Source organism: Marinobacterium sp. xm-a-127, from assembly GCF_013283425.1.
GTDB lineage: Bacteria > Pseudomonadota > Gammaproteobacteria > Pseudomonadales > Balneatricaceae > Marinobacterium_E.
This window is the reverse complement of the sequence record NZ_WBYH01000006.1, coordinates 1-56383: the sequence shown is the minus strand read 5'-3', so window position 1 is coordinate 56383 and position 56383 is coordinate 1. Positions and strand designations below refer to the sequence as shown.

The following is a 56383-nucleotide window of genomic DNA, read 5'->3' as shown; positions in this document are numbered from 1 at the left end:
GATCATCGCTGCTGATGGCACCCCATACCTCGTCTACTTCCCACCCGAACGAAATGAAGAGCTGTTTGAACGGATGTGGGGGTTCTTACTCTCCTTCCAAGTTTTGTGGGTCATTGCGGTCTCCTTTGGCAGCAGCCTTCTGGTCACGTGGTTAGTCGTCAGACCGATTAACGACTTGAAGGGGTTTGTTCGCCGCCTTCATCAACAGGGTAATTTAAGCAGTCGAGCCGAGGGTAAGCTCGTCAAACGAGGCGATGAGCTGGGCCAGCTGGCACGTGAGTTTAACCAGATGGTTGATTACGTTGAGCAGACGCTCGATAGCCAACGGCATCTTCTGCAGGATGTCTCTCATGAGCTACGAGCACCTTTAGCCCGTCTTCAGGCGGCAGCAGGTTTGGCAGAGCAGAAGTGGGGTGAGGATGATCGTACCCTGCAACGCATTAATAAAGAGTGCGTTAAATTAGACGGTTTAATCTCTGAAATACTCACACTGGCCCGAGCTCGAGATGCCGAAGCGACTGCACCAATTTTGGATCTGGCACTGCTGTGTCGGGATCTGGTGCAGGACGCTCGTGTCAGCGGCTCACAGCATCAATTCGACCTATCACTTGATGTCACTGATGGAGCAACCATTCGGAGTGAACCACTGAGTCGAGTCGTCAGCAATCTGTTGAATAACGCCATCAATCACACGCCACAGGGTACGTTGATTAAGGTATCTGTCGCTACCGATAACGGCAGGCTAACGATTCGAGTGGTTGATAATGGACCCGGATTACCAGAATCGATTCTAGATTCGATTGGGCAGCCATTTAGACGTGGGGCCAACTCAGGCGGTTACGGTTTGGGTTTGAGTATCGTGACTCGAGCGACTGAACGCGTCGGTGGGGAGGTTCAGTTCCAAAACCTCGCGCCAACGGGGCTTCAAGTAGATATAAAAATGCCGCTAGCGAACTGATCGGTAGCGGCATTTTTGAAATGGATCGAAGCTTAAAGCGCTTCTGAACCCGTCTCGCCAGTACGAATACGTACCACTTGCTCAACTGGCATAACGAAGATTTTACCATCACCGATCTTGCCAGTATTGGCCGTAGAGCTGATCGCTTCAATGACTTGATCTAGCATGTCGTCGTCGATCGCGACTTCAATTTTTACCTTAGGAAGGAAGTCCACTACGTACTCGGCACCACGGTAAAGTTCTGTGTGACCTTTCTGACGACCGAAGCCTTTAACTTCAGTCACTGTAACACCTTGGATACCAATGTCAGACAGCGCTTCGCGCACATCATCCAGTTTGAACGGTTTGATAACTGCCGATACCAGTTTCATAGTTTCTCCTTGTTGAACTGGGCAGGCAAAACTGTCCCAATTCGCTGTAAATTTTCATCCATTATGTACATGGATGGTTTAACCTTCAAGTTTCCTGATCAACCTGTTTGTCCAGAAACGAAAAAAACCCTACCTGGGGGTAGGGCTGAGAAGAGGGGTGTATCGCTACACCCCGGGTTTCAACAGAAACTGAGTTCCCTATTACTTACGTGAAGTGACGAACTCTGGGTAGGCTTCCATACCACATTCAGAGATATCGACACCTTCGTACTCTTCCTCTTCAGTCACTCGGATGCCCATCACAGCTTTGATGATGCCCCAAACCACTAGGCTGACAACGAATACCCATACGAAGATTGTTAGGGCGCCGATGATCTGGCCAGAGAAAGTAGAACCGTCGTTAGTTACTGGTACCAGTAGTAGACCAAGAAGACCTACAACACCGTGTACAGAGATCGCACCGACAGGATCGTCAATTTTTAGTTTATCCAGCGTTAGGATAGAGAAGACAACCAGAACACCACCGATCGCACCGAAGATGTGAGCTTGTAGTGCAGAAGGGGTTGAAGGCTCTGCTGTGATCGCTACTAGACCTGCTAGTGCACCGTTAAGTGCCATTGTAAGGTCCGCTTTGCCGAACAGTAGACGCGCTGTGATTAGTGCTGCTACTACACCGCCAGCCGCAGCTGCGTTAGTGTTCATGAAGACAACGGCAACTGCGTTTGAGTTCTCAACGTCAGACGTTGCTAGAACCGAACCACCGTTGAAGCCGAACCAACCCATCCAAAGGATGAATGTGCCCAGTGTTGCCATTGGTAGGTTAGCACCAGGGATCGCATTGATCTCACCGTTCTTACCGTATTTGCCTTTACGTGCGCCAAGCATTAGGACACCTGCTAGTGCTGCTGCAGCACCTGCCATGTGGACGATACCTGAACCCGCGAAGTCAGAGAAACCAAGATCACCTAGAGTGTACATGCCGAATACAGCGTTGCCGCCCCAAGTCCAAGAACCTTCCATTGGGTAGATGAAGCCTGTCATCACAACCGCGAACGCTAGGAACGCCCATAGTTTCATACGTTCAGCCACTGCACCCGATACGATAGACATTGCTGTTGCAACGAATACCACCTGGAAGAAGAAGTCAGCTGATGGCGCGTAGGTCCACTCATCGGCAACACCGTCACCCGTGATGCTAGATAGGAAGTAGTCACCGCCGTACATGATCGCGTAACCGCAAACGAAGTACATGATGCAAGAGATCGCGAATAGCGCGATGTTCTTAGTTAGAATTTCAGTGGTGTTCTTAGAACGAACAAGACCTGCTTCTAGCATTGAGAAGCCTGCCGCCATCCACATAACCAGCGCACCACACACCAAGAAGTAGAAGGTATCGAGTGCGTACTTCAGCTGGGTTACATCACCAGCTGTTGTATTCAAAAGTTCTTCCATTGTTATGCCCTCCAATAAGGCCAAAAATCAAAACGTTATAGAGCTTCGTCGCCGGTCTCACCGGTACGGATGCGAACCACTTGTTCAAGCGCTGAAACAAAAATCTTACCGTCGCCAATTTTGCCGGTTTGCGCAGCATTGGTGATCGCTTCGATAACCTGATCTACGATCTCATCAGAGACAGCAGCGTCTAGGCGAACTTTAGGTAGGAAGTCCACAACATACTCTGCACCACGGTAGAGTTCGGTGTGGCCTTTTTGACGGCCAAAGCCTTTAACTTCAGTCACGGTGATACCTTGTACACCGATCTCTGATAGCGCTTCGCGCACGTCGTCAAGCTTGAATGGCTTAATTACGGCTGACACTAGTTTCATCAGATTTCTCCTTAATGTGAAAAGGGAGGATTAATTTTTTCCTGTGAACTCTATTTGCGAAACTTGTGCCAACTTTTAAAAATAACTTATAAAACATTGACTTATAAATTTTTCATGGGTCTCTTTACCGTTTTATCAACCTTTATAGTGCACGCCAGTATGCACCACAAAAGTGCATGCACTACTTTGGTGCGCCATATTGAGGCTAAAATAGTGATCATAGACGCTTGTCTTAAAAGGGTTCTGGTATAGTGCATCTATTGAGACGCATATCGATGTTAAAGGGGGCTGAGATGCTTGATCCTAAGATGTTTGAAAACCTAAGTCAGACGATGACCCAATTCCTTCAGGGTAACTCATCACTTCCAGGTCAGGAGGCGATGCAGCAGCAAATTAAAACTGTACTTCAATCAAGTTTTGCTAAACTGGATTTAGTCACTCGGGAGGAGTTTGACGCTCAGGCCGCTGTACTTCAGCGAACTCGAGAAAAATTAGAGCAGTTGGAAGCGATGGTTGCTGAGTTGGAGTCAAAAGAGTCCTAAAGCAACGCTAGGCCAACTGCAGGACCCAAGGATGGCGTCATGGCATTGGCAACTCTTTATAGCCGAGCTCAGCTCGGTATCGAGGCACCTCGCGTTCGCGTTGAAGTGCACCTTTCAGGAGGCTTACCCTCCTTTGCAATTGTGGGTATGGCAGAGACCGCGGTGCGTGAAAGCCGCGAGCGTGTGCGCAGTGCACTGTTAAACGCCGGCTTTGAATACCCGCAACGACGAATCACCGTTAACTTATCACCGGCCGATCTCCCCAAAGAGGGCGGACGCTATGACCTAGCCATTGCGCTTGGCATTCTGTTGGCATCCAATCAGCTTAAAACAACTCACCTGCAGCAGGCAGAGCTCTACTCAGAATTGGGCTTGGACGGCAAACTGCACCCTATTAGAGGCCTATTTCCGGCCGCCTATGCCTGTGCTGAAGCGGATTCACTGATTGTTATTGCCCCCGATAATAGCCAAGAAGCCTCTCTCGCGGGTGCTAAGCAACAACTTTCAGCTAAGACGCTGTACGATCTATGTCAGGCGTTGAGTGCTGAAAAGCTACCTGAAATAGACCCTCAACCCCCAGTTCATTATCCGCCGAGTTACCCCGTAGATCTTTCAGAAGTTCGGGGACAACCGATGGCCCGTCGTGCCTTGGAAGTGGCCGCCAGTGGAATGCATAACCTGCTTTTGAGCGGTCCTCCGGGCAGTGGTAAAAGTATGTTGGCCCAAGCACTGCCATCGATCCTACCGCCACTTTCGCAATCCAGTTGTATCGAAACGGCCAGTATCTATTCGGTCTCGGGTTTGCCGGTCGAGCGATTGTTTCGGGGTGAACGACCCTACAGAGCACCGCACCACAGTGCATCATCACGGGCGATGGTGGGGGGTGGATCTTCCCCTAGGCCGGGTGAGATCTCACTGGCGCATCAAGGGGTTCTATTTCTGGATGAGCTGCCAGAATTTCCCCGTTCTGTTCTGGAAGTTCTGCGAGAGCCGCTTGAAACCGGTGAGGTCAGTATTTCTAGAGTGGCGGGCACGCTGACCTACCCTGCGCGTTTCTCTTTGATGGCGGCGATGAATCCTTGCCCCTGCGGTTACTACGCTGATGGGACCGAGCGATGTCAGTGTTCTCAGGCTCTAATCGATCGATATCAGGGTCGAGTCTCTGGCCCATTGTTGGATCGATTTGATATGCGTCTGGCTTTGAGTGCGGTGCCCACAGAGGAGCTATTACTGGGCGAATCGCATGAGGAGTGCTCTGACGCAGTTCGTAAGCGAGTTAGTCAGTGTCAGCAGCGACAGTATGATCGGCAGGGCAAGCTCAACTCTGAGCTAACAGGCAGTGAAGTCCAAAAAGAGCTGAATGCTTCAGAGTCATTATCAAAAGAGTTTATGGTGATAGCGACACGCTTACAGCTCTCCGCTAGGGCTTGCCATAGAGCACTTCGCGTGGCTCGCACACTGGCGGATATGAATGCAGATCAGGCGATCGAAAACAGCCACATTATGGAGGCGCTCAGCTATCGACAGCTTTAACTGATGAGCAGATCTTGGGCTTGCTGATGTCAGGGTGTACACTGTGCGCCCTAATATCGAGTCTGCTCATCAAACATGTCACGCCTTAACCCCCGTCAGAAAGAAGCCGTCGAATACATTAGTGGTCCACTGCTGGTATTGGCTGGCGCTGGCTCAGGGAAAACCAGTGTCATCACGCGAAAAATCGCTTATCTCATTGAAGAGTGCGGCATTGAGGCGCGCCACATTGCGGCGGTTACCTTTACCAACAAAGCCTCGCGTGAGATGAAAGAGCGAGTCATGTCGCTGGTGGAGGGTAAAGCGGCACGCGGTTTGATTGTCTCAACCTTCCACAATCTTGGTCTAACCATCTTGCGCCGTGAGCATAAAGCGCTCGGAATGAAGCCAGGCTTTTCGTTGTTTGATGACCAAGACAGTCGCATCTTAATTCGAGATCTTCTAGTCCATCACGATGAGGACACGGATAAGATCAATGTCGTTCAGAGCCAAATCTCCTCTTGGAAGAATGAGATGATCACGCCTCAACAGGCTCTGGAGACTGTCTCAGAGCCGATCGACATTCTCTGCGCCAGAGCCTATGAGGCATATGAGCGCCACCTTCGTGCCTATAACGCGGTCGATTTTGATGATCTTATTTTGGTGCCTGTGCGGCTGTTTGATCAAAAGCCAGAGGTGTTAGAGCGTTGGCAAAACCGCATTCGCTACTTGTTAGTCGATGAGTACCAAGACACCAACTTGTCACAGTACCGTCTAGTTCGACAGCTGGTGGGGCATCGTACAGGTTTAACCGTCGTAGGTGATGATGATCAGTCGATCTACGCATGGCGTGGTGCTCGTCCAGAGAATCTGGCCCAACTGCAGCACGACTTTCCAAGTTTAAAACTAGTAAAGCTAGAGCAGAACTATCGCTCTACAAGCCGCATACTCAAGGCGGCTAACACCTTGATTGCGAACAACCCCCACGTGTTTGATAAGACGCTGTGGAGCGAAATGGGCATGGGTGATCCGCTGCGTCTGATACACCTACCCAGTGAAGATGCGGAGTGTGAGCGCATCGCGACCGAGATTCTGGAACGACACCTGCGAGAGCGCGCACCCTTTAAAGATTTTGCTGTGCTCTATCGTGGCAATCACCAAGCCAGGTTGCTCGAGATTAAAATGCAGAACTTTAAGGTGCCTTATAAGCTCAGCGGCGGCACCTCGTTCTTTGCTCGCGCCGAGATCAAAGATTTGATGGCTTACTTCAAAGTGTTGATCAATCGCGACGACGATAACGCCTTCCTTCGTATCATCAACTTGCCGCGTCGAGAGATCGGACCTACCACACTGCAGCAGCTCGGGGAGTATGCAACCGAGCGACATATCAGCATGTTTGCAGCGGTCGATGAGTTGGGTATCGAGCAGGTTATGAAGCCCAACGCGCTGGCTCGGCTGCGTGCCTTTACTGAGATGATAGAGCGTTTGCACTCACTCTGTTTGGGGTCGGATCCCATTGGGGCGATTCGTGAACTGATCGCCGAAATTGGCTACGAAGAGTGGATTACCGCTAACGCCTCAAGCGATATTGTCGCGGAAAAGCGTATTCAGAATGTCTGGTTCCTAGTCGACTCCCTTCGTGCCTCCTTGGAGCGTATCCAAGAAGATGATCCAGATGCGGGCATTGAAGAGGCGATTGCGCGACTTGTGCTGCTCGACTTGCTAGAACGCCAAGAGGAGGAGGATGACTCCGATCGTGTTCAGTTAATGACGCTACACGCCTCTAAGGGATTGGAGTTCCCCCATGTCTACCTAATGGGTATGGAAGAGGATCTGTTACCGCACCGAAATAGCATCGAGTCGGACACCATCGAAGAGGAACGTCGTCTCGCCTATGTGGGCATCACCCGAGCGCAGCGCACGTTAGCGATGACGTTAGCGAAGAAGCGTAAACAGTTTGGGGAGTGGCAGAGTTGTGAACCGAGTCGATTCCTAGACGAACTGCCCGATGAGGATATTGAGCGTGAAGGGCATGGCGAAGTCGATCCAGAACGAAACCGAGTCAGAGGCAAACAGACCTTGGCTGGATTAAAAAATCTATTGGATGATTTCTGATAGTACACACAAAAACAGCGCCTATAGGCGCTGTTTTTTATCGAGTATCGCTTATTGAGCGATCATGTACTCAATTGATGCTTTGATCTCATCATCAGTACAGTCAGAACATGTACCGCGGGGAGGCATTGCACCGATGCCATTAATTGCATTGCTAACCAAGGTGTCTAGACCTTTAGCATCTAGGCGTGCAGCCCATTCACCAGAGCCGATCTTAGGAGCGCCTAATACACCTGCACCATGACAAGAGTTACATGAAACCGCGACGATATCCGCTGCAGTTCGGGCACCACCCGCTGGTGCTGCAGAAGCTGAACCACAGCTTTCATCACCTTGTAGACACACTTTGCCTACTGGCATTAGACGTTCTGCGATGACATCTTCAGAAGTAACGGCTTGCGCTGATAGAGCTACAAACGTTAGACCTAGAGTACATAGTGCTGTTGAAGCCTTAGAAATGATTGCTTTCATTGGCTGCTCCTCTCTGTATTGAAGTCGGCTCTACTTGCTACCTTGTGGGTAACCTAGACCGAAGGCTAAAAATTCTGCGCGCATTATAACGATTATTAGTTTTATTCGAAATAACGCTATCTTTGGTTCTTATCGTTTTAAGATGTAAGGGGTTGGTATAACTAGCATATAGGGGCAACTTGTGACTGTTTTAGTGCTTTATCGAGGATCAGAGATGATCGGTGGGATTGGCTTTAGACTAAAAGATGAGAAGATTAAAGGTGAAAGGATAAGAGAGCCGAAGCTCTCTTATCCTTATCCTTAGGGACGCACGACTTAGGGTTTAACGGTTGTGAAACCGAGTGTTTCCCAATCCTGCATACCACCACGGTACCACTTGATCTTGTCAGCTGGGTAACCGAAATCAAGCAGCGCTTTGATGTTGGTTGGCGATTGGCCACACCACATACCGTTACAGTACATCACTAGAGTTTTAGCCTTACCGTACTTCCATAGGCCATCAAACTCTTCACCACCGAAATCTTCCACGATGATCTCGCCGATAGAGATAGGGTCTGCCCCTTTACGAGTCGACAGCTTAGTCCATGGAATGTTTACTGCTCCAGGAATCATGCCGCGAGCAGCCCAGTCTGGGGTGCGTGAGTCGATGATAAGGATTGAGTCATCACCTGCAGAGACCGCTTCCATATAGCCGACCATCTCTACTTCACCAATGGTCTCAACACCGGGTGCCAGTACGATTGGCTGAATACAGAATGGCGGACAAGGGCGTGATGTCATTGCGAAAGAAGGGTTCACGGTGTTTTTACTGTCTTGGTTACGCATGACGGTTACTTTTTCACCCTTATGCATGACCTCAGCCGACATTAGGCTGCCAGTGATACCCACAGGCTTGGTTGCTGCAGCCGACTCTGTTTTAGTTGCTGCAGAGTTACAGCCAGCCAGTGTGAGAGCGGCCAGTGACGCGATTAGAATTTTTTTCATTGTATCTTCCTTATTTTTAGGCAAAAAAAAGCGCAGTCGTTAATAACTACGCTTTTTTGTTCAACTAGGTATAAAACCCCAATTAAGGCTTAACAGTTGTTAGGCCAAGGTTTTCCCAGTTCTGCATACCACCACGGTACCACTTGATTTTGTGCGCTGGGTAGCCGAAGTCTAGAAGTGCTTTGATGTTAGTTGGCGACTGGCCACACCACATACCGTTACAGTACATTACTAGAGTTTTAGCGTTACCGAACTTCCAAAGACCGTCGAACTCTTCAGCACCGAATGTGTCAGTGAAGATCTCACCAATAGAGATTGGGTCAGCACCTTTACGAGTTGATAGTGCTGTCCATGGTAGGTTGATCGCACCAGGGATCATGCCACGCGCAGCCCAGTCTGGAGTACGTGAGTCGATGATTAGGATAGAGTCGTCACCTGCAGACGCTTTCTCCATGTAGCCAATCATCTCTACTTCACCAATGGTTTCGACACCAGGTGCAAGTTTCATTGGTTGGATACAGAAAGGAGGACAAGGACGTGAAGTCAATGCGAATGATGGGTTTACAGTGTTCTGGTTGTCAGCGTTACGCTCAACAGTCACTTTGCTGCCGTTGTGCATGACTTCAATCGACAATAGGTCGCCAGTGATGCCGACTGGTTTGTCGTCCGAGTGAGAGCCAGCCATTGAAAGACTCGCCATACCTGTAGCAACTACGCCAACTAGGCCCATTACAAGAGATTTACGGATCATGTTTGATTCCTCAGTGATGTTTCTTTTTTAATAATTATTGAGTGTTGAAATTAATCACACTCTGGTTCTGGCTCACCCTCTGGTACACAAAGTGAACCGTCATCGCAGTAGATAGACTTTGCTTCGCCCTCATCAGCTGCATGAGCTGGTGATACAAATGCGAAAGCCATCATCAACGATGTAAGGATTGCGGCTAGAAATTTAAGATTCATGATGTTCTCCATTTTTAGAAGTATCAGAATTAACTTTGCAGTCAATTTCTGACTTCTCCCATAACAATAGATTGATATTTATCAATTTTCAAAGTTTACGGCCTGAAAACGTATATTGATTAGTAATTAACGTAAATTGTTAAGAGATATCAGTTATTTTCGACGTTGGTCGCACAAGGGAAGTTGTTTAGCATCATCTGAGTGATTGCCTCAGTTCCACTGTCGGGAATTTGGCGGTTCTGCCAATAGTCTAAATAGGTTGAATAGATAACGGCATCCGCATCGGGACGCATAGGAATCACAAAACAGCTACTGGAATCTGTGCTGTGCTTCAGTGCATCGGTCACGCCTAACACATACCCCTGAACGACCATCGACTCCTGTGATAAAGCTTCGTAAATATCACTTCCCGATATAAAGGTGTAGTTATCTGTATCGGCTAATACCGGTGCTGTTACAGACAGGGCCAAGAGCAAAGCGGTTATGTTTGTCATTTTTTCACTTATGAATCTGCGGTCTAAGTTGGTGAAGCCTGGTTCGATCGATACAATAGACGATCAATTAATCAGGATTACTCTAAGCCATGTTCAACGGTTCAGCAAAGCGACTCAATAAATTTATCAGTGAGAGTGGTATCTGCTCTCGACGAGAAGCCGATCGCTTTATTGAACAGGGTAATGTCTTTATTAACGGTAAACGGGCTCAGATTGGAGACCAAGTACACCCTGGAGATCAGGTTCGCGTCAATGGTCAGATGATCGACCCACCAGAGCCCGATGACTTCGTCTTTATAGCCCTGAATAAACCTGTAGGGATTGAATCGACTACAGAGAGCTCACGTCCCAACAATATCGTTGATTTCGTTAATCACGGTGTGCGTATCTTCCCAATCGGCCGTCTAGATAAAGACTCTCAGGGTCTGATTTTTATGACCAATAATGGCGATTTGGTTAACAAAGTCCTGCGCGCGGGTAATAACCACGAGAAAGAGTATGTGGTCACGGTTAATAAACCGATCACTCCGGCGTTCATAGAAGGGATGGCGGGCGGAGTCCCCATTCTTGGCACAATGACCAAAAAGTGCCCCGTGAAAAAGTTAGATACTCGTGTGTTCAACATAACGCTTGTTCAAGGGCTTAACCGACAGATTCGCCGTATGTGTGAACATTTTGGCTATGAGGTCGTAAAGCTAGAGCGTACCCGCATTATGAACGTCGACCTGAAGGGCCTAGCGCTTGGCGATTGGCGAGATCTGACACAAAAAGAGTTAACAACACTGTTAAAATCAGTAGAGCACTCCTCGTCAGAGGCGAAGCCCGGAACACGTAAGTCACGCAGCCCGAACAGATCAAAGCCCTCTCAATCCACACACAAGAAAGGGCATGCAAATCGTAATAGCCACGGAGAGGGTAAAAAACCCAATTCCAACGGACCAAAACGAAATGCTGCAGGCAAACCGATCGTGCGTAAACCAACAACCAAGCATCCTGATCGAGGAGCAAAACGCGGTGGCGCGGCTAAAAGCGGAAAGTCTTCCAGTGGGTCTGGCGGTCGTGCCAGAAAGCGATAACCGATTAGACGGATATCTCCAATAAGCTATTCTAAATTCGCACTGCATAAAGAAGCACTATTAGCTGCTTCTCCTCAATTTTTTGTAACTCCAATCTCATAATAAATTTTTAAGCTTGGTTTTATCTTGCTCAAGGCAAGATCTCATTCAAGTTGAGAAATTTGAATAAACCTTTGGAGTATTCAATGAAAAAAGAGATCAGGGTTTGGGATCCATTAGTCCGTGTTTTTCACTGGGCGCTCGTGTTGAGCTTTGCGATCGCTTGGATAAGTGCAGACGAATTTGACACTCTACATTTCTGGGCCGGTTATACCATTGCCGCTTTAGTAGCTTTCCGTATTGTGTGGGGTTTTATTGGCACACGCCACGCACGCTTCAGCGATTTTGTTTACCGTATAAATACGATTAAAAGCTATCTGATTGATCTGGCTGCTTTGCGTCCTAAACACTATGTGGGGCATAACCCGGCAGGTGGATTAATGGTGATTGTCCTGCTTCTCTCTCTTGGATTACTCACTTTTACAGGCATGGCTTCTGTAGCGCCAGATGGCATAGGACCGCTTGCTGGCACTTGGGTAGAGTCGATTTCAGGGTACTGGATGGAAGACGTTCATGAGGCCGTTGCTAATCTAGTTCTAGCCTTCGTGTTGTTCCATATATCAGGTGTCTTAATCAGCAGTTTAGTCCATGGGGAAAACCTAGTTCGAGCGATGATCAACGGGAAAAAAGAGATCGAGGAGAAGGGCGATGAGAATTAATAAATTTGCTATCGCACTGATAGGTTCACTCTTTGTAGTGGCTGCAAATGCAACGCCAGTGAGTGATCGCATGGTGGCAGCCTTCGAGGCGGCTAGTGGTAAAAGTGCTAATGCAGACGCAGGTAAAGCGTTGTGGAACCGAGACTTTAACGGTAAGAGCTGTACAACCTGTCATGGGTCTGATGTGAAACTGGTAGGCCAGCATGCAAAAACCAAAAAGGCGATTGATCCTCTAGCGCCAAGCGTAAATCCGGAGCGACTTACGCAGGATCATAAGATTAATAAGTGGTTCCTAAGGAACTGTAAATGGACGCTTGGCCGCGAGTGCACCCCAGCAGAGAAAGGAGACATCCTACTCTGGTTATCTAATCAATAAGAGCGAGATAGAAATATGAAACTTAGCATTAAAACGGTCCGTTGGATTTTGGGTACGACACTGCTTACTAGTGCTCTAGGGGTTGGAATGGTTGGTGTTGTTAATGTCGCCTTCGCTGATGAGGGCTGGAAAATCTTCGGTCAAGATGACGATGAGTACGGTGAGCGTCGAAATGGTGCTTTAAAACAGACAGATAATTCGCCAGCACGCCAGCTCTATATTGATGAGTGTGCAGACTGTCATATGGCCTATCCTACAGGATTTCTACCTGAGCGAAGTTGGCAGAAGATGATGGGTAATTTAGATAATCACTTTGGTGAAAATGCCGAGTTGGATCCTACATCACAACAAGCGATTACTCAGTATCTGGTTGATAATGCGGCTGAAAACAGTTCAAATCGAAGGGCACGTAAGTTTTTACGCAGCGTATCAGATAACGCTACACCACTGCGTATTACTGAGTTACGTTACTTTAAAAAGAAGCATGATGAGGTACCGGATCGTATGGTAACCGGTAATCCAGATGTTGGTAGTTTTAGCCAGTGTCAGGCTTGTCACGGGGATAGAGCAGAGCAGGGCTACTTTGATGACGACTCGGTCAATATTCCGAATCACGGCCGCTGGGATCATTAATCTCCTAGCACTTTCGTTGCCTTCTATTGCGGGAGATAACCTCTCACAGCGGGAGGCGAGGGAGTTGTTGGAGTCGGGTCATATCCTCTCACTTTCGGAACTACAGGACAGACACGCACAGACATTTATCGGCAAAATCTTAGATCTTGAGCTAGAACGCAAAGATGGCAAATTGATCTATGAATTTGAGGTTCTCGGTGGTGACGGTGAGGTGCGTGAGTATTACATCGACGCAGCTTCGGGTGAGCTTCTTCAAGAGAAATTGGAGGATTAATGATGCGCCTACTGCTCATTGAAGATGACACCGAACTCATCGATCAATTAAAACCCCAATTGCAAAAAGCGGGCTTTGCAGTGGAGGTGGCCCGAGATGGAGTAGATGGCGAGTTTCTTGCTCAAGAAGAGTCATTTGACGGCATTATTCTCGACCTGGGGTTGCCTAAACGCCCAGGAATTGAGGTGCTATCTAACCTGAGAGGTGCGGGTATTGATACCCCCATTGTGATTCTTACGGCTCGCGACTCCTGGCAAGAGAAGGTGGATGGTCTTAAGCATGGTGCAGATGACTACCTTACTAAGCCTTTCCATTTTGAAGAGCTCCAAGCGCGTATAGAAGCGGTGATGCGCCGTAATCAAGGGCGTGCAGATAACACTTTAGTCTGTCAGGGCGTTTCTTTAAACGTTGATACCCAACAGGCAATTGATGCGTTAGGGCAGAGTATTTCATTGACCGGCAAAGAGTTTCGATTGCTGCGTTATCTGATTACTCATGCAGGAAAAATCGTATCTAAGACAGAGCTGAGTGAACATGTCTATGAAGAGGAGATGCTCAAAGATAGCAACGTGATCGAGGTCTACATCAACCGTCTTCGCCAATATTTTGGGAAAGAGTTCATTGAGACCAAACGTGGCCAGGGATACATCGTTCAGTTGGATGTGAGCGAATAAGATGTTTAAGCAGGGATACTCAATTGAGGCGCATCTCCAGTCTCGCTTAACTAAACTTCTGCTGCTTCTTGCTGTTCTGCTGTTAGTGCCCTTACATCTTACTGTTCGCTCGTTTGTTGATGACATTATCGAACAACGCCTTGGTCATGATGCAGAGACGATTATCACCGCTTTGAGTTTGGATACAAACAGTCAGTGGCAACTGCAACAAGAGCGTATCTCCTCTATTTATCAACGCGTAGAGTCTGGCCACTATTTCAAACTTCAGTCCGAGCAGTTTCAGGCACTCTCTCGCTCTCTTTGGGATCGCGAGCTTAATGTATCGTCAGTTGCCCCTGGCATTGTTGATATTGCGGTGATTATTAATGATGACCAGCGCTGGATGATTCTTACTCAAGGATTTAAAAAATCAGATGTCAATTTTACGCTTGCGGTTGCTGAGGATGTAACGGAGCTCTATCACAATCAGTGGCTGCTAGAACTGCTGCTATTTCTAATCATGGTGGTTGTTTTTGGGGTGGTCGTTTGGCTACAAAGGCGAATGGTTAAATCAGGTTTTGCTAGCCTAGAGCCAGTTCGGCAAGCGATTGAGGCTGGTGACATCAGTTCATCGATTCAATTCCCGGATCAACTTCCTCGAGAGATAGCGCCTTTAGCCTCTGCGCTCAATCGATTATTGGCTCGCTCAGCTGCGCAAATAGAGAGATCACGCACAGGTTTAGGCAATCTAGCTCATGAGCTGAAGCGGCCTATTCAGAAGTTGCGCTGGCTCTCCTCTGAACTAGATTCAAATGAAAACTCTGCCAAGGCAATAGCTCTAAGTGAAGAGTTTCAGCATTTGATGGACCGCGAACTTCGACGAGCTCGTATTTCAGGAACACCAACGCCCGGCAAACTGTTTGCTCCTTACGCTGACTTGACCCCTATGGTTGAGCTCTTTAAACGAATTTACCCCAGTAAGGAGTTACACCTAAAACAACTGCCCCGATATGAACTCCCCTATGATCGAGATGATATGCTCGAGCTTATTGGCAATTTGCTAGATAACGCCCTAAGGTATGCGACTTCAAAAGCTGAGTTATCGATAACCTACTCACGTGAAAATCACCGTTGGATTCTTTTAATAGAGGATGATGGAACAGGGGTGTCGCAAGAGAATATGATTCGACTAACTCAACGAGGCGTTCGTTTAGACGAAGATTCTGCAGTGTCAGGTTCAGGCCTTGGTATCGCCATCAGTAAAGCGGTAGTAGAGAGCTATTCGGGTAATTTAAGCTTTAGTGACGGATTGCTTGGTGGGCTTGGCGTTAAAGTCGAATTACCCATTTAAACGGATTGGTTTTGCTTGGTGAAGGTAGAGATGGCGCGCCCGGGATTACTCGGTCAATCCTGACCTCGGCCTTTCAGGTAAAGATGGCGCGCCCGGAGGGATTCGAACCCCCGACCAACAGGATCGGAACCTGCTACTCTATCCAGCTGAGCTACGGGCGCGTTGAGTTGTTGAATTGTATAGTGCTATCCATCATCGGGATAGACTCGTTGAATCGCTTAAGCGATTCAACGCCCCTTCGGGCGCTTACAGCGGTCCAAATTCTTGCCACAATTTGTCGAACCCCCGACCAACAGGATCTGAAGCTGTTACTTTATCTAGCCGGCCGGCGCTCCGGTGAGCTACGGGCGCTTTATCTTGAGGCGTGAATCTTACTGATACCGCCTCGCTTTGCAAGTGAGTTCTAGCTTTTCAGCTTCCACTGAACCTCACTTCCGGCCATGAATGGGATGATGGGGCGGCCATTCGGTAGAGTGATGCTCTCTGGTAGTGTCCAGGACTCTTTTAACAGTGTGATGGTGCCGCTGTTTTCCGGTAGGCCGTAAAATTTAGGGCCGTGTAGGCTCGCAAAACCCTCTAGTTTGTTCAGTGCCCCTAACTCATCAAACACTTGGGTGTATAGCTCAATGGCTGCCCAGGCGCTGTAACAGCCTGCACAGCCACAGGCGGTCTCTTTTTTAGCCTGTTCATGAGGTGCTGAGTCAGTGCCTAAGAAGAACTTATCTGACCCTGATGCAACGACATCACGTAGCGCTTGCTGGTGAATGTTGCGCTTTAAGACAGGTAAACAGTAGTTGTGTGGGCGAATACCACCCACTAACAAGTCATTTCGGTTCAGCATCAAATGTTGCGGTGTAATGGTGGCACCAATGTTTCCGCCCGCAGCAAGCACAAACTCAGCTGCGTCTTTAGTGGTGATGTGTTCAAATACAATTTTAAGCGTTGGGTACTTCTGAGTGATTGGACCCATGCGTTGATCGATGAACTCTTTTTCACGATCAAAAATATCAATATGCGAATCAGTGACCTCACCATGGACCAGTAGAAGCATGTTGTTCGCTTCCAGCGCAGCGAACACATCGGCTAAGCCATCGATGTTTGTTACTGCAGCATCCGAGTTTGTGGTCGCACCGGCAGGGTATAGCTTAACGGCTTTAATGCCCGCTTTAGCCGCTTCATTGATATCCTCAGCGGTGGTTCTGTCGGTGAGGTAAAGCGTCATTAAAGGCTCAAAGTTCGAACCCTCTGGTCGTGCAGCTAGAATGCGCTGTTTGTAGGCCTCTGCGTCAGCAGCGTTACGAACCGGTGGTGCAAGATTAGGCATGACAATCGCACGATCAAAACAGCGAGCGGTAGCTGCTACTGTCTCAGCAAGGATATCGCCATCACGAAAGTGAAGGTGCCAATCATCGGGTGTTTTGATGGTGATTTCGTTCATGGGATCGCCCACTCCTTAAAAATTTTCGATCTGAATATTTTACACGGTTTGGTTAGAGGTCGCTGTGCATTTTATAAATTAGTTGCTTGTTTAATTAGTAAAAACTAATATATCGATATTGGTTCTAGTTGAACCACTTAATTTCAATTTTGAGAGGGACGGAACATGTCTGTAGAACGTATGGTATTTGCCTTTGCTGGCTTTATGGTTTTGTTGAGCTTGGCACTGGGCGTAGCGGCTAGCCCACTGTTTGTCAGTGAGTACTGGTTGTGGTTCACAGCCTTTGTTGGTGCGAACCTATTCCAAACAGCCTTTACTGGATTCTGCCCATTGGCAATTATCCTGAAGAAGCTAGGCGGTAAAGCGGGTACAGCGTTTTAAGTTCCGCTAAGTGATTGAAGAGCCGCTCTATTAAGCGGCTTTTTTGTTGCGTTCAAAACCTGCAATCAGTGACCCACCGACAATAGCCAGACAGGCCCAGGCAAGAGTCCAGCTCGGTTCCGCTAATCCAAACAGAACCAACAGCACGACCGAGATCAACGGTGCCGAATAGGCTAGTACCCCCAGCAGTTGAATATTGCCGTGCTTTACCCCGTAATCCCAGGTGAAAAAGGCAATGCCAACAGGCCCTAGACCTAGACCAATCACTCCTATCCATTGAATCAGGTTGGCTGGCATAACAGTCGTCTCCCAAGCTAGATGACAGAAAAAGGCCAATACGGCTGTGGCACCACAAAACCAGCCCGCTGCATCGGTCGGTACATTGGCGGCCAAGCGGCTGGTGACAGAAAAGGTAGACCAGATTAGAGCGCAGGCTAGGGCGATTAGATAACCTGACGTGTATTGCGGTTCGAAGGCATCACTACCCCCTCCAATCAATAACCAACAACCCGTTAGGGCTGATAGAGCACCGACTAGATGCGCCCATCTAAAACGGTGGCCAGGCAGAAGGGTTGAGAACAGAACAATCAGTAGGGGCCAAAGGTAGGCTAATAGACTGACCTGCACAGCCGGTGCTTTCGACATCGCTAAAAAGTAGCAGAAGTGGTAACCAAAATAGCCACTTACGCCTAATAGCCAGACAGGCTTTTTCTGTTTTGCGTAACGGACACCCCAGTGACCCTCTTTGCGCCATTTGGTAAGCATCAGTAGGAATGCAATGGCGAAGGTCATCGACATTAACTGAAAGGGTGGGATCTGGTTATCCGTTAACCGAGTTAACAGAGCCAAGGCACCCCATAGCGCTATGGCTGAAAAACCAATCAGTGTCGCGTTACTTCTGTTCATATGAGTCCAGTGTTGAAGAGATCGTATTAAGTTGTTCTTCCAAACTCAGGTTTGGGTCCATTTGGACAGTGGGTATGTTCATTGAACTAAGTTGCTTAATGCATTCATCAGGCAGCAGCTCGGCTCTTTGGTTGAATGTAACCACAGCTTGAACATGATGTCGTAGAGCCAGTGCTTCTATTTCGCTTGGGTATCGAAGTGGGGCTCCAAGCATCTCGGTTTTATGGCTCCATGGCTCATCATCGACAAAGGCTATTATTTTTCCACCTCTCTCAATTAGTGCTTGGGCAAGTTGGTGTTCTACAAAATCGATACCCACGATAATGAAACTTGAGCCTCGCCATTTTGAATTGCGAAATGCATTCAGGATTTTGTCGAGCACTTAGCCCCTCTTTTTACTTGTTGTCGCGTTGGCTAAAGATCACAATAGTGAACCTAACTGAAACACTATTCTCACTTTTTCCGCCCCATAAGGAAACCTCTGTTGTTTGGTCGTAATAAGCTATTTTGGCAAGGCGCTAGGCGTGGTTTTATCTCGTCGCTCCCTTTCTATATCGTCATGGTTCCATTTGGCACACTGTTTGGGCTTTTAGCCACAGAAGCAGGTTTAAATGTGCTTCAAGTGATGGGGTTTAGCTTTGCGGTCTTAGCAGGCGCTGCGCAAATTACAGCCGTGACACTTATGGAGGAGAATGCCCCTACCGTCATTATTCTAGCCACCTCGCTTGCGGTGAACCTGAGGATGGGCATGTACTCAGCTGCCCTAGTGCCACTGATTGGGAAAGCGAAACTCTGGCAGAGAGTCCTAGCAAGCTATTGGATTTTTGATCAGTCATACGCTGTGACAGCGCTAGAGCACAATAAAAACCCCAACCTTTCGTTGGATGAGCGGTTAGGTGTCTTTTTTGGGGTTGCGATTCCGGTCTCCTCTCTATGGTATCTCGGCACTTATCTTGGAGCGGTGGTGGGCAATCAAATTCCATCCGAATTAGGGCTAGAATTTGCGGTCCCCGTCACCTTTTTAGCCTTGGTTGCACCACTTTTAAGAAGTATTCCACACCTACTTGCAGCATTTACCTCAGTCCTGTTTACCTTGTTATTTGCAGATTTCCCATTCAGTTCAGGACTTTTGGTGGCCGGAGTCATGGCGTTGGCGGTGGGCTATCTATCGGAAGTTTGGCTTGAAAAGCGCCGTTCGAAGGAGGCTGTATGATTCACTCTGATCTGTATGTTTGGATGATCATAGCGGGCTTAAGTCTGGGCAGCTTTGCGATTCGTTTCTCTTTCTTAGGGCTAATTGGTGATCGTCAACTTCCCAAACCGGTTGAGCGAGCTTTGGGCTATACATCGGTGGCTATTTTGCCGGGTATAGCTATGCCTATGGTGTTAAGTAGCAGCAGCGGAGAGTTAGAGCCGACTCGACTGATCGCTGCGTTTTTAACCTTGTTGGTTGGCGCTTGGACGCGAAGCCTACTCTACTCATTACTAGCAGGAATACTCAGCTACTCCCTTCTGATGGCGGTTTTGTAGAACAGATGCCTAATTGGTTTCGCCCGCTATCTTTAGATCGATACAGCGCTTTGTCTGCCTGATTTAAAAGCTCTTCGCCACTCATGAATTCTGTATCAGGTGTCCAGGTGCAACAGCCCAAACTCACCGTGACACAACCAATGGGTGATGCACGATGCGGAATGTTTTTCGATTCAATCTCTTTACGCAGTTTTTCAGCAAGCGCTTGTGCCGCTGGTGCAGGCGTGTCGAATAGGAGAGCAACAAACTCTTCTCCACCGTAACGAGCGACGGTATCAGTAGAGCGATGAAATATATGACTCATCGCTTGGGTGACACGTTGAATACAGGTATCGCCCGCCTGATGGCCGTAGGTATCGTTGTACGCTTTGAAGTAATCGATATCTAAGATAATAACCGATAGTGGAAGGGCGCTGCGTCGGGCACGATTAAAGTTTTCGACCAAGCTTGCATCGAGGAAGCGTCGGTTATAGATCTGCGTAAGTCCATCTTTTACTGATAGATCTTTTAATCGGTGATTCGCTTTCTCGAGCTCTTTGGTTCGTTGTTTGACCTTCTCATCGAGTTGCGAACTGAGCTCTTGGTACTTATCGAGCAACTTCTGTGTGTTTTCGTTGGCCTCCCTAAATGCCTCTGCTGAAACAGCCAGGGCCGCTATCTCGTCTTTAGAGTGGTAAGTTGGGATGGGTACTTTTCGCTCGCCATTGGATAGTCGATCAAAAATCTCTCTCAGTCTGGCAATGGGTCTCTCTATACTTCTGCCGACGACCATTCCGATAATGACCGTCATCAAGATGAAGAGAATGCAGAGTGCAATTAGCTGCTGTGATAAAGAACTGACTATGCTTGAAGATTGTTCTTGAGTGCTGCTTAGGGCCTGCCTGAACTCTTGAGTTAATTTCTCAGAAAGATATTTAATTTCATAACTCTCGGCCGCCATGACAACATTAATTAAAAAGAGATAGTTTCGGGTGGTTTGAACACCCTCATTGAATGTTGAGTAACCACGAGCCAATGAGTCATGGATGATATCTAAACGGGTGATTTGTGGGGGGTAGCTCTCTAGAATGTAGAGGTCTTCTATCAACCCCATTACGTGTTGATAGTACTCATCCACCAGTTCCAGCTCGGCTGGGTTGAGTGACTCAAAATATTGCCCCATGTGTTTTTCGATGATTAATAGGTCTCGCCAAATATTGTTGCTAATCGCTAAAGAGCCGGCCGATATGGTCTGCTTTTGATAGGCTTCGATTAGAGCGCCCCAACTATTCGTGACACTGGGAAGTGTTGTCTTTACAAGCTGTTGTCGGCGCGATCGCTGAGTTTTAGCTGCCTTAAACGCCTTTTGAAAAGTATGAAGATGTTCATCCACTCGTTTTATGATCGGTTTGGCTGTTTCGCTCTCTAATGACGAGAGCGTTGATAGCTCGTACAGTGCAGATCGGTAGGCAATGTCGACAGAGTCGGCTGCTTGGGTCTGACCAACTCTTAAAAAGGTTTCAGCGCGGCTCTGCATCTCGGCTGCATGAAAACCTAATTGCGTTGCATGTTTTAAATTGCTCGATAGATCGTTTTGTTGATCAAACTGTTTGTTAAGGGTTGTGAGCCCGATAAAAGCAATAATCCCCAGCGCAAGGGTAATCAGCCCCATTAAAAAATAACCGGTGTAAATTCGAGTGGTAAAAGGAACTCTTTGAGCAGGCATTCAACTCCCCTAACTCAGCACAAATTCTTTCCATTTGGGCAGTGTATAGTCATAGGTGTCCATGACACTGTTCCAAACGGCAACATTGCTGAAGCGTTGTTCGTAGGATCCGCCCGTTCTTATGGAACCTTCCGCTACTGAAATCGAGCCATCTGTCCCTTTTAGCGATGTAGCGGCGGGTTTGCCCGCGTACCAATAGTCCCACTCCTCTGGGCTCATAAACTGTCTAGAGCGTTCTGGGTTGGAGATGTAATACCCCTGCCTTGCAATAAAGGCTCCTGGGTAACCCGATAACCACCAATTCATAAATTGGTAAGCTGCGTCCTCTTGCTCGCCCCGCGTTTGGCTGGAGAGACACATGACCCCATGCCATGCTCGATAGCCCTCTTTCGGCGCAGCGTAAATGCACGGGATCCCTTGCCCTTGGAGTGCAGAAGCACCGGGACTGAACATGCTCTCAATGATGACTTCGTTGTTCGCCATCAACTCAACGGAGTGGGGGACGGATGACCATACCCCCCTGAAATGGCCGCGTTTTTTGTAATCAATTGCGATCTCAAACAGCTGATCGATCTCACTGATACTCATGTTACCTATGTCATTAAAGGTCATAAGTCCTTTTGCTTGAGCGGCTAAGGCTAAATCAAATATGCCGATCGTGGGTTCGTTCACAATGGCGACCTTACCGGAATAGTTATCGTTTAAGAGCCAGCCCCAGCTCTCTGTGATGTAGGGTTCGCCAACATCAATGTAGCGTGAGTCATAGCCAAAGGAGTCGGTGTTGTGCACATAGGGTAGGAAACTAACGTTTTGGCTAGGCTCACGGCCTAAAGTTTTATCCTTCTGTACATAGAGAATACGGTGTGGTGCATCGCCGCGGCCGATCTTGGCGTCCTCTGAAATCTGACCGGTTTTCGAGAGGTTGTTGATCTCATTCCAGTACTGAATTCGTTTTGTATCGATTGATTGAATCGCACCGGCATTCCATAGAACTCTTATGGAGTTTGACCACTGCTCATACAGATCAAATGAGGAGGGGTTGGTTGTTGCACGCATGAGTACTTCAGCACTACCGCCTGGGTAGAACTGAATATTAATCCCGAGCTCTTTTTCGGCACGCAGACGTAGCTCTTCCTGCAGGGTAACGTGAGTTCCCATGACACGAATGGTCGGGCGAGCATTCTCTGCTTTTAAAATCGCAGGGAAGCCCCCAATTGCAGCAGGCAGAGCAATACCCGCAGCGTTTTTAATAAATTGCCTACGTCGCAATTTACAACTCCTGAATTCAGTAACTTAACTCTATCTCCTTCAATATAGGCCTATTTTTTGAAAGTGGTATTAAATATGGCTAAAAAATATACAGATAAAGGCTGAGTATTTTTCACCAATCGTCGCTATAAAAAGCTACGTGATTGGGGATTTATGAGCTATGGTTCGCCCCATTAAATGGAGAACATTATGGACAAACTGATCGTTGGTTCTGAGGAGTGGTGTGGCCTTCCTCTATTGGGCCTACCCGCTGTTAAAGCTCGTGTCGATTCGGGGGCGAAAACCTCATCACTGCATGCGTTTAACATTCGTAAATTCACTCGTAATCGAGACACTTGGGTCTCTTTCGAGATCCACCCTCTGCAGAAAAATGATGAGCTAGTGGTTCGTTGTGAAGCTCAGGTGGTTGATCGCCGTACTGTAAAGTCATCAAGCGGAACAGCCGAGAGACGTTACGTTGTAAAAACCAACATTACCCTGGCAGATCAAACGTTTGAGGCTGAGTTAACACTCACTAACCGCGACTCTATGGGTTACAGAATGCTGCTGGGTCGTGAGGCAATGTCAGGTCGCATGATCGTTGATCCTGAAGGCAGCTGTCTGCAGGGTGAGCGCACCATTACTGAGTGTAATCAGATGTACGGTGTGAACCCAACGGCACGCACTGCTCTGAAAATTGGTGTGTTGGCTAGCAATCCGGATCTCTACTCAAACCGTCGCTTGATTGAGGCGGGTGAGGCGCGCGGACATGAGATGGTCTTCTTGAACATCAAACAGTGTTACATGAAGATGGATGCTGATAATCCAGAGGTTCACTACCGTGGTGGCGCTATTCTGAACGATTTTGATGCCATCATTCCTCGAATTAGACCTTCAATGACGTTTTATGGCTGTGCACTGGCTCGTCACTTTGAGAGTCTTGGCGTCTATGTTCAGAATACGGCAGAGGCGATCACAAGTTCGCGTGACAAACTCTTCTCGCTGCAACTGCTGCAGAAGTCGGGTTTGGATATTCCTACAACAGGCTTTGCCAACTCGCCAATGGATACCAATGACCTGATTGAGATGGTCGGCGGTGCACCTTTGATCGTAAAGCTACTCGAAGGCTCGCAAGGTCGTGGAGTTGTGTTGGCCGAAACGGGTAAAGCAGCTGAGTCAGTAATCAACGCGTTTAAAGCGCTACGAGCTAACCTGTTGGTGCAAGAGTTTGTTAAAGAGGCGGATGGCAAGGATCTACGCTGTTTTGTCATTGACGGCAAAGTAGTGGCTTCGATTATGCGTACTGCGGCACCGGGCGAGTTCCGTGCAAACATACACCAAGGCGGTTCGGCCTCTTCGGTTCGCATTTCAGCAGAAGAGCGCAAGCTAGCGATTAAAGCGGCTAAAACCCTAGGTCTGAAGGTGGCGGGTGTTGATATCATCCGTTCTCGCAAAGGCCCTCTTCTATTGGAGGTTAACTCATCCCCAGGTTTAGAGGGTATTGAGGGGGCTTCCGGTAAGGATGTTGCGGGCGCTATGATCACCGCTATTGAGAAACGTTTTGCACGACGTTTAAAAGGGTAAAACCAATAAATAAAAGGGAGAGGTGATGGCTGACCGAATGACGGCTGAGCTACTGGTTGATTCGATGAGTTTGAGAGAGCAAATCTCTCTACTGTCCGGTGAAGATGTTTGGTCGGTTAATGCTATCCCTAGACTAGGAATCCAAAAGCTGCGTGTCACTGACGGACCTAATGGTGCACGTGGTGGTGGTTCTCTATTTGGCGGTGTGACGGCCGCCTGCTTCCCCGTTGGTATTGCCTTAGGCGCAACCTGGAACCGTGCCCTGCTTGCGAAGGTGGGTGGCGCTATTGCTGATGAAGTTAAATCTAAATCGGCACACGTGCTGCTTGGTCCTACCATCAATATTCAACGATCTGTGACTAATGGCCGTAACTTTGAGTGCTATTCAGAAGATCCTGAGCTAACCGCTGCACTGGCGGTCTCATACATCCGAGGGCTTCAAAGCGCAGGGGTTGCTGCCACACCCAAGCATTTCATCGGAAATGAATCTGAAATTGAGCGCACAACGGTCAGTTCCGATATTGATGAGCGCACACTGCGCGAGATCTACCTTCGCCCCTTTGAAGCTGCCATTAAAGAGGCGGGTACTTGGGCCATCATGGGCTCATACAACAAGATTAATGGTACCTATGCCGCCGAAAATCACTGGTTATTGACAGAAATTCTTCGCAACGAGTGGGGCTATGACGGCATTGTGATGTCCGATTGGTTTGGTTCTAGAACCACGGCACCAACCATTAATGCGGGCTTAGATCTAGAGATGCCAGGGCCAACCCGAGACCGCGGTGACACATTGCTCAACGCCGTTGATCGTGGTGAAGTGCCTGTTGAACAGGTTCGTCAGCTGGCCGTAAACATGGTTCAGTTGATGGAGCGTTGCGGTGCTATTAATGATGCTTCGCCGTTCAAAGAGATTGCCGATAATCGCCCTGAACACCAGCAGCTGATAAGACGTGCCGGTATTGAGGGTAGTGTGCTGCTTAAGAACACAGGCTTATTACCTCTTTCTACTGACCTAAAGAGCATTGCGGTAATTGGGCCTAATGCCATCGAGGCTCAGATCATGGGCGGTGGCTCCTCGATGCTTAATCCCCACTATTCCGTTTCACCTATGCAGGGATTAACAAACCTTCTGGGTGGCGATGCTATTCATTATGCACAGGGGTGTACTAATCATCGCTGGGAACCCCTGGTCAACCAAAAGATACGAGTCGATTACTTCGCTAATCGAGATCTTTCGGGTGAGGTGGTTTTCACTGAAGAGGTTGATGAGAGCCAGAGTTTCATTCTGCCCCCAGTGGCGAATGGACTGGTCGATCAACACGCTTTTTCGTTGCGAGCGAGTGTTGATTACACGGCAACGGAGACGGGCGATTTTAATATTGGCCTTCACAGTGCAGGCCTTGCCAAGTTCTATGTGAATGGCGAGCTGGTGATCAATGTGTGGGATCACTGGCAGAAAGGTCGAACCTTTTTCGAGGAGGGGTGTGATGAGGTCGTTGCCAGTTATCGATTCGAGGCAGGTAAAACCTATACCCTTGAGATGGAGTTTGCCACTAAGGATACGGACAACCTCGATCTTGCCGCTTGGCGCTTTGGTCTATCAAAACCCTTAGGGGATGAGGCAATACAAGCTGCGGTAGAGCTAGCAAAAAGTGCCGAAGTGGCCATCCTGTTTGTTGGTCGATCCGGTCAATGGGATACGGAAGGAAGTGACCTTGAAGGCATTAAACTCCCTGGACGTCAGGATGAGTTGGTCGCAGCCGTGGCCAGTGCTAACCCTAACACCCTAGTGGTATTGCAAACGGGTGGACCGGTTGAAATGCCTTGGGTAGATCAAGTATCTGGCATATTGCAGGCTTGGTACCCAGGACAGGAGTGTGGCAATGCGATTGCCGATGTTTTATTCGGCAAACAAGATCCCTCCGGCCGTTTGCCTCAGACCTTCCCAGTCAAGTTGGAAGATAATCCTACCTACACCGATGACCCACTGGTCTACCCTGGACGAGACGGCCATGTGCTTTATCGTGAAGGCGTGTTTATCGGCTATCGTCACTATCAGGCCAACAAGATTGAGCCGCTATTCCCCTTCGGATTTGGCCTCAGTTACAGTGATTACCAACTCGAAAATCTAAGTTGTCGAAAGGTGGCTAATGATTATGTCGAATTGAAGGTGAGTGTTAACAATATTGGTCAGCGACAGGGTCAGACCGTTGTTCAGATTTACTGTGGTGAAGTTAACTCTGACATTGAACGTCCAGAACTCGAGTTGGCCGACTTTGAGAAGCTGGAACTGAAAGCTGGAGAGAGTGCTGATCTAACATTTCATCTACCTCTTCGTCGTTTTGCATACTTTGATATCAAAACAGGTATGTGGACGGTTGCGGAAGGTGACTATCGAGTGCGGGCTAGTTTCCATGCCAAGGACCCAGGTTGTGAAGCGGTGATTAATTTGTCAGCCAAGACGCTCTGTCCATCAGCCTGATGCACTAACGTTATAGAGAGACTTTTATTTGTGGCAAAAGAGTCTAAATGAATCACTGAGTTTTACAGGTTGTGTCGTTACAATGCAGCCAATTGATAATTTTAAGAGTAGGGTTTAATGATGCGTGCCTTAATGACCTCGTTGGTTACGATTTTATTCACATTTAATATGTCTGCTGCGGTTGCCAACGAAGAGGCGATTGAAGCGATGAACGACTACATGGCTTTTCAAGAGTATGAGTCGGGTATTATGGTCCCTCAGCAGATTGATCAAGTCGTATTTGAAGCATCAACCTTTATCGATACTCGTGATGCAGAGCAGTTCGCAGAAGCGACTATTCCGGGTGCGATCAACATTGAGTGGCGCCAGGTGTTGGATCGCATCGACGAAATTCCAGAGACTGGCAAGGTGATTCTGTTCTGTAATACAGGTTCTCTCTCAGCACAGGCTACTTTTGCACTGCGTGTCGCGGGACGAGAAAATGTTGTGGTTCTGCAGTCTGGTTTTATTGGCTGGCAACAAAACGCCGCCTATAAACCCTAGTCAGTAAATCAAAAATAAAAACGGCGCTTTTGAACGCCGTTTTTGATTCTTAGGGTGTGGCTCTTGTGATTAACCGAACTCAGGCAAGTTCTGGGTCACAACCGGCTTACCTGCCTCTACCCATCCGTCGTAACCGCCGGCAATGGATGTGACATTCAGGTAGCCCATCTCGGCAAGAGATGCAGCGGCAAGAGCAGCACGACCACTGGTCTTACAGTAGATTACGATGTTGGTGTCACGCGACTCTAGAGCCGGCATGCCACCGATTTTAAACTCGAGAAGACCACGCGGAATATTGATAGCACCACTTAGATGGCCCTGTTCATATTCGGCCGGTTCACGCACATCAATAACGATCTCAGCGTCGTGAATGGCACCATCGGCATCTGCAACGCTGACCTCTTTAATGGTCGCCTTTGCGGCCATGACTAGATCTTGTGCTGTCTTCATTGGAACTCCTTTAGCTGTTCGCTATTTCCTGCAGAGCATCTCTGTCAGATATCGTTAACAAGTTCTTTGATTCGCTAATAATGCCTTGGCGTTTCCACTCCGCGGTATGGCGTGAAATGGTCTCGATGGTTAAGCCGAGATACTGAGCGAGATCTCTTCGACTGATCGGGAAGCTGACCGCTTCTGCAGTCTCACCCACCCATTGAAGCAGGAACCAAGCCAAACGAGGTTTGGATTTGAGTAGACCTACCTGGGTTAGGTGATCTTCTGTTTTCATCACCTGCTGCAGTGCACGTTCAATAATGGCTTGGTTGATGGCGCCACTCTGATCACGCAGGTGGTTCAACTTCTCAACCGAAAGCTGGCAGAGCTCGATCGGTTCCAGCGCCTCGGCTGTGTGCATATAGGTGCCACTGCTGATCAGCTTTTCATAGCCAAAGAGATCGCCAGGACGAACTAAGCGAACAATCTGAGCATTGCCCTCATTGTTGAATTTAGTCAGTTTGATATGGCCGGCTCGAAGAGTGTAGATCAGTCCGAGACTCTCGCCCTCATTGTAGATAATGTCGCCCGTCTCAAATTTAATGACACGCGTCTGAAAATCTTCAATCAGCGAAAGCTCGGACTCTTTTAGACATCCAAACAGACTCGACGGCCTAATCGGGCAGGTTAAACAGTGCCCTTGACCAACCAGTGTTCCCATACTCAACGCTCTTATAGTTAATTAGTTCCACTATAATAGTTGGCTAATGAGTCAATTTCACTACTTGTGAGTCTTTGACTTGCTTGTCGCATGACAGAATAGAGATCAGAGTCACGATCACCACTGCGATACATCTCTAACGCACGCTTCAAAGTCTCGGCAGTTTGGCCCGCAATAGCAGGGGTTCCCTTAATACCACCTTGGCCGCTAAGGCCATGACAAGAGGCACAGGCAGTAATCAGTCGATCTTTATCACCTTCCGTTACCAGTGCCGGTGCTGACTGTTGCGCTAGGGTCGGTGCTGGTAGCGATGCGTAGTAGGCTGCAACATCAGACATGTCCTGTTCTGACATCATTTTAGCTAAGGTGGTCATTATTGACGCACGACCATCCTCATTACGAGCTTCACTCTTATAGTCAATTAACATTTTATAAGTGTATGTTTCTAACTGACCAGCTACCGTAGGCCAACGTGGTGTATGAGGAAGCCCTTTACGTCCATGACATGAACTGCACATTAGGGTTTCGTTTAAATCACTACCTCGTTCTACTTCACCAATTGGGCGACTGTCGAGAGCAAGTCTCAACTCTGCTGAACTCCATTGAGTTGCATCATGCAATGGTTCTGAAGATTGAGCACTTAAACTGGTTAAAACCAGAAATCCTAAAATGAATTTTTTCATGCGAAACAGTCCTCCGTAAACGACTTCATCCAGGCTTGCTGGTAGATAGCGCTCAAGCGAAGTGTAGCTTCGTCAGCGTCTAGAGATTGAAGTGCTGGTGCCTTACGCTTAGTAATTCGACCATTTTTTAGCTTGTAACAAGCTGTTACGAAAAAGCCATAATCTGATGCACCTAAAGCAAAACAGGTATTTTCCCAAGTTAAGTCCAGCTCTACTGGTCGGCCTGCTAACAGATTTGCAATTGCATAAGCAGCTACCTTAGCTTGAGTGTTAGCGGCATATCCTGATTTAGGCATATCATCTGCAATAGCAGCATCCCCCAACACGTGGACAAAAGGTACTTTTTGAGATTCAAAGGTTGTACGGCTTACTGAGCACCATCCAGCCTCGTTAGTTAAGCCAAAGGTTTGTGCTATTTTTCCAGCTCTCATCGGAGGCACAATATTGATGACGTCTGCTTTAATCTTCTCTGACTCTGTAGTCAGTGTCATATTTTTGGCATCTAAGCTGATAGCTTTACCGCCGTTATCACCAGTAATCCAGTCAATCATTCCAGGTGTTTTGTGATCGATAACATCGTTAGGCATCCCGTTTTTGTAGCTTTCGGGGATGTTATAGCCATATCGACGGTTCCATGCTAATCGCATGTTTTTACCGGTTGTAAACTCGTTTTTTGGGTCTGCAATTATGACCTTGCCTGTTGGATTATGTTTTTGCATCCATTCAGCAACAAGGGCTCCGCGCTCATAAGGTCCTGGAGGACAACGATACGGATTCGGGGGAGCAACGATCAGCATTGTGCCACCTTGGCGCATATTCTGGATTTGGTCACGCAGTAGAGAGGTTTGAGAGCCTGGGATCCAACCGGAAGGGGCTTTGGTTTCAGCTATATCTCTTGAGTAACCATCTATTCGGTCATACTGGAGCTCTATACCTGGCGATACTACTAACCTATCGTAGTTATAGGCTGCACCTGATGCCGTTTTTACGCGGCGCTTATCCGCATCCAGCCCAATAGCCCGATCAATGACGATCTCAACACCATATTTATAGTGAAGGGCATCGTAATTAACTTCCAGGTCGGACATGTCGATGTGGCCAGTCAGAACTTCTGATGAACCATAGGGGCGAATGTACACAGGATTTTGCTCAATGAGGATGACCTGGGTATTGGGTGCCTTCTTCTTAAGGTATTTTGCAAAGGTTGCTCCACCTACACCGCCACCTATAATGACCACTTTGGCGTTGCTTGCTTGTGCAAAGGAAGGCAGAGTTGCGACAGCACCGGCAGCTGCACTCAACGATATAAATTCGCGACGTGAAATCATTTGTCACCTCCTTCTGGCAGAGCAGCAAAGTATTTTGAAAGCGCTTCAATTTCTGGAATTGTTAGGCCTTTAGCAACATTCCCCATAATGGTTCCTTTGCGCTTATCATCTCGATAGTCGAGCATTGTTTGTAAAAACACCTTCTCCGGTAAGCCTGCTATAGGCACTAGTGCTGAGTGGGCAATATAACCGTCAGTACCATGGCATCCTGCACAGGCATTAGCCATGATCTCTGTTCGCTCATCCGCATGGGCTCCTATTGAACCCATAACTAGAGCACTTAATATCATTACTTTTTTCATCGTCATCTCCTTACTGTGCCCATACCCAGAATCCGACGGCAAAGTAGTGCACGATCCAGATTAAGATGATGTAAATGGTCCAGTTACCTAGGCGAGAGATAGCCACAGAGGGCGTGTAGGTTCCTTCTGTCTGTCCCGCCTGCCATGCAACCGTGATTAGGTAGGTGCAGGCCATGCCACCGACAACTGCGAAAGTCGCGAAGAACAGAATGGTGCTGTACCAATCCATGTTGATTGGGTAGTCCATTGGGTTGTAGCCAGACTCAACGACTAGGGCAAACCAGCGAATGATTTCACGATCAACCGCGACCAGTGTGATTACTACAAAGGCGATCGCCACTAACCAGTAGGCGGTGTAGCCGTTGTTAATTTTGCTGCCAAATAGAGTTGGCACCATCGCTAAAGCGATCAATGCTACGGCTGTGATGTAGAGCATCGGGTTGGTTAAAAACTCAGTTTGGTTTTCTGGCAGGCTAACCATCCAGATTGCACCAATAAGAAGCGATACCACAGAGCCTTGTGCAAGCAGTTTGCGCGCCAGAGTATGAACAAACTCAAGGTAACCCGAGTCGCTACCAGGACGAACGCTTATGTAGTGGCGGTAGCCGTAGAGCCAAGCACCGGTTACAGGTGCTGCGAGAGCGATCATAAAGATGAAACGCGCCCAGTTGATGGAGTGTAACTGAGTGCCGCTGGCATCGATTTGACCCTGTGGTGCGTACCACTCCATCCACTGATCAGGGGATAGCATCTGATTGGTTAGGGTGTGCATGATCAGACCCACAACAATGAACAGCGCGAGCGATAGAATCATGCTGCCGGGGCATCTTGTCTTATTCTGAGTCAGATCTTCATTTTTAAAGTAGAAGAGATAGATCAACAGATAAGCGACCGACAGTATGATGATGAATCCAATGACCCACCAAGCGGACAGCACATTAGAGGTGTACCAGAAAGGATCATAGATCACCTGCACAAACAGCAGAGGCGCAACGCCGATAACCACGGCAACCGACACCGCAATCTTTGCGGTCGATAGCATGGCATTTGCAAGCTGGCGCCAGTAGCTATCTTGGCTCAATGCTCCACGAATGGTTAGCGCTGCACCGCCCAACATAACGTGAACCGCAAACATATGAAGAGCAAAGGTGACGACACCTAACACTAAAAATAGAATCGGATGTGAGGGAACCCCAGCCACATCACGAAGTGCGTATAAAGAGTCTACATTCATCGTGATACTCCTTAGTGAGACTGAGACACAGTGATCGGATTACCCTGATCAGCCGCGACAGCAATAGATTGATCTTTCAACTGACGAATAAAGCTAGCCAAGGCCACTGCTTCATCTTGTTGAAGTGGAATTTGTGGCATATAGAGCGTTGTACCACTCGACAGTGCCGCTCTTAAGTAGGCCGCAATATCCGACTCGCTAGAGTCGTCACCAAAGTAATTTGCCAGTGGGCGAATCCCTGTATCGGTCAGTGAGTGGCAGTTTGAACAGGTGTTCAACGCCAGAGCTTGACCAACCGCCTCTTTATTAGAGTCAGTCACCGTGCGCAGCTCCTCGGGAAGGAAGATCAGAGCGTTAGTGAAGCCATGCTCTTCAATGGTTGGGATTTCACTTTGAATGCCAAGCCCCGGAACATCACGACCAATAACCTGGTTAGAGTAGACGTATCCACCTGCAACATAAGGCTTACGAATCGACTCACGCGCAACCTCTTCTGGCCAAAGTCCGAACACCAAAATGACGACCGTCATGACGCCCGCAATGGCTGGTTTTAGCAGCTTTGGTGCGGCCAGAGTGGCTGCGAAATAGGCCATGATGCCGCCCATTACAGAGATTAGAGCGGGTGTGAAGTACTCCGGTAGACGATTCTCCATCACCAATTCAGCGGTCGCTGGAATCGTTGATAGGTACCATTTGAATAGACCAAGACCGGCTGCAGTCGCAACCAAACCTAGAATCGCCAGACGACGAACCATCTCTTTGCGGAAATCGATATCTTTAATTGAAGAGGCAACAATGCCTCCGACTACCGCTGTCATGGTGAACATAAACGCCGTTCGCATAGCCAATTGCGCAAAGGTGTTGGCGCCATAGAAACCGTTCAAGTAACCGCCTTCGGTGTACCAGTTTTCATTACCAGGCATCAGCATGAACGACAGAATACCGATAATGATTAGCATGGTTGTGTAAGAGGCTAGGCCAAAGATGATACTGATGCGCAGGTGTGTTTTCTGATCCACCTTATTCACCAAGTAGACGATCATGTAAACGCCGATGACTTCGATGACAAAGAAGACCCACTCGGTTGCCCACTTCCAGACAAAGCTATGAATCAGTGCAGAGATACCACGCGGACTGCCGACCGTGATTGAGAACCAGATGCCTGGCCCGGTAATCGAACCTAATACATAGGAGAAAACCAAAAGAAACAGGCCGTAACGACGAATGTAGTCGAGAAGCTCTGGGCGGTTCTTACGGTAAGCGACCACCGCAAGGTAAGAGAAGACCAGTGCTGCACCCACTGATGTGTGTGAAAACAGAACGTGTATGGTCGCAATGATACCGATGATCCAACCTGAACCGAGTGTCGGTTCAAACCAGATTGGATAGAGTCCTAGCATCTCCATTGAATAATTCCCCTTGAAGACGATACGTTTTGGGGAGTACCTCCCCGCTTAATGGTCGAGTCATCTCGACCAGCTTGGCGAGCAGTATCTATTCATGCAGAGATCGTCGCATTGAGAATCCGCAACCGGATTTATAGGTTTTTGCGATAAATCAAAAGAGGGTAAATAATATGTATATTAGGTATTGCTAATTTAGCTACACTCTAATATATTAGAAAAATCTAATATATTATGGTTTAACTAATTAGGAGATCTCCCATGTTTAGAAGAGACTCAACTCAGCCTTGGCATCCAAGCTTTTTCCTAGCGGCACTTGGCGCTGGCGGCATGTCTGTCGCGTTCTTTATGTATTTAATGTGGATGGTGCCTCATAAGGGTTACCCGATGCCGACTTGGGAACATTGGACGACTGCCTGGAGTGCAGACATTGCCAGTGGTATCCCAATGCCGTTAATTATTGGCTTTGCGATTGCCGGTGTTGTTATTTTTGGCTTGTTGCACATTGCGCTGTTGGTTTGGAATATCCGCGAATACAACGCAGTCAAAGGCACTGACGCCCACGAGAAGATTTTGAACTCACCCGCTGAAGTTCAAATGATGGCCTTGCCTCTGACCTTCTCCATGACAGTGAACGTGATGTTTGTATCGGGTGCGCTATTTGTTCCGGGTCTATGGACGATTATTGAGTGGATGTTCCCAGGGGCACTGTTAGCCTTTTTGATCATCGGTTACTACGCGCTAAAAATGTACGGACGTTACCTTGGTCGTATGTTGACGCAGGGGGGATATCGCAGTGAAGAGCACAACCACCTTTCACCTCTAATGGCTGCATTTACCTTCTCAATGTTATCGGTTGGCTTTGCAGCGCCTGCAGCGATGTCGCACATCCCAGTTGTTATTACGATTGCCTCAGTGTTCTCGTACCTGTTCCTAATTGCCGCTGTATTGGTTGTTCTGGTCGTTCTGGTGTCGGGCGTCAATGCGATGATGCAGCACGGCCTTCAGGAGCAAGCGACCCCAAGTTTATGGATGTTGGTACCAATTGTGACACTGCTCGGTATTGAGTGGTTACGTATGGAGCACGGTATTGCCCACCTAACCGGTGGTGCATTGGATGCTGGCGATAACTTCCAAATGATGACGTTGATGGTTACTCTGCAAGCCGTGATCTTGATGGTTGGATACCGCGTGATGAAGCTAAACGGTTACCTAGACAAGTATCTGCATGGTGGCGAGCACAGCCCAGTGGCCTTTGGCCTTGTCTGTCCTGGCGTTGCCTTCTTTGTACTCAACCTTTTCTGGTGGCACGTTGCGATTGTCGGCACCGGTATTGTCGCTAAGTTTGGCTTAGTCTACTGGTTGGGTATCGGGGTTATGTTCTTGATTCAGGCCGCGACGATTTATGCGATTGTCCGCCTTACAAAGAACATGCTTCGCCACCCAGAGTTGGTGGTTGAACCTGCAGTATAAACAGTAGGAGCGATCTCGATGAGGTCGCGATTAACTGAAAAACCCCATGAAATGTCGTTATTTCATGGGGTTTTTAGTTTACGGCTCCGCAATATCAATCAGCTCCTTAAACGTGTTCTCGATAAACTCTTTGCTGACGTTTTGCGTGATAAACACTAATCGTGTTCGCTGATCATCGTTTGGCCAGGCTGGTAGAGGAACTGGTGGGTGAAACAGTTGCTGTACCCCATGAATGACCAAGGGTTCTTCAACGCCTTCAATATTTAATAGGCCTTTGATACGTAGGATGTTGCTGCCGACTAGACTCATCAATAACTGCATCCAATCTTGAAGCGCCTCTTTGCTAATCGGCTTTTCAACGGTCAGGCAGAAGGATTCGATGTTGTCACCATGACGCTGGGCATGGTCGTGATCGCAGCCATGCTGATGGCAATCATGGTCATGGTGGTGATCATGTTGTTCCGCATAGGCCTCCTCTTGTAACCAGGCCTCTACATCAGTCAATTTACCTTCAGTGGTGAATAAGCCTAGATTAAGCAACTGATTGGGATCAGCTTGGCCACTGGCGACTTCAAGCTTACGCGCACTGGGGTTGATCTGGTTGAGCCGGCTGATTAAGGCCGCTTTTTTATCCTCATCGGCCATATCCCCTTTGGTGAGTAGCAGCAGGTCTGCCAAAGCAGCCTGTTTTACGGACTCTTTGTGCTGATCTAAGGTGTATGACCCCGTAGCCAGATCGACCGTCGTGACAACACCATCTAATTGATAGGCCTCAGCAATCCAGCGATCGGTCATCAGAGTGTGAATGATGGGCGCAGGGTCTGCCAACCCGGTAGTCTCAATGATGATGCGCTTGAATTGTCGACCCTCAGGCTCTGACATTTGTGCGGTCACTTCGTGAAGCGTGTTGACCAGATCACCCCGCACCGTGCAACACATGCACCCGCTGTCCATCTCCATCAAGACGTTCTCGTTGCTCTCAGCCACCAACAGATGATCCAAGGCGATTTCACCAAACTCATTAATGATGACTAGAGTATCTGATAGTTCTGGCTGATTAATTAAGTGATTCAGCAGTGTGGTTTTTCCACTGCCTAAAAAGCCTGTTAGGAGTGTAATAGGGGTTTTCATAACAATATCTCACTACAGCTGGTGCAAAGCGTCCTGCGAAGCCCGTTGCTCAAGATCATGTGACACCAGAATAACCAGCTTTTGCTGCCAAAGATCTCGTAGCCTATTGACGATGGTGGATTGTAGATCTGCGTCCATTCCAGCGAAGGGCTCATCTAATAGAAGGATGTCAGCCTGTTTCAGAAGCAGACGTGCCAAACCAATGCGTTTTAACTCACCGCCAGATGGCTCCCATTCACCAGGACCAATCCAAGTGTCGAGTTGCTTGGGCAGTGATTCGACCCATTCGCCTAGCTCTACTGTTTGCAGTGCACTGATAATCTCTTCGTCGCTTCGTTGGCCAGTGAAGTCTAAGTTGTGACGCAGTGTGGAGCGAACAATCTGTACTCGTTGAGGTAGATAAGCGATGTGAGATAAGGGGGTACCTTCAACGATTAGGCTGCCTTGCTGTAGCTCAAGTTCGCCGGCAATTAATCGAAGTAGGGTGGTTTTGCCGCGGCCACTCTGTCCGGCAATCCAGTTCAAACCGAGTTGATTAAAGTCGACAGAGCGCGCTTCGAAGACGCTCTGTGCACTCCCCTCATAAGCGTAAGAGAGCTCTTTGATTGAGATACCGAAAGAGGGTTTTTCTATGCAAAGAGTGCGTTTTTCTTCGAAGTTTTGCTGGTTTTCACTACTTTTACCTAAACGAATTAAAGCGCGTTGTCCCAATAGAAGGTGCGAGATAGCACCGTTAGCAGCGGCAAACACCTCAATGGTTCCCAGTGATAACAGCAAGAACATAAAGATTAACGCGCCGGCCAGCTCCCCAGAGAGATAGGCTTGCAGAGCCATGAACAGTGTTAAACCGACCAAGGATAAATTAATCAGTTGTGATAGAAGGTTGATGAGTTGCTGGCGCTTTAAGGCTTGGAGTTCGAATAGATCCGACTGGCGGCTTTGCTGGCGCAACCTATTGCCCTCATGTTCAAGCTGCTGCGATAGGGTGAGCAGGCGCAAACTTGAGAAGATACCACTTGCGCGGGACCAAAGAGCATTTCGACTTAGGTGAAGCTCAGACTCTGGCTCCAGAACCGCTTTAGCATAGAGCCAAGGAATTCCAGCTAATGCTAGGAGGATTAATGGCAGGCTGGCCATCGCTAGACCGGGCAGAAACAGAGCCGTGACCAGAATAAACCCAAGGGCGGAAAAGAGAGCGGTAATTGCTGGCACGAGCGAATGCAGATGGATCCCCTCAATGTTTTGAATATCCTGCAACATCTGACTCGCACTGTCGTGTCGATTCATGCGGGCGCTGATGTTTTGGCTGTTGGCTAATCGAGAGAAGATATCTCGTCTTAGTGTCGATATGAGCCTAAAGGTTGCTTCGTGATTGGCCAATCGCTCCCCGTAGCGACCAGCTGTGCGGGCAATGGAGAGACCACGAACGATGGCGCCGGGGGTGAAAAAGTTAAATGCATGAGCGGCGGCTGCCGTCACACCGGCTAAAGCCGCTGCACTGATGAACCAGCCTGATACAGCCAGTAGAGCGATGCCGGCAAATGCAGTGACAATGGATAGGGTTAAGCCGAGAAGAAAGACGCCCCGCTCTGCGAGCAGTAGAGACCAGTAGTGTCGTTTCATGCCTCTACCTCCGCCTTAGCTAAGGTAAGCTGTTGGGTGAAGGTAAACTGATTGGTACGATGGCTGGCCATGATGATCATCCCACCCTGCTCAACATACTGTCGTAACGCACTCATAAACAACTCTGCTGTATCGATATCTAAGTTCGCTACAGGTTCATCAAGAAGCAGTAGTTTAGGTCGATGCAGAAGCGCTCGCGCAATCGAAAGACGTTGTGTCTGACCTCCCGATAGAAAGTGTCCAGAGTCAGTTATGAAGTAGTCCAAACCCTGCGGAAGTTGCTTAACGACGGTTTCTAATTGAGCCGATTTCAGGGCAGCCCAAATGTCATCATCAGAGTAACTCTTACCTAAGCAGAGGTTGTCCCTTAACGATCCATAGATCAGTTCTGGGTGCTGGGTTATGTACCCAATGGTCTGCTGCCAGTGAGGGTTGTTGTAGGGTTCGATTGTTATTTCGTCAGCAGATACGGCCCCAGATAGTGGGGGACGAAGCCCTGCTAGGGTATCGAGTAAGCTCGTTTTTCCTGTGCCTGAAGGTGCTTCAATCAGAAGTGATTCACCTGCTTTAAGCTCCACAGAGACTGGCTTATGAATGGCTTGATCACTACCTGATACTAGGCCTTTGATTTTTATCGATGCTTTAAAAGAACCTGATTGTGAAGCTTCACTAACTACCCTTGACTGTTCAGCGGCCTGTTTGAGTTGCTCAATTTGCTCGGCGACCGCCCTTGCATTCGATTTTGCGTGGTATAGCGAGCCCATCTTACGCAGGGGTAAGTAGTATTCGGGAGCTAGCATCAATAGAAAGGCACCCTCAGCAAAACTGATGTCTGTTCCCCAAGCACCGAGAGAGTATTTATCTAAAAAGAAGAGTCCTAAATAGACTGCGACCAGTGCCACGCTGATCGCGGCAAAAAACTCCAACAGCGTACCGGACAGAAACGCCAAACGCAGAACTTTCATCGTGCTAATGCGGAACTGATCCGATTGATGATGCAACGCTTCGGTCTCTCTATCGACGGCTCTCTCTTGCTGAAGCAGATCAACGTTGCGAAGTCGATCTTCCAATAGATGACCCAACCGATTGAGCTGCTCTAAGTTGTTGCGTGACGCTTCACCTGCTTTATTACCGACAATGATCATAAAGACCGGTATCAAAGGTGTGGTAAGCAACAAAATCAGCGGCACTAACCAGTTCACAAAGCTAGCGGCAATTAGAATCAAAACGGGAGTCCAAACAGCCATTTGTTTCTGAATTCTAAACTCAGCGTAATACTCTTTGAGCTTGTCGACTTCACTGGTCAGTAGGTTGGCCAGCTGTGCCGGCTTAAAAGCAGGGCAGAGGGAGATGCCGGTTTTAAAACTGAGGCTAAGAATCTGCTCTCGCAAGCGATCGCGGATGGTGACTGAGTTGCGCAGATTGATAGTCGATTGCCAGAGTGATGCAGCCGCTTTAACGGCAAGAATGAGGAAGGCCGCAGCGACCAAAAGAAGCGGACTGTGATCTAAGCTCCCCTGAGTTAATAGCTGATCGATTAGCAGAGCTACCCAGTAGGCGAATCCAATAGTACAAAGCGTTTGAATCACGCCCAATAGCAGGGATAGGCGCATGGAACCCTTCAGATCAAACTGGTGCTGATCGAGGATTGCGGTCGGGTTGGATTTTCGTTGTCTGGCCAACTTAACACTCACTAAGGTTTACAAAAAAAGGGGCTCGAAAGCCCCTTGATTACGTACAGCTAGAGCGTACAGATTAATCGTCTGCGCGCTGCTCCTCTTCAGCATCCAACCACATCGCGTTGATGATGCCGAAGCTGCAGGCTAGGAGTACGCCAAGGATCCAAGCAAAATACCACATCTTCTTAATCTCCTAGTAGTTTGAAACGCTGTTTTGTTCGATGAACTCAGGTTCAATTCGACGCCACATTTTGTAGTAGCCCCAGAAGGTGTAACCCAAAATGATCGGTACAAAGAACAGAGCCACCCAGAACATGATCTCAAGTGTCAGTTCACTCGACGTCGCATCCCACAGCGTTAGAGCGCTGGCTAGATCAGTCGATGAAGGCATCACGAATGGGAATAGGGTGAAACCGGTCATAAGAATGATCGCTGCGATCGCCAGTGAGCTCAACGTAAAGGCAAAACCACTTTTACCCGCTTTAGCCATTAAGCTTGTTAGCAGAGGGAGTGCCACAGATGCCGCTACCAATGTCCAAAGGATTGGGTAATCGGTGTAGTTACCGAACCAGTTGTCAGTGGTCGTTACGGTTTTGCTCAACGGGTTAGAAGGAGCATCACCCACGACAGCAGAGCTGATTTCGTAACCAGGAATACCGTAGTACAACCATGCACCCGCAACCGCTAAGAGTACCGTTAGAACCGGACCTAGCAGAGTTGCCATAGTTTGAGCGCGGCCTTGAACCTCACCGCCGGCACGCATCTGCAACCAAGTTGCACCCTGCAGAGCAAGCATTACCACGCTGGCTAGGCCACAGACAATGGCGAATGGGTTCAACAGAGCCCAGAAAGAACCGGTGTAGATTGGGCGGGTAAACTCGTCAAAGTAGAAGGGCACGCCTAAGAATAGGTTGCCGAATGCCACACCAAAGACCAGTGATGGAACAAACGAGCCCACTGCCAGTGCATAGTCCCAGTTGCGACGCCAAGCGACAGAGTCCTTCTTAGAGCGGTACTCAAATCCGACAGGACGGAAGAATAGTGCGAACAGTACCAGTAGCATGGCCCAGTAGAAGCCAGAGAATGCTGTTGCGTAAACCAGTGGCCAAGCGGCAAAGATGGCACCACCGGCAGTGATTAACCACACCTGGTTACCGTCCCAGTGAGGCCCGATGGTATTGATGATGACGCGGCGCTCAGTGTCCGTTTTACCCAATACAGGGATCATCATAGCAGTACCCAAATCCATGCCGTCTGCAATGGCAAAACCAATCAGCAGTACACCAACCAGCAGCCACCAAACAAGTCGAAGCGTTTCGTAATCAAACATCATTAAGCTCCTTGAGTCGCTGTGTTCTGTTCAAAGTGGTAACGGCCAGTCTGCAAGGCGCTTGGGCCTTTGCGGATGTATTTCACCATCAGGTAGATCTCGATGACCAAGAACAGAGTGTAGAGTCCAATAAAGCCCGCCAAGCTCATCCACAGATCCGTCTCAGTTAGGTGAGAGGTTGCGACATAGGTCGGAAGAATTTCACCGATCGCCCAAGGTTGACGGCCAAATTCAGCAACGAACCAACCCATCTCACTGGCAATCCAAGGAAGCGGTAGAGAGAGCAGTGCGAACCACTGCAACCAACGTGTCTGGTAAGCCTTACGCTTAGCGGTGTAGTAGAAGGCTAGGACAAATAGAAGCAGCATCGTAAAGCCTGCACCGACCATGACACGGAAGGTCCAGAACATCGGAGCCACCTGTGGAATGGTGTCCCGAGCCGCCAGTTTGATCTGCTCTTCGGTCGCGTCAACAACCGCCTGCGTGTAACGCTTCAACAGCAGACCGTAGCCCAGATCAACGCTGACTTTAGAGAACGCAGCACGATTTTCAGGAGTGTCTTCACCGTTACGCAGTTTCTCTAGAAGGCCATAAGCGACAATGCCGTTGCGAATGCGATCTTCAGCATGAGCCACTAGATCTTTAATACCGGTAACCTCCTCATCCAAGGAGCGGGTTGCAATTAGACCCAAGGCGCCCGGAATTTTCAGAGCGTAGTCAGTTGTCATGGTCTCTTCATTGGGAAGGCCGACAACGGTAAAGGCTGCAGGTGCTGGGTGTGTATCCCACTCCGCCTCGATCGCTGCCAATTTAACCTTCTGCACTTCGCCCACTTCGTAGCCAGATTCGTCACCTAACACGATGACAGAGATCGCAGAGGCTAAACCGAAGGCTGAAGCGATCGCGAATGAACGACGTGCAAATGGAATGTCACGGTTACGCAGCATGAAGTAGCTGCTGACGGCTAGAACGAAGATAGCGCCCGTTACATAACCTGCAGAGACAGTGTGAACAAACTTAACCTGCGCCACTGGGTTTAGCAGGACTTCCGCGAAGCTGTCCATCTCCATGCGCATGGTTTCAAAGTTGAAGTAGGCCCCAACAGGGTTCTGCATCCAACCGTTGGCGATCAAAATCCACAACGCAGAGAAGTTAGAGCCCAGTGCGACCAACCAGGTCACAGCAAGGTGCTGTACCTTGCTCAGGCGATCCCAACCGAAGAAGAACAGGCCGATCATAGTGGATTCAAGGAAGAAGGCTACCAGACCTTCAATCGCCAGCGGTGCACCAAAGACGTCGCCCACGTAGTGCGAGTAGTAGGCCCAGTTGGTTCCAAATTGGAACTCCATGGTCAAACCGGTGGTCACACCTAGCGCGAAGTTAATACCGAACAACTTACCCCAGAATTTGGTCATATCGCGGTAGATCTGCTTGCCGGTCATGACATAGACAGATTCCATGATGGCCAGCAGGAAGGATAGACCGAGGGTCAGGGGTACAAATAGAAAGTGATACATCGCGGTAATAGCAAACTGCCAACGCGATAGTTCCACAACCGATTCTGAAATCATCGGGGATGCCTCCAGTAGACAAATTAAGCACAAAAATTATGTGCACTGCACAAAGTTTCAGAATTGTAATCGGTTATATAGTCAAAAGTAATTGATATATATCTAAAGTCTTAACGATAAATGCTCACGACTAGTTGAGAAAATCTCAACCTTGGCAGCGGTTAGAGGGGCAGATGTTGACCGATTTTATGATCAGAACGCAGGGATCGCCGATCTTGAGGTTTAGATTGTTAAGGGAGCGTTTGGTGATGTGTGTTGAGACGATATCTGTTGCAATGCACACGTTAATAAGTACATCACTCGATGAAGTCGTTTCAATGGATTCAACCCTTCCGGAAACCTGATTCAAGGCAGAGATGCCTGCCACTTTTGCGGTCGATAGGATTAGATCGTTCGCGACCAGTTCAAGGCAGACCGCTGAACCTATGGGTGCATCAAGGGTCGGCACATAGAGTGTTTCGCTGGCCACTTGAAGCTCGGACAGTCCATCGGGGTGTTGTGCCACTAACTGGGTTGTCAGTGTCGACTTGATCGCACGATTGGCGGTTCGCGCGACCTTGCTGTTGGCCATCACCTCTCGCGCAGGCCCTTGAGTCACAATGCGGCCCTGCTCCAGTGCGATGACATGGTCAGCCAGCTCTAATACCTCTTCGGGTGAGTGGGTTACGTAGAGCATAGGAATACCCAATTCCCGGTTTAATTTTTTGAAGTAGGGGAGTAGCTCCGCTTTTCGGGCGCCATCGAGTGCTGCAAGGGGTTCATCGGCCAGAATAAGATCTGGTGCGCTTAATAACGCACGACCAATCGCAACACGCTGTTTTTCACCACCAGAGAGTGAATTTGGCGTTCGCCTAAGTAGGGGTTTTATACCTAAAAGTTCGACGATCTGGTAAAAATCGACGCTTTTGTCGACCTTATTGAAGCGTTTCGCGTAATTTAGATTCTGCTCTACTGTCAGATGTGGAAAGAGTCGGCTCTCTTGAAAAATGTAGCCAATGTTGCGTTGATAGGGCTTTAAGCTCGTGTTTGAAGCGCTATCAAATAACACCCGATCGGACAGAGTGACGCGGCCTTGGCTGTTGCTTTGCAAGCCGGCTATCGCATTGATTGTGGTGGTTTTCCCTGAACCTGACTCGCCAAATAGAACCGTGATGCCACTGGGGGCTTCAAAGGCTATATCAAGCGAGAAGTTTGGCATCGACTGCTGCAAAGTGACTGACAGTGTCATGACTGCAACCTCCGGCTCATACGACGTGACAGCCATTCAGAGGCAAGAAGTGCACTCATCGCAATGATAATAGAGATGATCACCAGTTTGGTCGCAGAGCTTTCACCACCGGGTACCTGAAGAAACGCATAGATAGCCGAAGGGAGTGTCTGAGTCTGACCTGGAATATTCGATACAAAGGTGATGGTGGCTCCAAACTCACCCATCGCTTTGGCAAAGCCCAGAACGGAGCCGGCGATCACACCAGGAAGCATTAAAGGTAGGGTGATGGTGATAAACACCCAGCGCCTTGAGGCACCCAGGGTTGCGGCCGCTTCCTCTAATTTAGGATCAATGGCTTCAATGGAGAGACGAATAGCGCGAACCAGTAATGGAAAAGCCATGATGGCTGCTGCTAATGCGGCACCGCTCCAGCGGAAAGCAAACTCAATTCCCCACTCAGCAAGGAATGATCCGACAGGCGTGCGTTTTCCGAAGGTCATTAACAGCAGATAACCCGTTACAACGGGCGGTAAGATCAAGGGTAGATGGACAATTCCGTTGAGAAGCTGTTTCCCTGCAAACTCCTTTTTCGCCAGAAGATAGGCAACGCCAATGGCCACAGGCAGGCTAAGCAGTGTTGCCCAAAAAGCTACCTTAATTGATAGGAGAACTGCCGCCCACTCGTTGGGGCCTAGCCAATCAGTCACGTTGTTGCGAATCCATTAAAAAGCCGTTGCGCTCTAGTATCGCCCTAGACTGCTCTGAGCGCAAAAACTCTAAAAATGCCGCGGTTGATTTATCACTCTCTGTAACAGCCGCAACCGGATATAGAATTCTGTCATGGGACTCTGTAGGGAAGGTGGCAGCTATTGAGACCTTGGGTTCAGCCACCGCATCCGAGTGATAGACGATCCCTAAAGGTGCTTCACCTGAAGCAACTAATGCAAGTGCAGACCGCACATTGTCTGATTGAGCGACTTGCTGCTTAAGGGGGTCCCAAAGATCAAAATAAGTAAGTGCTTGCTTACCGTAAATGCCAGCAGGTACAGATTCCACAAGACCCATGGCCAGGTATTCATTGTCCAGCCAATCGAGCAGTTCTTGCGACCTGGTGAGGGTGAGTTTTGCGTCTGGAGTATGACTTATCAGTACCAACTGATTACTGGCAAGGTTGAAGCGAGTCGGTTCATTAATTAGCGCCCTATCAGATAGGTAATCCATCCAGGCAGTGTTGGCAGAGATGAAAATATCGGCTGGTGCGCCCATCTCTATTTGACGTGCTAAGGTGGCAGACCCCGCATAAGAGACAACAATCGAGTCTGAATGGTCTGCCTCGTAATGTTCTGTGATCTCATCGATCGCATTTTTTAAGCTCGCTGCTGCAAACACAGTAAGTGTGTTTGCAACGGCTTGTGAGGATGCAAAAGCAGCCAGACTCAGCGTGAGTATTGATCTAAGTAGGACTGCTTTAAACTGCATAAGTTATGCGCTGATTCCGTATTCGTCACGGTAGGCTCGAATGGCCGTTAACTCAGCATCACGACCACCTTGCTCTTCAAGGTACTCAACGAGATCATCTAAGGAAATGATGCTAGCAACTTGCATGTTGTAGTCACGCTCAACTTCCTGAATGGCGGAAAGCTCACCTGTACCTCGTTCCATACGGTTCAGTGCGATCACCGTGGCGGCTGGTGTTGCACCATTTTCGTCGATCAGCGTCATCACCTCACGGATAGCGGTACCCGCGGTAATGACATCGTCGATGATCAGAACACGGCCAGCGAGTGGTGCGCCCACTAGGTTGCCACCTTCACCGTGATCCTTAACCTCTTTGCGGTTAAAAACATAAGGAACGTCTTTACCGAAATCATTTGCCAGTGCAACGACGGTCGTTGTTGCAAGGGGAATGCCTTTGTAAGCAGGCCCAAGCATGACGTCGTAATCGATCTTCGCGTCTTCAATTGCCGCTGCATAGAAACGACCCAGTTTTGCTATGGCATCACCGGTATTGAAAAGGCCTGCGTTAAAAAAGTAAGGGCTAGTTCTACCCGATTTTAGGGTGAACTCACCAAATTTAAGAACGCCTTTTTCGATTGCGAATTCGATGAACTCACGCTGGTAGCTTTGCATAATAGTGAAATCCTTAGAACTGGGTTTAATCCGCGTAGGATACCTGAACAGAGTTCAACTCCCAAACCAACTTCTTTCAGCTTTAAAAAATTCCGTTTTTATGAATCTATCGCTACAATTGCAATCTTTAGTCTAACAACAATAGTTATACGGAGCGCTTCGAACTCATGCGCGTAATTACTTTTAATACTCAAGGCATTGTTCAAGCCGCTGATCGGGGCTTTTTCGATTGGATGGTTAAGCAGGATGCGGATGTTGTCTGCTTGCAAAACATTCGTGCACGTGAGTATCAATTAGATGATTCTCGCTACCACCCTGAGGGTTACGAAGCCTACTTCTTTGAAGCCTTTGATGATGACTACAGCGGTGTAGCGATCTACACCCGCCATCTACCTAAAGCGATTATGACCGGCTTAGGTTTTGAACAGTGCGATTTCCAAGGCCGTTATATTCAGGCTGACTTCGAACGATTCAGCGTCGGTTCTTTTAATGTGCCATCGGGTCTCAAAGGACCAGACGCTCAAGCAGAGAAAGAGAAGTTCATTGAGCAATTTGAAAGTCACTTTGAGAAGACTCTTCGCAAGCGTCGTCAATTCATCTTCGCCGGTAGCATGAAAATTGCGCACAAACCGGTCGACTTGAGTAACTGGTATGCCAATCAGACCGTATCTGGATTCCTTCCAGAAGAGCGTGAGTTCATGGAGGAGCTATTCGGTGAAATGGGCTACGTCGACACAATGCGTGAGTGTACAAAAGCGGATCGCGAATACACTTGGTGGCCAGACTACAACCGTGCCCGTGAGCTAAATGAAGGTGCGCGCTTGGATTACCAGATTACGACTCAAGGTCTGCGTAAAACCATTCAGCACTGCAGTATCTACAAAGGTCAGCAGTTCTCTGAGCATGCACCCTACATCGTGGATTACGATCTCGATTTTTAATTGAGAATTGGATTTTAGAAACCCTCTTTACGAGGGTATTTTATTGTTAGTGCGAGAAGAAAGCTAACATCATGATCTGAATCGCTGCGAGCCAAGAGCAGGCTACCCTGACGGCAATTCGTGAAAAGGTTGCGGGCAGCTTTTCCAGTAGTAACTCACCGGTTGCGGCGCCAAGCATCACTGGCAATATCGCCCCAAGTGTCACACCGACATAGATGGAGACGCTTAACTCCATCCAGACATGCCCCTCCAAAGAGACCATCTGGACAAGCAGGCCAGTAAACAGTGCAAGGATCAGTGTTAGCGGTTTGAACTGCTGGTTCAAGCTAGCACCCAGGGTTGCAGTGATAGCGCCGACAACCGTAGCCCCCATCATCACCCAGGTGGTTACTGAAGGCGCCAGTAAAAAGCCCAAGACTAACCCCACAACAAAGAGGGGAAGGGCTTGAACCACACCGCGATTCTTCCACAGTGCAATCATTAGGCCTAAAGAGAGGGTGGCAAATAGAGTGACTTGATCAAAGATCACCACGCTGGCCCCTTCAACAAAACTAGCAAATTGATCGGTGCCAGCCCCAAAACTATGCGCTACTGCCAGGTTAGGCAGTAACACTGAGGTCAAAAGAAGCAGTATTGAGCGTGATGGATAGACCATAGGTTAAAGCACACCAAATAGGTAGCCAGCACCGACTAATGCAATGATCGCCCCACCTAGACGAACCAAACTCGCACCAAAATCGAGTTTGGTTAGGAAGCCGAACGCGATACCGATAAGGTGCAGTAGACCAGTCGCAATTACAAATCCAACGGCATAACCGTAAGCGTTAAACTCTGTTGGGAACTCTGTGCCGTGAGCGTGACCATGGAAGATCGCAAAGATGCCCACGATCACAGCGGCTATCCATAGCGGTGCCTTAACAGCAAAGACAATCAGCAGACCAAGAACCACACCCGAAAGCGCAATACCCGTCTCCACTGCAGGAAGCGGCATACCGGCAATGCCTAAAGCACCGCCAATTGCCATGACCAGTGGGAAAACGACCGGAAGTATCCAGATGGCGGGTGCGCCTAAAAAAGCACCCCAAAGGCCGACTGCAACCATTGCAACGACATGATCCCAACCCATGATGGGGTGCCAGAAGCCAGATGCAAAACCTGTGTTGATACCTTCACCAGTATGGGCAAACGCCATGCTGCTGAAAATCATCAAAGATAGAGCTGTAGCGAGTTGTTTGATAGTCATTCTTAGTTCCAGGAAATTAAATTTTAGTTGCTTACGCCAGTGAGGCTTTTTGGATTGCTGTGAGCTCTTCAATGCCTTTCTTAGCTAAGGTTAGCATCTGATTCAGTTCATCTTGAGTGTAAGGAGCACCTTCTGCTGTGCCTTGGACTTCAACAAAACCGCCGGTTTCAGTCATGACGACGTTCATATCAGTTTCGGCTGTTGAATCTTCTGCATAATCCAAATCCAATACCGCTTGGCCTTTATAGATGCCCACCGAAATAGCTGCGACTTGGTTTTTAATCGGGTTGCCTTTTAGTGCGCCGTTTTTGTCTTTTTTCAGTTCGTTGATCGCATCAATCAGCGCAATGTACGAACCGGTAATTGAGGCTGTACGAGTACCACCATCTGCTTGCAGAACATCACAGTCGATGGTGATGGTGTTCTCGCCTAGCTTATCTAGATCAATCGCAGCACGCAGTGAACGGCCGATCAGGCGCTGAATCTCAAGCGTGCGTCCCGACTGCTTACCGCGCGATGCCTCACGATCGGTGCGGCTATTGGTTGCACGAGGCAGCATGCCATACTCAGCGCTTACCCAACCTGAGCCTGATCCGCGCAACCAGCGAGGTACCCCTCGAGTAACTGACGCATTACAAAGGACTTTTGTATTGCCAAACTCGATCAAAACCGAACCTTCTGCATGCATTGTAAAATTACGAGTGACTTTAACGTCGCGCATTTGGTCTGGTTGACGCCCACTTGGGCGCATTGCATCTAAACCTAGGTTTTTCAATTGATCAGAGAGTGGAGAGCTCATGTAGGTACCTTAAAAGTGCCGGCATCGGCTGTTATAGTGACAATTAATCTATGGTAATCGAGTTTGACAGTATATGACACAGAGTATGACCGCTTTTGCCCGTTCAGAAGCTGAATTTTCATGGGGTACCTTGGTTTGGGAAATTCGTTCGGTTAATCAGCGTTTCTTAGAGCCTCATTTCAAACTTCCAGACTTTATGCGTCAGCACGAGATAGCCATTCGCGACAAGCTGCGCAAACGCCTGGCCCGCGGCAAAGTTGAATGTTCGCTTCGGTTCCATGAATCGGTGGGTCAGCAGAGTGTTCAAGTGGATCAAGTGCGGTTGCAGCAGATTAATGAAGCGCTACAGCAGATTAAACTCAGTGGTGCTTCAGAGGGAAGGGTTGATCCTTTGGCTCTGCTTCAATTCCCGGGCGTGATGAACAGCACTTCAGCTGATCCTGGTGAGGTAGGTCAGGCCGCGCTAGCGCTATTTGATGACGCATTGGCTCAACTTATTGAGGGCCGTCATCGCGAAGGGATTGAGTTGGCGGGTTTGATAGAGGATAGGTTGCAGTCAATTGCGGCGATCGTCGGCAAAATAAGATCAAAAATTCCGCAAATTATCGAAAATCAAAAAGCGAATCTAGTCGAAAGAGTGTCGCAATTAGGAGTCGACCTTGATGCCGAACGTCTTGAGCAAGAGGTAGTGCTGTTGGCACAACGTGCCGACGTTGCAGAAGAGCTGGACCGTCTAGATACCCATGTGACTGAAGTAAGACGCATCTTAATAGAGAAGGGGCCAATTGGTCGTAAGCTGGATTTTCTAATGCAAGAGTTGAACCGTGAAGCTAACACACTGGGCTCCAAATCCGTTGTCGTCGCAACGACTCAAAGCGCGGTAGAGCTTAAGGTTTTGATTGAACAGATGCGCGAGCAGATACAGAATATAGAGTAGAATCCTGTAGGATCTTTTAATCCTTATAAAGCCCAGTAATTACTGGGCTTTTTTGTGATTATTGTCCTGTAGGATTTCCTGGGACTCTATTAAATCCTGAGATATTTGGGGGGTAAATAGGTGGGTATTTAGTTATTTACTCAATTTACAGTGGTGGGTATTATTGAGCGTAATAATTTAATTACACTGAATGGTTAGATATGAGTGAGAAGCTGACGGTCAAAGAGATCCAGTCTCTAGTGAGTAAACATGTAATAGGGAAACACCCTGATGGCGCTGGTCTTTACTTTGTGATTCCTAAATCTGGTAATCCTTATTGGATGCTGCGTTATACGTCTAATAAGAAACGTAAAGAGATGACGCTGGGCCATTATGCAGACTTGTCTCTAAAAGATGCTAGATTCGAAGCTGCGGCTAAGCAAAAACAGAATCGTGAAGGTATGGATCCATTATTAGCTAAGCAGCGTTCTAAACAAGAAAGTATCAGAACAGTAAATGACCTCTTTAATGACTGGTACCCGACACTTGCTAGTAGGCTAAAGCATCCGCAGATTCCAAAGAGAATTTATACAAAAGACATAGCGCCACATATCGGTGAATTCAAACTAGATCAGCTATCAGCACGTGACATCCGAAATATTATCGAAGCAATTAAGAAAACGGGAAGGATGGCGATAGCAAATGATGCATTGGGATATTGTAAGCAACTATTTAACCATGCAATCAAGCTTGATTTGATGGGGTTGAATCCAGCGTCAGCTTTCACATTTAGAGATGCAGGTGGCTTGGAAAAGAGTCGAGAGAGAGCCCTAAGTGAAGGCGAATTAAAGCAATTCTTCTCAGTGGCAAAAGCAAATAGTAAAAGTTTTAGTCGCGAAAATTATTTGGCGTGTCTGCTATTAGTATCAACAGGGGTTCGTAAATCAGAACTTTGCGAAGCTAAGTGGGAAGAGTTCTCTTTGGAGGAAGGTTTATGGAAGTTGCCTGCGTCTAGAAGTAAAACTAATGTTGGTTTTGATGTCCCGCTGGCTCCACAGGTGCTTGAATGGTTTGGAGAGTTAAAGATAAGAGCCTTTGGATCTGATTATGTGTTTCCAAGCCGACGCACAAGCTCTAGACCTCACATGGGATCAGATACCTTAAATAGAGCGATATCTAAACTATTCGGTCATGAGGCTGGAAAAAAGAAGCAACCACCCAATCTGATGGGTGATATGGAGCACTTTGCCGTTCATGATTTGCGAAGAACTTGCCGTACGCTCCTGGCACAGCAGGGTACTCCAGGATATGTGGCCGAGCGGTGTCTCAATCATAAGCTGAAGGGGGTAGAAGGTGTTTATAACAAACATGATTATTTTGATGAACGAAAGGAAGCGTTGGACTTGTTGGCTAAAAAGGTAACCAGTCTCCAGCCAACTCAACAAATTTAGGTGCGCAAAACATAAGCATCACTAAAAATTTTTAGGTGCGAAGTGCGCAATTTTTCACACCCCTGCAATTGTGCACACTTCTTGCATAGATGCTGCGCACTTGTTGCACACATCCTGCGTACTTCTTGCGCACCCTAACTCTCTAATAAGTATCTAATCAATTGCTCAACGCCTCTTATCCGGTATATTCAAATAACTAGATGGAGTGATTGAATGTGCGGTAGATACAACCTAGAAGACAATGACGATACCCAGGCACTAATGGATCGCCTAGGTGTTACGTTTGGTCGTAAGGACATCCCGAGCTTCTTTAACCTAGCACCTACTGAGCAAATCCCAGTTATCTCGGAAGAAGAAGGTATCAGAGCCTTAAGACCTATGCGGTGGTGGTTAACGCCAGTTTGGGCTAAGGAGATCACTACCCAGTACTCTATGTTTAATGCTCGAGCTGAGACTCTAGATAAGAGCAAGGCCTTCCAGGGTAGCTTTAGACATCACCGTAGCATCATACCTATGACGTCGTTTATTGAATGGCGTAAGGAGGGGGCTATTAGACAGCCATATCTAGTTAAGTATGAACACGGTTGTATGGCTGCAGCAGGTGTTTGGTCTCAATGGACTGATGGCGAGATTGTTCTAGATACCTGCGCAATGGTAACGACAAACGCGAGTAAGGACTTTAAACCATTCCACTCCCGGCAGCCCTTGTTGCTGGATTCAGATCAGGCAAATACTTGGTTAGAAGAGAGGGCAGATTTAAATGATCTACGAGAGCTTCTGAAAGCTCCACTACCGCAAAATATGCTTGTTAGAGCGATAGATCCATCAATCAATAATAGTCGGCTTAAAGAGGCCCCTAGATACCTCAACAGTAGCCAAGAGGTTGTAGTATCCAGCTGACTGTTGGGAGGCGGCTCACGACCCATAAGAGACATTCGTAGAGAGACTCTAATTGGTATATAGCGTTTTTCTTGGGAAGTAGGTGCTTGATAGCATTGAATATTAGTATTATCTAATATAAAGTATCCGCAGTTGTGAAGTTCTAGCGATTAAGCGGGATATTGCTTGTACATTCGCAGAAACATTATTTGAAATCTTTATAAAGATGAGAAGGCGCTATGGTTAAGCAACAAGAGTCGGATCTGCCCCTACAAATCAATTACCCAGAAAATGCCCCTAAAACTCCAAAGATGAGTTTTAAAATGAAATATTTAATCATTCTGATTCTCCCTTTATTTATGTTTTTAGGTGCTGTCTTAGGAATGTATTTCCAGCCACCAGGGCTTCAAAAATTTTACATTATGACAGGCTTAGAGCCTGGTGCAGGATCTAAGTCACCAATTGCAATTCCTCCAGAAATCAACCTTCCTAAAGAAATGGAACTAACCTTACTTCCCAGTGATGTGGTTGGTTTAGCTAAAATCATACCTCAAGGTGATATTGCGATAGTTGCATCTCCATACGGTGCAGGTGATGCACGAGTTGCAAAAATTAATGTCTCGATTGGTGATGAAGTATCTAAGGATGATCCCTTAGCATATCTCGATAATAGAGATACTCTTGAAAGTGCAGTATTACTTGCTGAAGCTGGACTAGCTGTTCGGGAAGCTTCAGTTATACAAACTAAACACGCTGTTCAAGCCAGTAGAGATGAAGCTCAAGCGAGCTTGGATCTGGCTAGGGCTTCAGCTGTAGATGCTCAAGCCAATTTTGAACGTACACAGGCATTAAAAGATAAAGGCTTAACAACCGCTGCTGCACTTGATTCTGCTAAATCTCGCCAGCTTGAAACACTGCAATCAGTCACTCGTGCGGAGGCCACATTGGCTAGATTTTCATCGATAGCCATTGAAGAGCAACCTGATGTAGTGGTTGCAGAACGAAATTTTGAATCTGCAAAAGCTGAATTGGCACGAGCTAAACTAGATCTAAATCGTTCCGTTGTTCGAGCGCCTATAGATGGTACCATTCTGGATATTCATGTAACTCCAGGTCAGCGCCCGCCTGTCGATGGGATAATGGAAATGGGGAACACGAGACAAATGATGGCTGAAGTTGAGATTTGGCAAGATCGTATTGTTGAGGTACAGGTTGGACAGCCTGTGGAGCTGACGGCAAATTCTTTAAAGGAAAAATTACTAGGAACAGTCCAACAGATTGGTATAACTGTTGGACGACAGGGACTTATATCAGATGACGCTGCCGCCAACTCTGATGCCAGGGTGTTTACGGTGTTGGTTAAGCTTGACCAAGCATCTTCTAAAATAGCTTCCCGTTATACCAACCTTGAGGCTATAGCTCGTATCGATAGCGGAGCAAGTATTAGGTTGGATAAATGAGTAGCTTACTTCAGCGAATACTTGGTCGACTACCTGTAGGGTGGTTACAGCTAACTTATAAGCGTAGCCGATTTGCTTCAGCACTAGCTGGTGTGGCCTTCGCAAATGTTCTGGTGTTCGTCCAACTAGGCATTATGAATTCTATGGAGATTGCCACATTAAGACCTTATGAGTTTTTTCAAGCGGACATTATGATTTCTGCTGTTGATGCAAATTCACTAACTGAAGGTGGAAATGTCGCTCGTCAATGGATGCTGAAAGCCTTATCAGATTCTGATGTAGTAGGCGCTACAGGATTGTTTGTCGGCAATGTTCCTTGGGATAGGCGAGAAAAATCAATTTCACTGACTACCTTTGGTGTTGACCCTCTTAAACCTGATTTTATTTCAGATGATGTTTCTAAAGATTTAAGGTTGCTTCAGATTCAAAATTCAGGAGTTTTGGATCGATTGGCGAGAGGGTTGTCTTCTGAAGAGGCAGCTGCAATCAGACCGCAAACACCACTTAGTTTTGAAACTCTTAATAAAACACTTACGGCTATTGATACATTTTCAGGGGGTGGTGGATTTGGTGGTGATGGTTATATGTTTGTATCTGACCAGACGTTCCTATCCCTTTTTCCATCTCGGAGTTCGTCAGCGCCCGATCACATCTTACTGAAACTTCGCGCAGGAGCTGATACCGAAGTAGTTGTAGGTCGATTAAAAACTCTAATCTCAGATAAATCCCTCAGATTGCGTAGTTACTCAGAAGCCTCAAATGAGGATGTTCAATACCAGCAGACTCAGAAGCCTACAGGTCTGATCTTTGGCTTTGGTGTTTTGATAGGTGTGTTGGTTGGAATAGTGATTGTTTATCAAGTTCTATCCGCAGATGTTGCAGACCACTTGAGAGAGTATGCAACGTTTAAAGCGATGGGCTATGGTAATAAGTTCTTCCAAAGCATTATTGTTGAAGAGGCAGTAATTCTAGGTCTTTTTGGTTTTGTGCCAGGGTTGTTTGTAGGGACTGTCATTTTAACTTTCATGGGGAAAATGACGAATCTACCATTGACTATGACGCCTCTAATGGCGGTATCAGTGTTTATTGGTACTGTAATATTCTCAATTTTTTCTGGTTTGATCGCCACTAGGCGTCTAGCAGCTGCTGATCCAGCCGACTTATTTTAAGGGGAAATCATTGTGGATAAGCCAGTCGTTGCTGTTAAAGATCTGAACTTTTGGTTCGGGAGTGGTGAGGCAAGTAAGCAAGCTCTCTTTGATATTAATTTAGAGTTACCAAGGGGAAGCTTAACTGTATTGATGGGGCCATCAGGCTCAGGAAAAACAACGTTATTGACATTGATAGGTTGTTTGAGATCAATTCATGAGGGATCAATTAACTTACTTGATCAAGAGTTAAATGGAGCTTCCCATGAAAAACTAACTTCAATTCGTCAGCGTTTAGGTTTTATTTTTCAGGCTCATAACCTGCATGAAAGTTTAACAGCGGTACAAAATGTTGTTATGGGTGTTCAAGTTCGTTCGGGCGTGTCTGATGAATTAGCATACAAAGCCGCTGAACAAGCGTTACATTTGGTAGGTTTATCAAGTCGGTTACATTATCTCCCTGCCAATCTTTCAGGTGGACAAAAGCAAAGAGTAGCTGTGGCAAGAGCATTGGTAGGGAATCCTACATTGGTACTTGCAGACGAGCCTACTGCGGCATTGGATAAAGATAGCGCATCAGATGTGGTTGACCTTCTTAAGCGGCTTGGTGCAGCTAGAGGCACAACAACACTTCTAGTTACTCACGATGATAGGATTTTGGATCGTGCAGATCGAATCCTTAAGTTAGAAGATGGAAAAATCGTAGATATAGTATGAGCTTATGCTATGTGCCGTTAAGCTAAGCATATCAGAGCGGTTAAAGACGACCCAAAGCCACCATAATCGACAACTATATTGATCGTTATCAATTATTTACCAATAGCCATCTATTATATTAGACAAATCTAATATCTAAGTGGTGCTTCTATGAAATCCTATAATCGAGTTCAAAGTGTCGTGCATTGGCTAAGTGCTGCGGTAATCTCATTCCTTCTTATAACAGGTACATTTATCCTGTCTGAAGTTCCAAACTCTGATCCTGATAAACTTGGCAAACTGACCATTCACTCAATTGTCGGTGGTATTGCTTTGGTACTTATACTGTTCAGAATCATATGGGCACTTAAAACTGAACAGCCTGCGCATATTGTGTCTGACTCACCTGTGATGGATAAGCTCGGAGCATTAGCGCCCAAAGTGCTTAACCTATTATCACTTGTGGTGGTGATCTCAGGTGTAGTGATGGGAATTGGTTCAGGTTTGATGGAGTTGATTGTGACTGGAGTAGGTGAGTTACCTGAAGACTTCTTTGGCTCACCTGTACGAATCGTGCACGGGTTAGGGTCTAAGCTACTTCTCGCTGGCGTTGTTATTCACATTCTTGCTGCCCTAATGCATCAGTTTGTTAAAAAGGATCAGATCATGAGTCGCATATCACCCTTTAAATAACTTCTCTTGAGTACCACCTGCATATTGTAGGTGGTGCATCCGCTTAAACTCTCACCATGTTTAATATCACCAGCGTTAACCCGTAAGACGCTATCATGGCGCCTAGCCCTGCAAAAAGACTGACCTGAAAACTAAAACCTTTATCAATCATAATGGGCATTACGATAAAGAGTATGAGAGAAGGGATGACCAACCATACGATGCTTGCCGCTAAATCTCGGACCTTTTGAATATCTCCAGTGTCCATATAAAGCCAGATCATTGCGATGACTGAAATTAATGGAACAGATGCGATCACAGCGCCAAAAACTGAGCTTCGTTTGGCAATCTCAGATACAAGAAGAATCAGAATGCTCGAAACTAGCACTTTTACTAAATAGTAAGCCATGTACGCCTCTCAACAGAGTTGGTTCTGACTCAGATTATATCCATTAATATTTGAAAGCGTCAGTGTCCGTTCTGTGCCGGTAACAGCCCCTCATTGTTACTGGTGCATACACCAAAACTAGCCCTCCTGAATTACCTACACAACCATACACCTAGTTCTCATGTATCCATCCAAGAACCTTTACATACAAGCCTCTACACAGAACTGGTTTTGACGTACAAGAACGTACAGATAAGTTCATGATTGAGTGTTCTTGTAACTAGGCGCCTAAGGTTGTGGACGGACGGATAACAAATACCTAGTGATACATAATCCGTCCGCTTTAAATTAGGGCTGGGCGGCTAT

General features: G+C 47.7%; 60 protein-coding genes, 1 tRNA gene and 1 pseudogene (1 of these 62 cut by a window edge). 27 read left to right on the top strand and 35 right to left on the bottom strand.

Annotated elements, in window-relative coordinates; translation table 11 throughout:
• A protein-coding gene (locus XMA127_RS10565; RefSeq protein ID WP_173484162.1) for a HAMP domain-containing sensor histidine kinase crosses the window boundary here: on the top strand, nt 1-958 show its 3' portion. The gene continues 299 nt to the left of window position 1, outside the view; only the last 958 of its 1257 coding nucleotides appear in the window; its start codon lies beyond the left edge, outside the window; it ends in the stop codon at nt 956-958.
• Nucleotides 959-990: 32 nt separating this feature from the next.
• On the opposite strand, the gene glnK (XMA127_RS10560) is transcribed toward XMA127_RS10565, so the two are convergent.
• The 3 genes from glnK (XMA127_RS10560) to glnK (XMA127_RS10550) all read right to left on the bottom strand — a co-directional run bounded on the left by glnK (XMA127_RS10560) (nt 991) and on the right by glnK (XMA127_RS10550) (nt 3155).
• On the bottom strand, nt 991-1329 hold the full coding sequence (gene glnK / locus XMA127_RS10560) for a P-II family nitrogen regulator (protein WP_173481903.1): 339 nt from the start codon (nt 1327-1329) through the stop codon (nt 991-993).
• Nucleotides 1330-1530: 201 nt separating this feature from the next.
• Nucleotides 1531-2781 (bottom strand): ammonium transporter, encoded by a 1251-nt coding sequence (locus tag XMA127_RS10555; protein WP_173481904.1) that lies wholly within the window; start codon nt 2779-2781, stop codon nt 1531-1533.
• Between the two features lie 35 nt (nt 2782-2816).
• Nucleotides 2817-3155 (bottom strand): P-II family nitrogen regulator, encoded by a 339-nt coding sequence (gene glnK, locus XMA127_RS10550; RefSeq protein WP_173481905.1) that lies wholly within the window; start codon nt 3153-3155, stop codon nt 2817-2819.
• Nucleotides 3156-3448: 293 nt separating this feature from the next.
• Here glnK (XMA127_RS10550) and XMA127_RS10545 point away from each other — a divergent pair, with 293 nt between their 5' ends.
• From XMA127_RS10545 to rep, 3 genes are all read left to right on the top strand, one after another.
• On the top strand, nt 3449-3697 hold the full coding sequence (locus XMA127_RS10545; protein WP_173481906.1) for an accessory factor UbiK family protein: 249 nt from the start codon (nt 3449-3451) through the stop codon (nt 3695-3697).
• Between the two features lie 39 nt (nt 3698-3736).
• Complete coding sequence (locus XMA127_RS10540; RefSeq protein ID WP_173481907.1) at nt 3737-5230, top strand: YifB family Mg chelatase-like AAA ATPase; 1494 nt, start codon at nt 3737-3739, stop codon at nt 5228-5230.
• Nucleotides 5231-5305: 75 nt separating this feature from the next.
• Nucleotides 5306-7321: a DNA helicase Rep gene (rep, locus tag XMA127_RS10535; RefSeq protein ID WP_173499183.1), complete on the top strand. Its 2016-nt coding sequence runs from the start codon at nt 5306-5308 to the stop codon at nt 7319-7321.
• A gap of 51 nt (nt 7322-7372) precedes the next feature.
• On the opposite strand, the gene XMA127_RS10530 is transcribed toward rep, so the two are convergent.
• From XMA127_RS10530 to XMA127_RS10510, 5 genes are all read right to left on the bottom strand, one after another.
• Nucleotides 7373-7792: a cytochrome c5 family protein gene (locus XMA127_RS10530; RefSeq protein ID WP_173481909.1), complete on the bottom strand. Its 420-nt coding sequence runs from the start codon at nt 7790-7792 to the stop codon at nt 7373-7375.
• A gap of 315 nt (nt 7793-8107) precedes the next feature.
• A complete protein-coding gene (locus XMA127_RS10525; protein WP_173499182.1) occupies nt 8108-8776 on the bottom strand; it encodes a rhodanese-like domain-containing protein in 669 nt (222 codons plus the stop codon).
• Nucleotides 8777-8858: 82 nt separating this feature from the next.
• On the bottom strand, nt 8859-9527 hold the full coding sequence (locus XMA127_RS10520) for a rhodanese-like domain-containing protein (protein WP_217362111.1): 669 nt from the start codon (nt 9525-9527) through the stop codon (nt 8859-8861).
• Nucleotides 9528-9577: 50 nt separating this feature from the next.
• A complete protein-coding gene (locus XMA127_RS10515; RefSeq protein WP_173481911.1) occupies nt 9578-9739 on the bottom strand; it encodes a hypothetical protein in 162 nt (53 codons plus the stop codon).
• A gap of 149 nt (nt 9740-9888) precedes the next feature.
• Nucleotides 9889-10233 carry a hypothetical protein gene (locus XMA127_RS10510; protein WP_173481912.1) on the bottom strand — a complete coding sequence of 115 codons (345 nt, stop codon included), beginning with the start codon at nt 10231-10233 and terminating at the stop codon, nt 9889-9891.
• 89 nt (nt 10234-10322) lie between these two features.
• On the opposite strand from XMA127_RS10510, the gene rluF reads away from it, so the two are divergent.
• From rluF to XMA127_RS10475, 7 genes are all read left to right on the top strand, one after another.
• Nucleotides 10323-11309 carry a 23S rRNA pseudouridine(2604) synthase RluF gene (rluF, locus tag XMA127_RS10505; protein WP_173482615.1) on the top strand — a complete coding sequence of 329 codons (987 nt, stop codon included), beginning with the start codon at nt 10323-10325 and terminating at the stop codon, nt 11307-11309.
• A gap of 185 nt (nt 11310-11494) precedes the next feature.
• Entirely contained in the window at nt 11495-12067 is a 573-nt protein-coding gene (locus XMA127_RS10500; RefSeq protein ID WP_173481914.1) for a cytochrome b/b6 domain-containing protein, read from the top strand.
• Nucleotides 12057-12443: a DUF1924 domain-containing protein gene (locus XMA127_RS10495; protein WP_173481915.1), complete on the top strand. Its 387-nt coding sequence runs from the start codon at nt 12057-12059 to the stop codon at nt 12441-12443. Before XMA127_RS10500 ends, XMA127_RS10495 begins: the two co-directional genes overlap by 11 nt.
• 15 nt (nt 12444-12458) lie before the next feature.
• Nucleotides 12459-13076 (top strand): diheme cytochrome c, encoded by a 618-nt coding sequence (locus XMA127_RS10490; RefSeq protein ID WP_173481916.1) that lies wholly within the window; start codon nt 12459-12461, stop codon nt 13074-13076.
• 16 nt (nt 13077-13092) lie between these two features.
• Nucleotides 13093-13350 carry a PepSY domain-containing protein gene (locus tag XMA127_RS10485; RefSeq protein ID WP_173489352.1) on the top strand — a complete coding sequence of 86 codons (258 nt, stop codon included), beginning with the start codon at nt 13093-13095 and terminating at the stop codon, nt 13348-13350.
• Between the two features lie 2 nt (nt 13351-13352).
• Nucleotides 13353-14024 (top strand): response regulator transcription factor, encoded by a 672-nt coding sequence (locus XMA127_RS10480; protein WP_173481961.1) that lies wholly within the window; start codon nt 13353-13355, stop codon nt 14022-14024.
• A gap of 1 nt (nt 14025) precedes the next feature.
• The gene (locus tag XMA127_RS10475) at nt 14026-15354 is read left to right on the top strand and encodes a sensor histidine kinase (protein WP_173482614.1); all 1329 of its coding nucleotides are present in this window, start codon (nt 14026-14028) and stop codon (nt 15352-15354) included.
• 84 nt (nt 15355-15438) lie between these two features.
• Here the strand turns inward: XMA127_RS10475 and XMA127_RS10470 are convergent.
• A tRNA-Arg gene (locus tag XMA127_RS10470) sits at nt 15439-15515 on the bottom strand.
• Nucleotides 15516-15757: 242 nt separating this feature from the next.
• Nucleotides 15758-16792 (bottom strand): dihydroorotase, encoded by a 1035-nt coding sequence (gene pyrC, locus XMA127_RS10465; protein WP_173484137.1) that lies wholly within the window; start codon nt 16790-16792, stop codon nt 15758-15760.
• 165 nt (nt 16793-16957) lie between these two features.
• Here pyrC and XMA127_RS10460 point away from each other — a divergent pair, with 165 nt between their 5' ends.
• Nucleotides 16958-17173: a DUF2892 domain-containing protein gene (locus tag XMA127_RS10460; RefSeq protein WP_173481920.1), complete on the top strand. Its 216-nt coding sequence runs from the start codon at nt 16958-16960 to the stop codon at nt 17171-17173.
• Between the two features lie 30 nt (nt 17174-17203).
• Here XMA127_RS10460 and XMA127_RS10455 read toward each other — a convergent pair whose 3' ends face one another.
• Both XMA127_RS10455 and XMA127_RS10450 read right to left on the bottom strand, forming a co-directional pair.
• On the bottom strand, nt 17204-18079 hold the full coding sequence (locus tag XMA127_RS10455; protein WP_173499181.1) for a DMT family transporter: 876 nt from the start codon (nt 18077-18079) through the stop codon (nt 17204-17206).
• Nucleotides 18066-18461, bottom strand: coding sequence for a nucleoside-diphosphate sugar epimerase/dehydratase (locus XMA127_RS10450; protein ID WP_173499180.1), 396 nt, complete (start codon nt 18459-18461; stop codon nt 18066-18068). The genes XMA127_RS10455 and XMA127_RS10450 overlap by 14 nt, the downstream gene beginning before the upstream one ends.
• Before the next feature lie 102 nt (nt 18462-18563).
• On the opposite strand from XMA127_RS10450, the gene XMA127_RS10445 reads away from it, so the two are divergent.
• Nucleotides 18564-19292 carry an AzlC family ABC transporter permease gene (locus tag XMA127_RS10445; RefSeq protein ID WP_217362110.1) on the top strand — a complete coding sequence of 243 codons (729 nt, stop codon included), beginning with the start codon at nt 18564-18566 and terminating at the stop codon, nt 19290-19292.
• Nucleotides 19289-19609: an AzlD domain-containing protein gene (locus tag XMA127_RS10440; protein WP_173482611.1), complete on the top strand. Its 321-nt coding sequence runs from the start codon at nt 19289-19291 to the stop codon at nt 19607-19609. The genes XMA127_RS10445 and XMA127_RS10440 overlap by 4 nt, the downstream gene beginning before the upstream one ends.
• Here the strand turns inward: XMA127_RS10440 and XMA127_RS10435 are convergent.
• Nucleotides 19578-21314 carry a diguanylate cyclase gene (locus tag XMA127_RS10435; protein WP_173484135.1) on the bottom strand — a complete coding sequence of 579 codons (1737 nt, stop codon included), beginning with the start codon at nt 21312-21314 and terminating at the stop codon, nt 19578-19580. The genes XMA127_RS10440 and XMA127_RS10435 overlap by 32 nt on opposite strands.
• A 9-nt stretch (nt 21315-21323) precedes the next feature.
• Nucleotides 21324-22583 carry a PotD/PotF family extracellular solute-binding protein gene (locus XMA127_RS10430; RefSeq protein WP_254449933.1) on the bottom strand — a complete coding sequence of 420 codons (1260 nt, stop codon included), beginning with the start codon at nt 22581-22583 and terminating at the stop codon, nt 21324-21326.
• 177 nt (nt 22584-22760) lie between these two features.
• On the opposite strand from XMA127_RS10430, the pseudogene XMA127_RS11780 reads away from it, so the two are divergent.
• The 4 genes and pseudogenes from XMA127_RS11780 to XMA127_RS10415 all read left to right on the top strand — a co-directional run.
• Nucleotides 22761-23177: pseudogene (locus XMA127_RS11780) on the top strand (ATP-dependent zinc protease); the annotation flags it as partial.
• Nucleotides 23178-23252: 75 nt separating this feature from the next.
• Complete coding sequence (gene rimK, locus XMA127_RS11775; protein ID WP_217362114.1) at nt 23253-24146, top strand: 30S ribosomal protein S6--L-glutamate ligase; 894 nt, start codon at nt 23253-23255, stop codon at nt 24144-24146.
• A gap of 25 nt (nt 24147-24171) precedes the next feature.
• Nucleotides 24172-26631, top strand: a complete 2460-nt coding sequence (locus XMA127_RS10420; protein ID WP_217362109.1) for a glycoside hydrolase family 3 protein — start codon at nt 24172-24174, stop codon at nt 26629-26631.
• 117 nt (nt 26632-26748) lie between these two features.
• Complete coding sequence (locus tag XMA127_RS10415) at nt 26749-27174, top strand: rhodanese-like domain-containing protein (RefSeq protein WP_173488778.1); 426 nt, start codon at nt 26749-26751, stop codon at nt 27172-27174.
• Between the two features lie 69 nt (nt 27175-27243).
• Here XMA127_RS10415 and XMA127_RS10410 read toward each other — a convergent pair whose 3' ends face one another.
• From XMA127_RS10410 to XMA127_RS10380, 7 genes are read right to left on the bottom strand one after another with little or no spacing between them, the layout of a single operon-like run.
• Nucleotides 27244-27624: a rhodanese-like domain-containing protein gene (locus XMA127_RS10410; RefSeq protein WP_173481928.1), complete on the bottom strand. Its 381-nt coding sequence runs from the start codon at nt 27622-27624 to the stop codon at nt 27244-27246.
• Between the two features lie 10 nt (nt 27625-27634).
• Nucleotides 27635-28327 (bottom strand): Crp/Fnr family transcriptional regulator, encoded by a 693-nt coding sequence (locus XMA127_RS10405; protein WP_173481929.1) that lies wholly within the window; start codon nt 28325-28327, stop codon nt 27635-27637.
• Nucleotides 28328-28344: 17 nt separating this feature from the next.
• Nucleotides 28345-29010 (bottom strand): c-type cytochrome, encoded by a 666-nt coding sequence (locus XMA127_RS10400; protein WP_173499179.1) that lies wholly within the window; start codon nt 29008-29010, stop codon nt 28345-28347.
• Nucleotides 29007-30338 (bottom strand): FCSD flavin-binding domain-containing protein, encoded by a 1332-nt coding sequence (locus XMA127_RS10395; RefSeq protein ID WP_173499178.1) that lies wholly within the window; start codon nt 30336-30338, stop codon nt 29007-29009. Before XMA127_RS10395 ends, XMA127_RS10400 begins: the two co-directional genes overlap by 4 nt.
• Nucleotides 30335-30640 (bottom strand): cytochrome C, encoded by a 306-nt coding sequence (locus XMA127_RS10390; RefSeq protein WP_173499177.1) that lies wholly within the window; start codon nt 30638-30640, stop codon nt 30335-30337. Before XMA127_RS10390 ends, XMA127_RS10395 begins: the two co-directional genes overlap by 4 nt.
• Before the next feature lie 10 nt (nt 30641-30650).
• Nucleotides 30651-31874: a hypothetical protein gene (locus XMA127_RS10385; RefSeq protein ID WP_173499176.1), complete on the bottom strand. Its 1224-nt coding sequence runs from the start codon at nt 31872-31874 to the stop codon at nt 30651-30653.
• Nucleotides 31875-31885: 11 nt separating this feature from the next.
• The gene (locus XMA127_RS10380) at nt 31886-33280 is read right to left on the bottom strand and encodes a cytochrome ubiquinol oxidase subunit I (protein ID WP_173499175.1); all 1395 of its coding nucleotides are present in this window, start codon (nt 33278-33280) and stop codon (nt 31886-31888) included.
• Nucleotides 33281-33538: 258 nt separating this feature from the next.
• Here XMA127_RS10380 and XMA127_RS10375 point away from each other — a divergent pair, with 258 nt between their 5' ends.
• Nucleotides 33539-34750 (top strand): hypothetical protein, encoded by a 1212-nt coding sequence (locus XMA127_RS10375; RefSeq protein ID WP_173499174.1) that lies wholly within the window; start codon nt 33539-33541, stop codon nt 34748-34750.
• 78 nt (nt 34751-34828) lie between these two features.
• Here XMA127_RS10375 and XMA127_RS10370 read toward each other — a convergent pair whose 3' ends face one another.
• From XMA127_RS10370 to pyrE, 10 genes are all read right to left on the bottom strand, one after another.
• Nucleotides 34829-35881: a GTP-binding protein gene (locus XMA127_RS10370; protein ID WP_173499173.1), complete on the bottom strand. Its 1053-nt coding sequence runs from the start codon at nt 35879-35881 to the stop codon at nt 34829-34831.
• A gap of 12 nt (nt 35882-35893) precedes the next feature.
• A complete protein-coding gene (locus XMA127_RS10365; RefSeq protein ID WP_173499172.1) occupies nt 35894-37504 on the bottom strand; it encodes an amino acid ABC transporter ATP-binding/permease protein in 1611 nt (536 codons plus the stop codon).
• Nucleotides 37501-39186, bottom strand: a complete 1686-nt coding sequence (cydD, locus tag XMA127_RS10360; protein WP_173499171.1) for a thiol reductant ABC exporter subunit CydD — start codon at nt 39184-39186, stop codon at nt 37501-37503. The genes XMA127_RS10365 and cydD overlap by 4 nt, the downstream gene beginning before the upstream one ends.
• A gap of 73 nt (nt 39187-39259) precedes the next feature.
• The gene (gene cydX / locus XMA127_RS10355; protein ID WP_173481938.1) at nt 39260-39364 is read right to left on the bottom strand and encodes a cytochrome bd-I oxidase subunit CydX; all 105 of its coding nucleotides are present in this window, start codon (nt 39362-39364) and stop codon (nt 39260-39262) included.
• A gap of 12 nt (nt 39365-39376) precedes the next feature.
• Nucleotides 39377-40513 (bottom strand): cytochrome d ubiquinol oxidase subunit II, encoded by a 1137-nt coding sequence (cydB, locus tag XMA127_RS10350; RefSeq protein ID WP_173499170.1) that lies wholly within the window; start codon nt 40511-40513, stop codon nt 39377-39379.
• A gap of 2 nt (nt 40514-40515) precedes the next feature.
• Entirely contained in the window at nt 40516-42084 is a 1569-nt protein-coding gene (locus XMA127_RS10345; RefSeq protein ID WP_173481940.1) for a cytochrome ubiquinol oxidase subunit I, read from the bottom strand.
• A gap of 145 nt (nt 42085-42229) precedes the next feature.
• Nucleotides 42230-43312, bottom strand: coding sequence for a molybdenum ABC transporter ATP-binding protein (modC, locus tag XMA127_RS10340; protein ID WP_173481941.1), 1083 nt, complete (start codon nt 43310-43312; stop codon nt 42230-42232).
• The gene (gene modB, locus XMA127_RS10335; protein WP_173481942.1) at nt 43309-44001 is read right to left on the bottom strand and encodes a molybdate ABC transporter permease subunit; all 693 of its coding nucleotides are present in this window, start codon (nt 43999-44001) and stop codon (nt 43309-43311) included. The genes modC and modB overlap by 4 nt, the downstream gene beginning before the upstream one ends.
• On the bottom strand, nt 43994-44773 hold the full coding sequence (gene modA, locus XMA127_RS10330) for a molybdate ABC transporter substrate-binding protein (RefSeq protein ID WP_173481943.1): 780 nt from the start codon (nt 44771-44773) through the stop codon (nt 43994-43996). Before modA ends, modB begins: the two co-directional genes overlap by 8 nt.
• A 3-nt stretch (nt 44774-44776) precedes the next feature.
• Complete coding sequence (pyrE, locus tag XMA127_RS10325; RefSeq protein WP_173481944.1) at nt 44777-45424, bottom strand: orotate phosphoribosyltransferase; 648 nt, start codon at nt 45422-45424, stop codon at nt 44777-44779.
• 167 nt (nt 45425-45591) lie between these two features.
• Here pyrE and XMA127_RS10320 point away from each other — a divergent pair, with 167 nt between their 5' ends.
• Entirely contained in the window at nt 45592-46365 is a 774-nt protein-coding gene (locus tag XMA127_RS10320) for an exodeoxyribonuclease III (protein WP_173484124.1), read from the top strand.
• A gap of 46 nt (nt 46366-46411) precedes the next feature.
• On the opposite strand, the gene XMA127_RS10315 is transcribed toward XMA127_RS10320, so the two are convergent.
• From XMA127_RS10315 to rph, 3 genes are read right to left on the bottom strand one after another with little or no spacing between them, the layout of a single operon-like run.
• Nucleotides 46412-47020, bottom strand: coding sequence for a hypothetical protein (locus XMA127_RS10315; RefSeq protein WP_173481946.1), 609 nt, complete (start codon nt 47018-47020; stop codon nt 46412-46414).
• A gap of 3 nt (nt 47021-47023) precedes the next feature.
• Complete coding sequence (locus XMA127_RS10310) at nt 47024-47608, bottom strand: HupE/UreJ family protein (protein ID WP_173481947.1); 585 nt, start codon at nt 47606-47608, stop codon at nt 47024-47026.
• Between the two features lie 31 nt (nt 47609-47639).
• Nucleotides 47640-48407 (bottom strand): ribonuclease PH, encoded by a 768-nt coding sequence (gene rph, locus XMA127_RS10305; protein WP_305847154.1) that lies wholly within the window; start codon nt 48405-48407, stop codon nt 47640-47642.
• An 85-nt stretch (nt 48408-48492) separates the two neighbouring features.
• Here rph and XMA127_RS10300 point away from each other — a divergent pair, with 85 nt between their 5' ends.
• From XMA127_RS10300 to XMA127_RS10270, 7 genes are all read left to right on the top strand, one after another.
• Nucleotides 48493-49344 (top strand): YicC/YloC family endoribonuclease, encoded by an 852-nt coding sequence (locus XMA127_RS10300; RefSeq protein ID WP_254442852.1) that lies wholly within the window; start codon nt 48493-48495, stop codon nt 49342-49344.
• 200 nt (nt 49345-49544) lie between these two features.
• Nucleotides 49545-50774 (top strand): site-specific integrase, encoded by a 1230-nt coding sequence (locus XMA127_RS10295; RefSeq protein ID WP_173481949.1) that lies wholly within the window; start codon nt 49545-49547, stop codon nt 50772-50774.
• 213 nt (nt 50775-50987) lie between these two features.
• Nucleotides 50988-51674 (top strand): SOS response-associated peptidase, encoded by a 687-nt coding sequence (locus tag XMA127_RS10290; RefSeq protein ID WP_173481950.1) that lies wholly within the window; start codon nt 50988-50990, stop codon nt 51672-51674.
• Between the two features lie 218 nt (nt 51675-51892).
• Nucleotides 51893-53113 (top strand): HlyD family efflux transporter periplasmic adaptor subunit, encoded by a 1221-nt coding sequence (locus XMA127_RS10285; RefSeq protein ID WP_173481951.1) that lies wholly within the window; start codon nt 51893-51895, stop codon nt 53111-53113.
• Nucleotides 53110-54282 carry an FtsX-like permease family protein gene (locus XMA127_RS10280; protein WP_173481952.1) on the top strand — a complete coding sequence of 391 codons (1173 nt, stop codon included), beginning with the start codon at nt 53110-53112 and terminating at the stop codon, nt 54280-54282. Before XMA127_RS10285 ends, XMA127_RS10280 begins: the two co-directional genes overlap by 4 nt.
• 12 nt (nt 54283-54294) lie before the next feature.
• A complete protein-coding gene (locus XMA127_RS10275; protein ID WP_173481953.1) occupies nt 54295-54978 on the top strand; it encodes an ATP-binding cassette domain-containing protein in 684 nt (227 codons plus the stop codon).
• A 150-nt stretch (nt 54979-55128) separates the two neighbouring features.
• The gene (locus XMA127_RS10270) at nt 55129-55650 is read left to right on the top strand and encodes a cytochrome b (RefSeq protein ID WP_173481954.1); all 522 of its coding nucleotides are present in this window, start codon (nt 55129-55131) and stop codon (nt 55648-55650) included.
• Between the two features lie 43 nt (nt 55651-55693).
• Here the strand turns inward: XMA127_RS10270 and XMA127_RS10265 are convergent, their stop codons facing one another.
• Complete coding sequence (locus XMA127_RS10265; protein WP_173499169.1) at nt 55694-56038, bottom strand: DUF3147 family protein; 345 nt, start codon at nt 56036-56038, stop codon at nt 55694-55696.
• Nucleotides 56039-56383 lie beyond the last annotated feature (345 nt).

Coding starts and splice junctions, on each gene's coding strand:
- modC (WP_173481941.1), bottom strand. CDS start 43,312: ATGACACTGTCAGTCACTTTGCAGCAGTCGATGCCAAACTTCTCGCTT.
- XMA127_RS10315 (WP_173481946.1), bottom strand. CDS start 47,020: ATGGTCTATCCATCACGCTCAATACTGCTTCTTTTGACCTCAGTGTTA.
- XMA127_RS10380 (WP_173499175.1), bottom strand. CDS start 33,280: ATGGAGATGCTAGGACTCTATCCAATCTGGTTTGAACCGACACTCGGT.
- XMA127_RS10405 (WP_173481929.1), bottom strand. CDS start 28,327: ATGGGAACACTGGTTGGTCAAGGGCACTGTTTAACCTGCCCGATTAGG.
- XMA127_RS10295 (WP_173481949.1), top strand. CDS start 49,545: ATGAGTGAGAAGCTGACGGTCAAAGAGATCCAGTCTCTAGTGAGTAAA.
- XMA127_RS10530 (WP_173481909.1), bottom strand. CDS start 7,792: ATGAAAGCAATCATTTCTAAGGCTTCAACAGCACTATGTACTCTAGGT.
- cydB (WP_173499170.1), bottom strand. CDS start 40,513: ATGTTTGATTACGAAACGCTTCGACTTGTTTGGTGGCTGCTGGTTGGT.
- XMA127_RS10270 (WP_173481954.1), top strand. CDS start 55,129: ATGAAATCCTATAATCGAGTTCAAAGTGTCGTGCATTGGCTAAGTGCT.
- XMA127_RS10280 (WP_173481952.1), top strand. CDS start 53,110: ATGAGTAGCTTACTTCAGCGAATACTTGGTCGACTACCTGTAGGGTGG.
- XMA127_RS10490 (WP_173481916.1), top strand. CDS start 12,459: ATGAAACTTAGCATTAAAACGGTCCGTTGGATTTTGGGTACGACACTG.
- XMA127_RS10415 (WP_173488778.1), top strand. CDS start 26,749: ATGATGCGTGCCTTAATGACCTCGTTGGTTACGATTTTATTCACATTT.
- XMA127_RS10515 (WP_173481911.1), bottom strand. CDS start 9,739: ATGAATCTTAAATTTCTAGCCGCAATCCTTACATCGTTGATGATGGCT.
- XMA127_RS10500 (WP_173481914.1), top strand. CDS start 11,495: ATGAAAAAAGAGATCAGGGTTTGGGATCCATTAGTCCGTGTTTTTCAC.
- rep (WP_173499183.1), top strand. CDS start 5,306: ATGTCACGCCTTAACCCCCGTCAGAAAGAAGCCGTCGAATACATTAGT.
- glnK (WP_173481903.1), bottom strand. CDS start 1,329: ATGAAACTGGTATCGGCAGTTATCAAACCGTTCAAACTGGATGATGTG.
- XMA127_RS10390 (WP_173499177.1), bottom strand. CDS start 30,640: ATGAAAAAAGTAATGATATTAAGTGCTCTAGTTATGGGTTCAATAGGA.
- pyrC (WP_173484137.1), bottom strand. CDS start 16,792: ATGAACGAAATCACCATCAAAACACCCGATGATTGGCACCTTCACTTT.
- rph (WP_305847154.1), bottom strand. CDS start 48,407: ATGAGCTCTCCACTCTCTGATCAATTGAAAAACCTAGGTTTAGATGCA.
- XMA127_RS10375 (WP_173499174.1), top strand. CDS start 33,539: ATGTTTAGAAGAGACTCAACTCAGCCTTGGCATCCAAGCTTTTTCCTA.
- XMA127_RS10520 (WP_217362111.1), bottom strand. CDS start 9,527: ATGATCCGTAAATCTCTTGTAATGGGCCTAGTTGGCGTAGTTGCTACA.
- XMA127_RS10385 (WP_173499176.1), bottom strand. CDS start 31,874: ATGAATGTAGACTCTTTATACGCACTTCGTGATGTGGCTGGGGTTCCC.
- XMA127_RS10370 (WP_173499173.1), bottom strand. CDS start 35,881: ATGAAAACCCCTATTACACTCCTAACAGGCTTTTTAGGCAGTGGAAAA.
- XMA127_RS10455 (WP_173499181.1), bottom strand. CDS start 18,079: ATGAACAGAAGTAACGCGACACTGATTGGTTTTTCAGCCATAGCGCTA.
- XMA127_RS10395 (WP_173499178.1), bottom strand. CDS start 30,338: ATGATTTCACGTCGCGAATTTATATCGTTGAGTGCAGCTGCCGGTGCT.
- glnK (WP_173481905.1), bottom strand. CDS start 3,155: ATGAAACTAGTGTCAGCCGTAATTAAGCCATTCAAGCTTGACGACGTG.
- XMA127_RS10540 (WP_173481907.1), top strand. CDS start 3,737: ATGGCATTGGCAACTCTTTATAGCCGAGCTCAGCTCGGTATCGAGGCA.
- XMA127_RS10480 (WP_173481961.1), top strand. CDS start 13,353: ATGCGCCTACTGCTCATTGAAGATGACACCGAACTCATCGATCAATTA.
- XMA127_RS10285 (WP_173481951.1), top strand. CDS start 51,893: ATGGTTAAGCAACAAGAGTCGGATCTGCCCCTACAAATCAATTACCCA.
- XMA127_RS10400 (WP_173499179.1), bottom strand. CDS start 29,010: ATGAAAAAATTCATTTTAGGATTTCTGGTTTTAACCAGTTTAAGTGCT.
- XMA127_RS10475 (WP_173482614.1), top strand. CDS start 14,026: ATGTTTAAGCAGGGATACTCAATTGAGGCGCATCTCCAGTCTCGCTTA.
- XMA127_RS10495 (WP_173481915.1), top strand. CDS start 12,057: ATGAGAATTAATAAATTTGCTATCGCACTGATAGGTTCACTCTTTGTA.
- XMA127_RS10555 (WP_173481904.1), bottom strand. CDS start 2,781: ATGGAAGAACTTTTGAATACAACAGCTGGTGATGTAACCCAGCTGAAG.
- XMA127_RS10525 (WP_173499182.1), bottom strand. CDS start 8,776: ATGAAAAAAATTCTAATCGCGTCACTGGCCGCTCTCACACTGGCTGGC.
- rluF (WP_173482615.1), top strand. CDS start 10,323: ATGTTCAACGGTTCAGCAAAGCGACTCAATAAATTTATCAGTGAGAGT.
- modA (WP_173481943.1), bottom strand. CDS start 44,773: ATGCAGTTTAAAGCAGTCCTACTTAGATCAATACTCACGCTGAGTCTG.
- XMA127_RS10320 (WP_173484124.1), top strand. CDS start 45,592: ATGCGCGTAATTACTTTTAATACTCAAGGCATTGTTCAAGCCGCTGAT.
- XMA127_RS10435 (WP_173484135.1), bottom strand. CDS start 21,314: ATGCCTGCTCAAAGAGTTCCTTTTACCACTCGAATTTACACCGGTTAT.
- XMA127_RS10440 (WP_173482611.1), top strand. CDS start 19,289: ATGATTCACTCTGATCTGTATGTTTGGATGATCATAGCGGGCTTAAGT.
- XMA127_RS10310 (WP_173481947.1), bottom strand. CDS start 47,608: ATGACTATCAAACAACTCGCTACAGCTCTATCTTTGATGATTTTCAGC.
- XMA127_RS10290 (WP_173481950.1), top strand. CDS start 50,988: ATGTGCGGTAGATACAACCTAGAAGACAATGACGATACCCAGGCACTA.
- XMA127_RS10545 (WP_173481906.1), top strand. CDS start 3,449: ATGCTTGATCCTAAGATGTTTGAAAACCTAAGTCAGACGATGACCCAA.
- XMA127_RS10265 (WP_173499169.1), bottom strand. CDS start 56,038: ATGGCTTACTATTTAGTAAAAGTGCTAGTTTCGAGCATTCTGATTCTT.
- XMA127_RS10345 (WP_173481940.1), bottom strand. CDS start 42,084: ATGATTTCAGAATCGGTTGTGGAACTATCGCGTTGGCAGTTTGCTATT.
- XMA127_RS10510 (WP_173481912.1), bottom strand. CDS start 10,233: ATGACAAACATAACCGCTTTGCTCTTGGCCCTGTCTGTAACAGCACCG.
- XMA127_RS10365 (WP_173499172.1), bottom strand. CDS start 37,504: ATGAAACGACACTACTGGTCTCTACTGCTCGCAGAGCGGGGCGTCTTT.
- pyrE (WP_173481944.1), bottom strand. CDS start 45,424: ATGCAAAGCTACCAGCGTGAGTTCATCGAATTCGCAATCGAAAAAGGC.
- cydX (WP_173481938.1), bottom strand. CDS start 39,364: ATGTGGTATTTTGCTTGGATCCTTGGCGTACTCCTAGCCTGCAGCTTC.
- XMA127_RS10410 (WP_173481928.1), bottom strand. CDS start 27,624: ATGAAGACAGCACAAGATCTAGTCATGGCCGCAAAGGCGACCATTAAA.
- XMA127_RS10460 (WP_173481920.1), top strand. CDS start 16,958: ATGTCTGTAGAACGTATGGTATTTGCCTTTGCTGGCTTTATGGTTTTG.
- XMA127_RS10420 (WP_217362109.1), top strand. CDS start 24,172: ATGGCTGACCGAATGACGGCTGAGCTACTGGTTGATTCGATGAGTTTG.
- XMA127_RS10300 (WP_254442852.1), top strand. CDS start 48,493: ATGACCGCTTTTGCCCGTTCAGAAGCTGAATTTTCATGGGGTACCTTG.